At 32.5% G+C, this 57,671-nt stretch carries 46 protein-coding genes and 2 pseudogenes (1 of these 48 running past the window's edge); 46 read left to right on the top strand and 2 right to left on the bottom strand.

Features of this window, described 5'->3' with window-relative positions; all coding sequences use genetic code 11:
* Nucleotides 1–289: 289 nt before the first annotated feature.
* The 16 genes from QA584_RS26520 to QA584_RS26445 all read left to right on the top strand — a co-directional run bounded on the left by QA584_RS26520 (nt 290) and on the right by QA584_RS26445 (nt 26,015).
* Complete coding sequence (locus QA584_RS26520) at nt 290–532, top strand: acyl carrier protein (protein ID WP_278272106.1); 243 nt, start codon at nt 290–292, stop codon at nt 530–532.
* A gap of 266 nt (nt 533–798) precedes the next feature.
* Nucleotides 799–1,053, top strand: coding sequence for an acyl carrier protein (locus tag QA584_RS26515; RefSeq protein ID WP_278272105.1), 255 nt, complete (start codon nt 799–801; stop codon nt 1,051–1,053).
* A gap of 23 nt (nt 1,054–1,076) precedes the next feature.
* Nucleotides 1,077–2,414 (top strand): radical SAM/SPASM domain-containing protein, encoded by a 1,338-nt coding sequence (locus QA584_RS26510; protein WP_278272104.1) that lies wholly within the window; start codon nt 1,077–1,079, stop codon nt 2,412–2,414.
* Between the two features lie 16 nt (nt 2,415–2,430).
* A complete protein-coding gene (locus tag QA584_RS26505) occupies nt 2,431–3,228 on the top strand; it encodes a hypothetical protein (protein ID WP_278272103.1) in 798 nt (265 codons plus the stop codon).
* An 11-nt stretch (nt 3,229–3,239) separates the two neighbouring features.
* Complete coding sequence (locus QA584_RS26500; protein ID WP_278272102.1) at nt 3,240–4,337, top strand: hypothetical protein; 1,098 nt, start codon at nt 3,240–3,242, stop codon at nt 4,335–4,337.
* Between the two features lie 5 nt (nt 4,338–4,342).
* Nucleotides 4,343–6,163: an ATP-binding cassette domain-containing protein gene (locus tag QA584_RS26495; protein WP_278272101.1), complete on the top strand. Its 1,821-nt coding sequence runs from the start codon at nt 4,343–4,345 to the stop codon at nt 6,161–6,163.
* The gene (locus tag QA584_RS26490; RefSeq protein WP_278272100.1) at nt 6,138–7,925 is read left to right on the top strand and encodes an ABC transporter ATP-binding protein; all 1,788 of its coding nucleotides are present in this window, start codon (nt 6,138–6,140) and stop codon (nt 7,923–7,925) included. The genes QA584_RS26495 and QA584_RS26490 overlap by 26 nt, the downstream gene beginning before the upstream one ends.
* A 51-nt stretch (nt 7,926–7,976) precedes the next feature.
* Nucleotides 7,977–9,590 carry a B12-binding domain-containing radical SAM protein gene (locus QA584_RS26485; protein WP_278272099.1) on the top strand — a complete coding sequence of 538 codons (1,614 nt, stop codon included), beginning with the start codon at nt 7,977–7,979 and terminating at the stop codon, nt 9,588–9,590.
* A 58-nt stretch (nt 9,591–9,648) separates the two neighbouring features.
* Nucleotides 9,649–10,533 carry an ACP S-malonyltransferase gene (locus QA584_RS26480; protein ID WP_278272098.1) on the top strand — a complete coding sequence of 295 codons (885 nt, stop codon included), beginning with the start codon at nt 9,649–9,651 and terminating at the stop codon, nt 10,531–10,533.
* 16 nt (nt 10,534–10,549) lie between these two features.
* The gene (locus QA584_RS26475; RefSeq protein ID WP_278272097.1) at nt 10,550–12,544 is read left to right on the top strand and encodes an aminotransferase class III-fold pyridoxal phosphate-dependent enzyme; all 1,995 of its coding nucleotides are present in this window, start codon (nt 10,550–10,552) and stop codon (nt 12,542–12,544) included.
* Nucleotides 12,545–12,560: 16 nt separating this feature from the next.
* Nucleotides 12,561–13,589, top strand: a complete 1,029-nt coding sequence (locus QA584_RS26470; RefSeq protein ID WP_278272096.1) for a hypothetical protein — start codon at nt 12,561–12,563, stop codon at nt 13,587–13,589.
* 40 nt (nt 13,590–13,629) lie between these two features.
* Nucleotides 13,630–19,299, top strand: coding sequence for a beta-ketoacyl synthase N-terminal-like domain-containing protein (locus QA584_RS26465; RefSeq protein ID WP_278272095.1), 5,670 nt, complete (start codon nt 13,630–13,632; stop codon nt 19,297–19,299).
* A 36-nt stretch (nt 19,300–19,335) separates the two neighbouring features.
* Entirely contained in the window at nt 19,336–22,764 is a 3,429-nt protein-coding gene (locus QA584_RS26460) for an amino acid adenylation domain-containing protein (RefSeq protein WP_278272094.1), read from the top strand.
* Nucleotides 22,761–23,387: a DUF1062 domain-containing protein gene (locus QA584_RS26455; RefSeq protein WP_278272093.1), complete on the top strand. Its 627-nt coding sequence runs from the start codon at nt 22,761–22,763 to the stop codon at nt 23,385–23,387. Before QA584_RS26460 ends, QA584_RS26455 begins: the two co-directional genes overlap by 4 nt.
* A gap of 727 nt (nt 23,388–24,114) precedes the next feature.
* On the top strand, nt 24,115–25,182 hold the full coding sequence (locus tag QA584_RS26450) for a hypothetical protein (RefSeq protein WP_278272092.1): 1,068 nt from the start codon (nt 24,115–24,117) through the stop codon (nt 25,180–25,182).
* 131 nt (nt 25,183–25,313) lie between these two features.
* Nucleotides 25,314–26,015 (top strand): 4'-phosphopantetheinyl transferase family protein, encoded by a 702-nt coding sequence (locus QA584_RS26445; RefSeq protein WP_278272091.1) that lies wholly within the window; start codon nt 25,314–25,316, stop codon nt 26,013–26,015.
* Between the two features lie 489 nt (nt 26,016–26,504).
* Here QA584_RS26445 and QA584_RS28785 read toward each other — a convergent pair whose 3' ends face one another.
* Nucleotides 26,505–26,657, bottom strand: coding sequence for a hypothetical protein (locus QA584_RS28785; protein WP_278275240.1), 153 nt, complete (start codon nt 26,655–26,657; stop codon nt 26,505–26,507).
* A gap of 228 nt (nt 26,658–26,885) precedes the next feature.
* A pseudogene (locus QA584_RS28925) lies at nt 26,886–27,167 on the bottom strand (transposase domain-containing protein); the annotation flags it as partial.
* 23 nt (nt 27,168–27,190) lie between these two features.
* On the opposite strand from QA584_RS28925, the pseudogene QA584_RS26430 reads away from it, so the two are divergent.
* From QA584_RS26430 to QA584_RS26290, 30 genes and pseudogenes are all read left to right on the top strand, one after another.
* Nucleotides 27,191–27,445: pseudogene (locus QA584_RS26430) on the top strand (transposase domain-containing protein); the annotation flags it as partial.
* Between the two features lie 222 nt (nt 27,446–27,667).
* On the top strand, nt 27,668–30,571 hold the full coding sequence (locus QA584_RS26425; RefSeq protein ID WP_278272090.1) for a DEAD/DEAH box helicase: 2,904 nt from the start codon (nt 27,668–27,670) through the stop codon (nt 30,569–30,571).
* A 149-nt stretch (nt 30,572–30,720) separates the two neighbouring features.
* Nucleotides 30,721–31,677 (top strand): DUF2971 domain-containing protein, encoded by a 957-nt coding sequence (locus QA584_RS26420; protein WP_278272089.1) that lies wholly within the window; start codon nt 30,721–30,723, stop codon nt 31,675–31,677.
* Nucleotides 31,678–32,123: 446 nt separating this feature from the next.
* Nucleotides 32,124–32,432, top strand: coding sequence for a hypothetical protein (locus tag QA584_RS26415; RefSeq protein ID WP_278272088.1), 309 nt, complete (start codon nt 32,124–32,126; stop codon nt 32,430–32,432).
* A gap of 104 nt (nt 32,433–32,536) precedes the next feature.
* The gene (locus QA584_RS26410; RefSeq protein ID WP_278272087.1) at nt 32,537–33,115 is read left to right on the top strand and encodes a hypothetical protein; all 579 of its coding nucleotides are present in this window, start codon (nt 32,537–32,539) and stop codon (nt 33,113–33,115) included.
* Between the two features lie 21 nt (nt 33,116–33,136).
* Nucleotides 33,137–33,310, top strand: coding sequence for a hypothetical protein (locus QA584_RS26405; protein ID WP_278272086.1), 174 nt, complete (start codon nt 33,137–33,139; stop codon nt 33,308–33,310).
* A gap of 393 nt (nt 33,311–33,703) precedes the next feature.
* On the top strand, nt 33,704–34,165 hold the full coding sequence (locus QA584_RS26400; protein WP_278272085.1) for a hypothetical protein: 462 nt from the start codon (nt 33,704–33,706) through the stop codon (nt 34,163–34,165).
* Between the two features lie 36 nt (nt 34,166–34,201).
* A complete protein-coding gene (locus QA584_RS26395; RefSeq protein WP_278272084.1) occupies nt 34,202–34,357 on the top strand; it encodes a hypothetical protein in 156 nt (51 codons plus the stop codon).
* Between the two features lie 68 nt (nt 34,358–34,425).
* Nucleotides 34,426–34,854: a hypothetical protein gene (locus QA584_RS26390; RefSeq protein WP_278272083.1), complete on the top strand. Its 429-nt coding sequence runs from the start codon at nt 34,426–34,428 to the stop codon at nt 34,852–34,854.
* A 52-nt stretch (nt 34,855–34,906) separates the two neighbouring features.
* The gene (locus tag QA584_RS26385; protein ID WP_278272082.1) at nt 34,907–35,410 is read left to right on the top strand and encodes a hypothetical protein; all 504 of its coding nucleotides are present in this window, start codon (nt 34,907–34,909) and stop codon (nt 35,408–35,410) included.
* Nucleotides 35,411–35,479: 69 nt separating this feature from the next.
* The gene (locus QA584_RS26380; protein ID WP_278272081.1) at nt 35,480–35,800 is read left to right on the top strand and encodes a hypothetical protein; all 321 of its coding nucleotides are present in this window, start codon (nt 35,480–35,482) and stop codon (nt 35,798–35,800) included.
* A 78-nt stretch (nt 35,801–35,878) separates the two neighbouring features.
* On the top strand, nt 35,879–35,980 hold the full coding sequence (locus QA584_RS28920; RefSeq protein ID WP_442870366.1) for a DUF4279 domain-containing protein: 102 nt from the start codon (nt 35,879–35,881) through the stop codon (nt 35,978–35,980).
* Between the two features lie 174 nt (nt 35,981–36,154).
* A complete protein-coding gene (locus tag QA584_RS26375; RefSeq protein WP_278272080.1) occupies nt 36,155–37,411 on the top strand; it encodes an AAA family ATPase in 1,257 nt (418 codons plus the stop codon).
* A 2-nt stretch (nt 37,412–37,413) separates the two neighbouring features.
* Complete coding sequence (locus QA584_RS26370; protein WP_278272079.1) at nt 37,414–38,058, top strand: RloB family protein; 645 nt, start codon at nt 37,414–37,416, stop codon at nt 38,056–38,058.
* A gap of 3 nt (nt 38,059–38,061) precedes the next feature.
* A complete protein-coding gene (locus tag QA584_RS26365; protein ID WP_278272078.1) occupies nt 38,062–38,238 on the top strand; it encodes a hypothetical protein in 177 nt (58 codons plus the stop codon).
* A gap of 344 nt (nt 38,239–38,582) precedes the next feature.
* Nucleotides 38,583–38,774, top strand: a complete 192-nt coding sequence (locus QA584_RS26360) for a hypothetical protein (RefSeq protein WP_278272077.1) — start codon at nt 38,583–38,585, stop codon at nt 38,772–38,774.
* 120 nt (nt 38,775–38,894) lie between these two features.
* Entirely contained in the window at nt 38,895–41,468 is a 2,574-nt protein-coding gene (locus tag QA584_RS26355) for a glycosyl hydrolase (protein ID WP_278272076.1), read from the top strand.
* Between the two features lie 326 nt (nt 41,469–41,794).
* Complete coding sequence (locus QA584_RS26350; protein WP_278272075.1) at nt 41,795–41,983, top strand: hypothetical protein; 189 nt, start codon at nt 41,795–41,797, stop codon at nt 41,981–41,983.
* The gene (locus QA584_RS26345; RefSeq protein WP_278272074.1) at nt 41,967–42,215 is read left to right on the top strand and encodes a hypothetical protein; all 249 of its coding nucleotides are present in this window, start codon (nt 41,967–41,969) and stop codon (nt 42,213–42,215) included. The genes QA584_RS26350 and QA584_RS26345 overlap by 17 nt, the downstream gene beginning before the upstream one ends.
* Nucleotides 42,202–42,366, top strand: coding sequence for a hypothetical protein (locus tag QA584_RS26340; protein ID WP_278272073.1), 165 nt, complete (start codon nt 42,202–42,204; stop codon nt 42,364–42,366). The genes QA584_RS26345 and QA584_RS26340 overlap by 14 nt, the downstream gene beginning before the upstream one ends.
* A 275-nt stretch (nt 42,367–42,641) precedes the next feature.
* Complete coding sequence (locus QA584_RS26335; protein ID WP_278272072.1) at nt 42,642–44,180, top strand: ABC transporter ATP-binding protein; 1,539 nt, start codon at nt 42,642–42,644, stop codon at nt 44,178–44,180.
* Between the two features lie 66 nt (nt 44,181–44,246).
* The gene (locus tag QA584_RS26330; protein ID WP_278272070.1) at nt 44,247–45,896 is read left to right on the top strand and encodes an ATP-binding cassette domain-containing protein; all 1,650 of its coding nucleotides are present in this window, start codon (nt 44,247–44,249) and stop codon (nt 45,894–45,896) included.
* A gap of 51 nt (nt 45,897–45,947) precedes the next feature.
* A complete protein-coding gene (locus QA584_RS26325) occupies nt 45,948–46,691 on the top strand; it encodes an SDR family NAD(P)-dependent oxidoreductase (protein ID WP_278272069.1) in 744 nt (247 codons plus the stop codon).
* Between the two features lie 191 nt (nt 46,692–46,882).
* Entirely contained in the window at nt 46,883–47,545 is a 663-nt protein-coding gene (locus QA584_RS26320; protein ID WP_278272068.1) for a DNA alkylation repair protein, read from the top strand.
* A 331-nt stretch (nt 47,546–47,876) separates the two neighbouring features.
* On the top strand, nt 47,877–48,518 hold the full coding sequence (locus QA584_RS26315) for a DUF4304 domain-containing protein (RefSeq protein ID WP_278272067.1): 642 nt from the start codon (nt 47,877–47,879) through the stop codon (nt 48,516–48,518).
* Nucleotides 48,519–48,590: 72 nt separating this feature from the next.
* Nucleotides 48,591–48,764, top strand: a complete 174-nt coding sequence (locus QA584_RS26310; protein ID WP_278272066.1) for a hypothetical protein — start codon at nt 48,591–48,593, stop codon at nt 48,762–48,764.
* A gap of 41 nt (nt 48,765–48,805) precedes the next feature.
* Entirely contained in the window at nt 48,806–49,633 is an 828-nt protein-coding gene (locus QA584_RS26305) for a MerR family transcriptional regulator (protein ID WP_278272065.1), read from the top strand.
* Nucleotides 49,634–49,944: 311 nt separating this feature from the next.
* Nucleotides 49,945–53,379, top strand: a complete 3,435-nt coding sequence (locus tag QA584_RS26300) for a TrmO family methyltransferase domain-containing protein (RefSeq protein ID WP_278272064.1) — start codon at nt 49,945–49,947, stop codon at nt 53,377–53,379.
* Nucleotides 53,380–53,625: 246 nt separating this feature from the next.
* Complete coding sequence (locus QA584_RS26295) at nt 53,626–57,234, top strand: carbohydrate binding domain-containing protein (protein WP_278272063.1); 3,609 nt, start codon at nt 53,626–53,628, stop codon at nt 57,232–57,234.
* Between the two features lie 375 nt (nt 57,235–57,609).
* Nucleotides 57,610–57,671 carry the 5' portion of a GH36-type glycosyl hydrolase domain-containing protein gene (locus tag QA584_RS26290; RefSeq protein WP_278272062.1) on the top strand. 2,353 nt of this gene lie beyond the right edge of the window, so the window shows 62 of its 2,415 coding nt (coding positions 1–62); its start codon is at nt 57,610–57,612; its stop codon lies off the right edge, out of view.

Raw genomic sequence — 57,671 nt, 5'->3', positions numbered from 1 at the left:
TCGAAATGTCTTAGAAGATGCAACTATCATAATTGTGAATGGAATCTATTGCTGGAAATATTAGAAAGGAGATGATATGATGGGTTATTTTCAGTACAAAATATATAATTATGTTCTCATCATTCAATAGCAGATCCACCATGTAGTCAGAATTCCAGACTAAAAAAGCTATGTATGGCTAATAGAACTCTATTTTTTACAAGAAATTTTATACTATAGATATTATTATAAAATAAAGAACAATATTAACCTGAATTTTTTGAGTTAATATATGGAAAGTGGATGGCAAATGAAATCAATAAAAGAAAGAGTAGTAAAAGTTTTATTAAACAATAAGGTGAGTGATAAAGTATTAGAATCAGATATATCCTTCACTGATTTAGGAATTAATTCTTTAGCATTCATTAAGATCTTAATTGATTTGGAATTAGAATTTGATTGTGAATTCCAAGAAGAAGATTTGTTATATGAAAGTTATGTAGGGTTAGAATCTTTGTGCCAAAGAGTTGATACAATCTTAGAGAATAAATGATAAGATATTTGGAATTGCATGAGTTTTGAAGTTGTTGATGTGTACATTATATGGGAGTGTTTGAGTAAAATTAAATAATTGATTTTTATAAGGGAATCTTAGAAAAATAATTGCTTAGATAATTAGTATTTCAGCAAGGTTAATAAAATAAGGAATAATTATTTACGCATTCTTCAAATTATAGCTTCGAATAAAATGAAAATCAACATGAAATCACTTAATTGTAAAATAATAAAATTGTTACAAGAAAGGTAAAGGTTGAAAAAATGAATGATAAATTATTAGAGATTTTAGATGGAACAATAGGAAAACAATTAACTGTTAATATTGCAAAAATTGGAGAAAAAGATAATTTATTTGATTATGGACTTGATTCAATTGGGTTTATAAATGTTGTGATTGAATTAGAAAAACAGTATGATATTTTTATTGACGAAGACGATTTAGATTTAGATACATTTAATAATATTGAGCATATTCGTAAATATGTACAGCAAAAAGTGGATGAAAAAGAGTTATGATCAATTAGGCATGGGAGATATAAATGAAATATTCTAAATATAATATATTAACAAATTATAAGGATTATTATGTTATACATAATTTGGTTAGTGAGCAAGGAATTTTAATTCAAAAAGAACAAAATGATAAGTTTCAAAAATTAGTTGAAAAATCAGAACCAGATATGAATGAAGAAAATGTGATAAACATCTTGATAGGAAAAGGAATTATAATAGAAGATGATATTGATGAAATGAAAGTTGTTCAAAAAATGAAGCGGAATGATATCGAACAGAAAAAACATAGATTATCAATTACAATCATACCTACCTACCAATGTAATTTTAAATGTATTTATTGTTGGGAAAATACAAAAGATACGATTGACAACATGACGGAGCAAACGCAAAATAAATTATTAAAGTTTATTGAGAAAAAATTACCAGAATCAAACGCAGTTGATATTGACTGGTTTGGTGGAGAGCCATTAATTGCATTGAATGTGGTGAAATCGCTTATAATTGAAATTGATAAACTTTGTAACCAATATAAGGTGCCATATACTTGTTCTATGACAACAAATGGATATTGTTTAACCCAAGATGTTGCGGAATTCTTAATTAATTATCATACACACTTTTTTCAAATAACATTAGATGGACCTGCGCAATTACATAATTCGAATAGACCATTAAAATCAGGGAAAGAAACATTCGATAAAATACTTACCAACTTAAAAAGTATTCGAGATAATATAAAAACAAAGTTTATAAAGGTACTGATTCGTTTAAACGTTACAGAAGAAACTGTACAGTATGCAGATGAATTTATTGAGTTTGTATATAGTGAGTTTGGAAGCGATCCAAGATTTAGAATGTACATACAAGCCGTTGAACGACATAATGACATAAAATTAACTGAAATGAATGGAAAATATTTATCTTTACATAATGTGACAGAAAAAATGTATGATAAGTGTATCGAACTTGGTATGAGAACAACTGGTTTAAAAATGTTAAAGCCAGGGGATTTTATGTGCAAAACATTATTTGAAAATTCATTTTTTATATCATCAGATGGAGCAGTTTACAAATGTGATATGGATATGAGAAAAGAACATATTAGCCACTTTGGAGAGTTTAAAGAGGATGGTAATATGGTTATAGATCCAAATGCAAAAGATTTTTGGATGAATGAAGTCAAGGAATCCGATTATTGTAAAAATTGTATTGTTTATCCTCTATGCTATGGCTTACGATGTCCATATTATAATATACTAAATTTTAAGCAAGTATGTGAGCAGTATAATGATTATTCACTTGTTCGAAACGCGGTGAAGTCATATGCTCAAGAAGGCAGATATCAATTATTGGAAATATAAATATAGGAGATTCGAAATGGAAAAGGATATATTTTATAGAGAGGGTTATGCTTGCTATAATGAAGAAGCATATGAACTCTTTCATAATTTTGATAAAAAGTTTTTATCATTTATAGATAAATATGATTATGAACACATAGGGATTCCAGCATTAATTGATGAAGATGTATTGAGAAAGTGCGGTTATTTCGAATCATTCCCAGGACAAGTTAGTATGGTTGGGAAGATACAAAAAGAAAATATTGATGAAACGGCAAATGGACATATTCCAACAGGTAGTCAAATGGGTTTTGCTGGTAAGTACCTAACCCCTTCTGCGTGCCTACATATTTATCCTATGCTAGAGGAAAAGATCATATCAAAAAAAGTCATAACTACGTTAGCAAGAGTATATCGATTTGAAGAACAAGGATTTGAAGAATTGACTAGGATGTGGGATTTCACAGTTCGTGAAATTGTTTTTGTAGGAAATAAGGATTTTGTCCATAATTCATTAGAGGATTTAAAAGAAAAGGCTTTAAATTTTGCAAAAGAAATATGCCCTAAAGCGAATTTAGAAAAGGCTCAGGATCCATTTTACGATAATGCTAGAAATAGGGTAAAGATAAGAATACAGAATAAAAATGATTCAAAGATGGAATTGAGAGTTCCAATTGGTGACAAAGAAGTCTCATTAGGGTCTTTTAATTACCATAACCAACATTTTAGTAAACCATTTCATTTTGATAATGATGGAACTATTGTAAGTGGATGTGTTGGATTTGGAATTGATCGTTGGGTTGCAGTAGCAATGCATCAAATGTATAAATTCTAATAGGTATAAATATGAGTGAATTTATTGTTGATATAAAAAAGATAGATCAAAACGTAAACTTGATAAAAGATAGATTAGCTATAGATAAATTTTACTATTCTTTAAAAGCTAATTCAAGTCTATTTGTTCTTGAAGAATTGCAGAAAATCGGGTGTTTTTTTGAAATAGCAAGTATTAATGAATATAATAAGGTAATTGAGATTGGTACAAAATCAAAAGATATTATTTGTGGTATTCCTGTAAAACCAATAGAACTGTTAAAAAAAATTGGGAATGAAGAATTAGAGTATTTTGTTTTTGATGATATTTGTGAGTATGATAAATTAGTTAGATATGCAAACAGAAACAAAAAGGTGATGAGAATATATGTTAGTGATATAGATCATGAATCTGCACCTTGGGGAATAAAAAGTGAAGATTTCGAAGCAATAATAGCAAAAAATAATGAATTTATACAGTCTGTAAGTGGGTTAACATTCCATATAGCTAGAAATTATCAAGTTCAAAAAATAGGCAGAGTATTTGACAGAATAGAAAAATTTCTGAAATATTTTGGTGATAGAAAATTAATTGTGAATTTAGGAGGTGGATTTCGTGGAGAACTACCACCTCATTTGGCGTTAAAATATGATTTAAATCAATATTATGAATGTGTAAATGAAAGGATATTGAAAGTCAGAGATAAGTTCAGTGTGGACTTTTTTTGTGAACCAGGGCGTGGGATTGTTCAATCAGCATGTCATATTATTACAGATATTGAACTCGTAACTGAAAAAGAAGGAAAGGCAGTTGTATTTATAAATTTGAATATTGGTATTCCAGTTGGTTCTCATCCTTATAAAATTACAATCATGTATGATGGAGAAGAAGAGGAAATCTATAATATTGAGCGTCATATGAGTAGGGAGTATTGTGAAAATATTATACAAACTACTTTTGTTGATACGATTTGTGAATATGAAAGTTTTTTTACTCTTCCATTGGAAAAAAAATTGTACATCGGAGATAGAATAAAAATGTATGGAATGGGCGCATATACAACAGTTCGTTCAAGTGTATTCCATATGCGGGATTTATTGAGAGTAAAATCAGAGAATAAGGATGGATAGAAAATATGCATAAAAAAAGGTACACTGTATTTGATTGTATTTTTATTCCTTTTATGAGTTCAAAAAAATGTGCTTTTGTACTCATTGCTATAGCAGTTATAGGAGGATTAATACCATCTATACAGACACTGGTAGTTGCAAGGTTTATCGACACTGCAATTAGAATAAATGAAGGTGCAGAAGGATCAATTAATATTTTTGGCTGGATTCTAGCGATTATTGGCTGTATTTTTATTACATGGATGTCTGATAATGTTAAGCAGCTCTATGGAAATCGGTTAGAAATAGATTTGCGTAATACATTTAGGGTTATGCTTACAGATAAAAGATCTAAGATAAAATATCAGTTTGTGGAAGATCCAAAAACTTGGGATCTAGTGAGTAGAGTAACTGAGAAACCAGAATTACGTCTAAAAAATGCATTTATACAGTTCTTTGATTTTATTGGTCTGATTATCGAGATAGTTGGCTTAATACTTATTTTTATTACACAATCTTGGACTACAGCAATAATTATAGTTACAATAGGAATACCCATCTTTATAACAGCATTTAAAAGTGGAAAAATGAACTATGATGTAAAACTTGAGACACAAAAATATCATAGAAAACATGAATATTTGGCTGAGCTATTAACAAGTAGAGATGCTGCTCAAGAAAGAAGCATTTTTGGATACAGTTCCAAAATAGGACAACAATGGTATGAGTGGTATGAAAAGGCTAGAAAAGTAGAGATAATTGTTAAATTTAAATGGTTTGTCAGAATGAAATCAACTGGAGTTATTGCAAGTATTATATGCATTATTACAACTCTAATCCTAATTCCTCAATTGGTAGATCAAAAAATTAAAATAGGTATTTTTATTGCATTAATTAATGCAACATATTCATTAGTGAATAATATGACATGGAATTTCACAAGTTATGTTGAGTCAATTGCTAATAATAGTATATATATGAAGGAACTTACAAATTTAATGGATTTGGAGGAGTTTGACAGCAAAAAAGAAAATATACAAAAAGGCCAGTCAATTAAAGAATTATTAAGTATTGAATTTCTTCATGTAAAATTTAAATATCCAGGTACAGAGAACTACATATTAAAAGATTTTTCTTATCGATTTGAAAGAGATAAAAAGTATGCTCTTATAGGTGTAAATGGAGCTGGAAAAACAACTTTACTTAAATTATTAATAGGATTATATGATGAATATGAAGGTAAGATTTTGATAAATGGAATGGATATTAAAGACATTAGTTTTGAAGATAAAATAGATTACATGTCAGTTGTTTATCAAGATTTTGCTAAATATAATATTACATTAAAAGATAATGTTGTTATTGGAAGAATAAAGGATCAAAATAAAGAAAATATCGATTCAGTAATAAATAAACTAATGGAAAGAGTAGGACTTCGTGAAAAAGTAAATTCTTTAGAAAACGGTATATATACAAAGCTTGGTAAGTTTCAAGAGAATGGTCAGGATTTATCAGGAGGTGAGTGGCAAAAACTTGCACTTGCAAGAGCTTTAGTAGGTAAGGCTGAGTTGTTTATTTTAGATGAGCCAACATCAGCAATGGATCCTGTAGCAGAAAGTGCTTTTTATGGAGAATTTTTTAAAATTTGTGATAAAAAGATGGTTATATTGATTAGTCATCGATTAGGTGCTGCGGTATTAGTAGATCATATTCTAGTATTAAATAATGGCAGTCTTGCTGAATATGGCACACACAAGGAATTGATGAAAAGTGGAAAAATATATGCTCAAATGTATGAAAGTCAAAGAGGATGGTATAGTGATGAAGAAAACGAAGGTAACTATTAGAAGAATGCTAAAATTTGAATTGAGGTTATGTTTTTTAAACTGCCCCTTTTTAATGACTGCAGAAATATTAGCATCTATTATTCATGGTTTTTCGTTTGTTTTAGTTACTATCATGACTCAAAAGTTTTTTGATAAGGCATCTACGGCTATTGGTCATCATGAAAATATTGAACAAGTAATTATAGGGGCAATTATATTAGGGGTTACTGTTATTGGAAACCATATCATAAATGGAGGCGAAAACTATCTATGGGAAGTAAATTATAAGAAGATATGTGGCTTTTCTTATCGTAAACTATATCAAAATGTAGCGACTGTTCCAGCAGAAGAATTTGAAAACACAAAATTTCTTGACAATCTTCAAAAGGCAATTAGTGGGGCGGAACATTTTACACAACCCTTATTTGCGGTTATAGCTTTATCAACATTTTACTTAGCTTACTTTTTAGGAATGAGCTGGTATATTTTTAAGATAAACCCTATTCTGTCAATAGCAATTATATTAGTTTTCGTACCAAGTTTTATTGGACAGTTCTTTAAAATTTATTTGTATGCTAAGTTAGCAGATGATAGTGCTTCTCATGAGAGAAAAGTAGGTTATTACGAAAATTGTATTTGTGGAAAAGAATTTTTAAAAGAAACACGAACACTAGGAGCACTTCCTTTTTTTCAAAAGTTGTATAAGGAAGAATTAGAACTATTAGCTAATAAAAGATGGAAAACCAATAAAAAAGCAGCTTTAATAGGTGCAGTTGTAAAGAGCATTACATTGCTTGGATATATGGGGATACTCATACTGTTTGTATTTGAATTGCTACATGGGAAAATAACAGTAGGTGTTTTCTCTGCATTGTATATTTCTATAGAAAAATTATTTAGTATGATGGATGAAGTTATTGAAACAATTGGAGAGTGTACCGAAAATATTGGATTAATGCGGAATTACATTCAGCTACTTGATTATATTGAAGAAAAGAGAAAAATTGAGAAGAAGGCAGAATCTATCCTAATAAACGAAGGGATAGATCTAAGCAATGTATCCTACAGATATATTGATGCAGAAAATAAAGCATTAAGTAATATTAACCTTCATATAACGGCAGGTGAAACTGTTGCTATTATTGGAGAAAATGGTTCTGGAAAAACAACTTTAGCGAAAGTGATAACCGGTTTGCTTAATCCTTCATCCGGAAATATTTTGTATAGTGGAAAGAATATTTCTGAATACGATAATCGTTCCATCTATAGTAATATCTCTATAGTAAGTCAATATTTTCAACGATATAAGATGACTTTACGAAATAATATTACAATTAGTAGCAATAAAGATGATGATGCGAGTGAGATTAAAGATTTCTTAGAACATGTTGGTGTTGATGTAAATTCAGAAAAGTTTACAGAAGGTTTAGATACAACTTTATCAAGGGAATTTGATGGAATAGATTTATCAGGTGGACAATGGCAGAGAATTTCCATTGCAAGAGGACTGTATAGAGATCACGATTTACTAGTTTTAGATGAACCAACTGCAGCCATAGATCCAATTGAAGAATCTAATTTATTTGAACTTTTTGCTGAACTGTTAAAAGAAAAAACATCGATTATTGTCACACATAGATTAGGTTGCGTGAAATTAGCTGATCGTATTGTTGTAATGGATGGCGGAAAAATTATCGAAGAAGGAAAACACGATGAACTTATAATAAAAAAAGGTAAATACTATGAAATGTATAATGCACAAGCAAAATGGTATGTTTGGTAGATAAAGTTAACTATGATATCATTATAAATTGAATTAAAGGAGAATTAAATTATGATGTGCAATATAGTAAAAACAAATAGGAGGGAAACAATTAAAGATCTGGATAAAATACCTTTTTTGGATCGAAGCTTAATTGATTATGACTATTATTTCAAATTTCGAAATCATACAATGTTTTACAACACAATTCCTTTATTTACAACAAGAGGATGTCCATATCATTGTGCATATTGTCATAGTATATGGCCACAGCAACATGTATATAGAACAGCAGAAAATATTTTAGAAGAAGTAAAATTATATTATGACATGGGGATTAAGCGCTTTGCCTTTTTAGATGATATCTTTAATTTAAATAGAAAAAATAGTGAAAAATTTTATGAAACTATTATCAAAGAGAATATAAATATTCAAATTATGTTCCAAAATGGTGTAAGAGGCGATATCCTAGATAAGGATTATATTGATTTAATGGTACAAGCTGGAACATCATACATTCCAATGGCATTGGAAACAGCATCTCCTAGACTACAAAAAATGATTAATAAGAATTTAAACATTGATAAATTGCATGAAAATCTTTCTTATTTATGCGAAAAATATCCAGAAGTTATCTCATCATTATATTTTATGGTTGGTTTTCCTACAGAAACGGAAGAAGAAGCAATATCTACTATTGAATTTGTAGAAAGCATTAAATGGCTACATACTCCTGAATATTTTAATTTGATAATATATCAAGGAACAGAGATGGAGAAAATTGCAATTCGAAATGGAATTAGTCCAGAAGTCATTTTAAAAAGTATGAGTAATTCCACTTTAGATGAAGAACCTTTAACATTTCCATTTAGGAATAAGGATTTTGCTAAAAGTTTGCGAAGAAGATTTTATAAACATTATTGGATGAATAAGGATAGAATTGAAAAAGTTATTCATGGTGAAATGAAACAAATGACTGAAAAAGAAATGGTCTTAATGTATAATGACTGGTTTGGTATTAATGCAACTAAGTTTAATGAAATTTTAGATTATTTTTCTATTCCAAAAGATAATTTTATAAATAAAACTTTTAAGAGTGAAGCTGAAATTGAAGTAAATGATTTTCAGTTGAAAATTGAAAATTATTTTAATAAGCATAAAGTATATTTTACAAATGGATTAAAAATATTATTAATTGATGTTACATTATCTTTTCATCAGGTAGAGCAGGAAAAAAACAGATATATTATTCCACCGATGGGTATTCTTTTCATTGCAACTTATCTGAAAGATAAGTTGAAAAATCAAGTACATATAAAGATTGCAAAAGAAAATGTAGATTATTGTAATATGGAAGAATTGAAAGATATTGTAAAAAAATATGGACCTGATGTAATTGGATTAAGTACAGTTACAATGTTTAAGAAGAATATGCATGCTGCTGCTGCATGTATTAAAGAAAATTTTGATATTCCTGTTATCGTTGGTGGCGCTCATTCTGGTTCATATTTAGAAATTTTACAGGATAAAAATGTAGATATAGTTTCTATTGGGGAGGGAGAAGTGACATGGCTGGAACTTGTTAATGCATTTATAAAGAATAATAATAAGTTACCTGATATTGAAACTTTAAAAACGATAGATGGAATAGCTTTTCGAGATGGTGAAGTAATGGAGGGTAAGTAATAAGAAAATGAGTAGGTGTGTATTTGTTTTTCCTGGTCAAGGAGCTCAGTATACTGGAATGGGAATAGAATTATTTAGTAGGTACTATGAAGTTGAACAGATATATCAATTTGAAGACGAGATATTAGGCAAAAAAATCTCGGAAATTTGCTTTAGAGGAAGTCAACAGGATTTGATGCAAACTTATAACACACAACCAGCAATATTTACAACGTCAGTAGCGATACACCGGATTTTAAAGAAGTATAATATCTATCCTGACTGTGTAGCAGGGTATTCATTAGGTGAATATACGGCATTATATGCAGCTGGTGTAATTGATTTTGTATCAGGATCATTTTTAGTAAATCAAAGGGCAGTTGCTATGGAGCGAGCCTCAAAAACAGAAGATTTAGGGATGGGAGTTATAACCGGAAACGATATTGATGAAGTGGTTAAGTTATGTAATGAAACTGAAGGCGTCTATATTTCGAATTACAACTCAGATACACAGATAAGTATTTCGGGGAAAAGGAGCGAAATAAGAAGGGTTTTTAATATAATTGAGAATTATGGTACTTTTAAAACAGCAGAGATTGCAGTCAATGGAGCTTTTCATTCTCCATTTATGCAAGATGCAATGGTTGAATTTGAAGAAAGTTTAAAGAAAGTAAAATTTGATATTCCACAATGTCCAATTGTTTTAAACAATACAGGAGAGGTGTGGAATAAAAAGGATGATCTTAAAGCACTTATGATGAGGCAAATGATAGAACCTGTTAGGTGGAGTAAATCGGTTAAAACCATGTTGGATTTAGGAATGGATACGTTTATTGAGATAGGGCCAGGAAGAGTGTTATCTAGATTTATTAAGGATATATCTTCTTCTAAAAAGGGTATTCGAATTGTTAATATCGAAGATATGCAGTCTTTAGAAAATGCTATTGAGATACTCAATAGTTAATGGTGGAGGAGAATAATTGGATAGTGCAATATTTAAGAGATTAAAAAAGTATTTATCAGAATTTATTGGAATAAACGAAGAAAAAATTAAAGCAGATACTAGTATATTTGATTTGGGTATTGATTCGGTTCTGATGGTCGCTTTTGTTGATAAATTGAACGAACATTTTAATGTTTCATTAAAGTTAACTGATCTTGCATTTACATATAATAGTATTGAATCCTTATGTTCTTACATTCAGGAATATAGGGATGCAAGTCTCATAACAAGCACAACTTTAGAGGCCTGTGCCATAAATAATACAGAGCCAGAAGTTGTTTTAGAATACAAAGAAAAAGTAGCAGATTCAAAGGAAACGTTCGTCAGCAAAGATGATTATTGCAGTTCAAATATAATTGATGTTATTAATAAGCAAAATAAAATTATGCAAGAAATGTTTGCAAAACAAATTGATCTATTAGGCGGAATAAATGTTAATAATAAATTAACATCAGATGATAACAGACAAACCCCAAATACAGCAAAAACAGAGAAGAAAGTATTGAAAATGAAATCGGAAATGAAGATTACAAACAGCTATGAGGGGAATGCAATACAAATTGATTCACTAACATTGGAGCAAAAGCAGTTCGTAGACGATTTAATTAATAGATTGAGTACGAAGACATCAACTTCAAAAGATATAGCACAGCAATATAGAGGCTGTCTAGCTGACTTAGATGAGATTGCAGGGTTTAAAATGTTACTAAAGGAACTTCATTATCAGATTACGATTGATCATGGTAAAGGAGCTTACCTATATGACTTAAATGGTAATAAGTTTATTGATATTGCAATGGGTTATGGGACACTAATTTTAGGTCATTCACCTAATTTTGTCTTAGATGCTATAAAAGCTGAAGTAGATTATGGAATGCAACTTGGGGCTAGACAAAGACATGTAGGTGAAATTGCAGAACTAATTTGCCTATTAACAGGTTTTGATCGAGTAACATTTACTGTAACAGGTACAGAGGCAGTTATGACTGCAATGAAAATAGCAAGAGCATATACGGGAAAAAATAAAATTGCAATTTTTACAAATGCATATCATGGACACAATGATGCAACTTTAGTTTCAAAATTTAGAATTGAAGATGTGAATTCTCCGATAGCACCGGGTATTGATTTGAATGCTTCAAATGAAATTCTGATTTTTAAATATAATGATATGGAAGATATAAAAAGAATGTTAAAACAGGAAGGAATTGCTGCAGTTTTAGTTGAACCAGTTCAAAGTAGATTCCCAGAATGCCATCCAATAGAGTTTTTACATGAATTAAGGAGAGTGACGGAAGAAAATCAGATTTTGTTAATTTTTGATGAAATTATTACTGGTTTTAGGTGCAATGTTGGTGGGGCAAAAGCATTATTTAATATAGAACCGGATATTGCGACCTATGGAAAGGCAATTGCGAACGGAATGCCAGTTGGAGTAGTTGCTGGAAAGGAAAAAGTCATGAATGTAGTAGATGGAGGGCCGTGGAGATTTGGAGATAAATCCTACCCGGTTATAGAAAGAACATTCTTTGCAGGAACATTCTTTAAACATCCATTTTCGATGGCAGCAATTTATGAAATTTTGAAATATTACAAGGAACATGGACAAGAAATGATTGAATCTAATAATCAAAAGACAGATTATTTAAGGGATAAATTAAATGATATTTTTGAACTTAATAATGTACCAATCCGAGTAGGTAATTTCTCGTCCCTATTTACGTTCAAAACAACTTCAAAAAATAGTTTAGTCATGGATATTTTCTATTACACATTACTAGATGAGAATGTATATACATGGGAAGGGAGAACCTGTTTTATTTCCAGTGCCCATACATATGATGATATTGATGAAATTATAAATGCAGTTAGGAGGACAGTCGAAAGAATGATTTCAGGTGGCTTTTATGAGAAGAATGAAAAGCAGCTCATATTTCGAGAAGGTGTTCCTGATGAAACATATTATGAGTAAATAGAAGAGGATGCATATGTTTGATATAAATGATTTGAAAATTGAGGGGTTTTCTCCAAATTGCCTAATGGGAGCAACATGTGCAATAGCGAAGTATAAATATGATGTAGATAATGTAAATAAACTGTTTTTCCATCACTCTTATATTTATCAAAAAGGAGCTGAAGTATTGTACTTGCCTCAAATAGGTGGGCTTAATGTTTGGTTCTCAAGAGAAGTGCCAATTTCAAAGGAAGAATTCTGTAAACGTTTTTATAATTATTATGGAATTACACATTATACTGCAGACTATTATGATTTTTTTAAATTAACCAATGATTTAACTCAGCTAAACATGCAACATGAGCCTGTCATAGTAGAAATTGATTTTTATTATATGAGAAATCATGATTACTACAAAAAACTGCATGAGCAGCATGTAATGATTGTTTATGAAGTAGATTGGGAGAGAAAATGTTTTCAAGTATCAGATGCAATCTTAGGTTTTTCTAGTATTTATTTCGATGAATTCAAAGAATATTTTGATGATGTAGTTTTAAATAGGAATCGCCCAATACATATTTTATCAATTAAAAAAGATAAATTGGAAGAAAAAGTGAATATACAAAATTTCATAGAAGATATAAATAGAAGCTTATATAATTTAAAAGATCAGGATAAATTTGGCCTTACTTGCTTAAACGTATTTATAGAAGATCTTGTAAATGTAATAAATATTGAAAAAGAAGCAGAAGCACTTATAATTCCAGGCTCTTGGGCATTTATGTGTGACTCAATGAATTGCATGAAATTTATAGAGGAGTTTGAAAAAGATTATCCTGAATATAAGCTGCATGTTCTTAACGAAATTAGAAAAGATTTTACACAGTTATATAGAATGTGGTTTTCTTTTTCAATGGGAATAAAGGAAATAAAGATTAATCATAAGGGATTCGAAAATAATTTAAAAAAAATTTGTGAAATAGAAAAGCCACTTATCACTAAACTTGAACGGTTAAGTTATGAGTTGGAATTACTTAGTTTCTATAGGGAAAGTGAGGTCTAATAAGAAATTGAAAAATGGAAGGGAAATAGCAGTAATAGGTATGGATGTAAGAATTCCCGGAAGTAATTCTATTGATGAATTTTGGAATAATCTTTTGGAAGGTAAGGAAGGGATTCATGATTTATCTGATATGGAACTATTATCTGCTGGGGTTGACCATAATCTGCTTAATGATGAAAATTATGTAAAAAGAAGTTCCGAGTGTGATGATTATAATTGTTTTGATGCAGCATTTTTTGGATATTCGGAAAAAGAGGCTAATATTATTGATCCTCAACAGAGGTTATTTCTTGAAAGCTGCTGGAGAGCACTTGAAAATGCAGGATATATCCCAAATAAAATGAAAGGAAGAACAGGTGTCTTTGGAAGTGCAGGATTTAACAAATATTTACTAAATGCTGTACAAGATATACCAGAACTTCTAGAAGATGAAAATTATTATTCAACATTTATAGGAAATGAAAAGGATTATATATCATCAAGAGTTTCTTATAAACTTGGCTTAATTGGACCCAGTGTAACAGTACAAACAGCTTGTTCATCTTCTTTAGTTGGTATCCACCTAGCATGCCAGTCATTACTATTATATGAATCAGATTGTTGTATTGCTGGAGGTGCTAATGTGGGAGGCCCCCTTAAAGTAGGTTATAAATACCAGGATGGTTTTATACGTTCTATTGATGGTAAATGCCGCTCATTTGATTGTGAGAGTAGCGGAACTATATTTGGAAGTGGTGTTGGAACTGTAGTTTTAAAGAGATTAGATGATGCGATTCTAGATAATGATAGAATATATGCCGTAATTAGAGCTACTTCTGTAAATAATGATGGTAGTCGTAAGATAGGGTTTACAGCACCTAGTAGAGAAGGACAGCAGGATGTAATGACAGAAGCCATGGGATTAGAAGAAATCGAATCAGAGACAATTGCATACGTGGAAGCTCATGGTACAGGAACAACTTTAGGTGATCCAATTGAGTTGAGTAGTATAATGAATGCAATTGGATTAACGAATTCAGAAGATAATGAAAAATACCCATGTGCCATTGGATCAGTAAAATCAAATATTGGGCATTTAGATGTAGCCGCTGGTGTTATTGGTTTTATTAAAGCGTGTTTGTGTGTATATCAGAAAACAATTGTTCCAACCGTACATTTTAAGAAACTTAACAATAAAGTATCATTTGAAAATACTAGATTTTATATTGCAGACAAAGTAGAAAAGATTATAAGAGAGTTTCCAATTAGAGCTATGGTTAATTCTCTGGGAATTGGTGGAACAAATGTATGTGCCTTTTTGGAAGAATACGATGATGGGCAGGATGTAATATGTAAAGAGCATCAGGCATATATTATCAAGGTTTCTGCAAAGTCACAATATTCACTTAATCATATGTATAAGGATATCTTGAGTCATTTGCCAAAAGAAAATATAGGACGTTATTGTTATACATTAAATACTAAAAGAGATGATTATGAGTTCCGTAAAATTTTGATATTAGAGCGTAATAGCAATGGTATATTTGAACTTGTAAATACAAACGAACAACTATATGTCCCCCAAAATATGGCTTATCAAAATTATTGGCAGTCTCTATATTGTGAATTATTACCTTTTAAGACTGCTTTAGATTTTTGTACAGATAGATTGGGAAAATTAGAGAATTTACATGAAAACAGGCAGCAACTTGTGATTGACATTGCTTGGAAAATAGCAATTGAGAGCCTGTTAGTGGATCGTAGAGATACCACTTGTCAGAGTGCAAAATTTGAAAAAATGACAGATGATGATGATATAGAGAGTTTGTGGGATAAATTAGAGGAACATTTTTGGATAAAACGTAATTACACACAATATTCGGTCATTCAATTTTTAAGGGAAGTAGGGGAATTGTGGGAAAGTGGATTGGAGTTAGATTGGTCGAAGATGTATGAGGAATCAGAAAAGCATACAGTTTCAGCACCAACTTACTATTTTGAAAAGAAAAAGCACTGGTATACAAATCTTATTGCAAATTCATTATACACTTGGAATGAGCAATTAAATTCTATATCTGATAGTCTGCTAAAATCAGATAATCATGGTAATAATGATATTCTGATAATTGGAAAAGAAAAACAAGTAGAACACATAAAAAAGTTATTGGAAAAAGGGTGTGTACCTTATCACAGTATAGAGTGTTTATTAGATAGTTATGATAATCAGAATATTCAGGAGTTATTTACACAAAGATATGTAGATAGAGACATTCATATTATCTTGACAAATGGCCTTGAAACCTGTGAAAATGCAGAAAGTTATTTTTATTCCATTTTGTCAGATTGTATTAATATTAGAAAATCATATCAACACAATATACATATAACTCTATTAGAAGGTCTATTTAATGGAACACAAAACATAATTGCAGCTGGATTAGTTTATGGGCTGGTTACTTCATTACCGATGGAAATGAAAAAAATTGAATTGAAGCAAATTATGTTTTGCGAAGAAGCAGATTTACTTAATGTTGAGAAATGGATAAAAGTATTATTTGATATTAATTCATATAGAAGACTATTGGTACAAAAAGGTGATATATTTGTAACTCATTATATACAAAGTAATCAGGAAAAAAAGAAAATAAGTTTATGCGATGGTGGGAACTATGTTATTACAGGGGGGACAGGAAATGTAGGCTTGCTATTTGCAGAAGAAATATATAAACGTGTCACGGCAAATATTTATTTAATCAGTACAACTTATTCCGAAGAAAAATTAGAAGAACAACAAGATGAAAAAGCAACAATTATTTATCAACGAATTAAGAGAATTAAAGAAAAATCTATATCTGTTCATGTCCTTTCTTATGATTTAAGTGATGAAAATGAATTATATAAACTAGAACAATATTTTATTGAGAAGGAAATTAAAATCGATGGAATAATTCATGCTGCTGGAAAAGTTGGAAAAGCTAGAAACTATGCAAAAAATATAGAACTTGAAACAATAAAAGAATATACATCGGTCAAATTGAAAGTAGCTGAGAAAATATTAGAATTAAATCAAAAATTTGCATTTTCATTTTGTATTTTTATTTCTTCTACGGTTTCTGTGTTAGGGGGACTTGGAGATTCAATATATTCAGGGTGTAATGCTGCACTCAATTATCTACTTCAATACAGGGAAAGTACAAAAAATAATATAGTAGCTGTAGCTTTTGATTATTTACCAAGGGTGTTTAAAGATGAGTATTTTGACGCAGATGAATCTAAATATCGCGGTTTATATGCAAATACATTAACTGTAGATGAATTTTCAAGTATATTTGATCAGATTATTAATTCTGATTCAAAACTCTTAATAATCAGTAAAAGTGATATTAATCAACGTATTAGGACATTCCAGTCTCACTCAGAAATACGGAAAACTAATAATTCGGAAATTAAATGGACAAGGGAAGCAATAAAAAGAGAAGTTGAAACAATTTGGTCAGAGACTTTAGGTGTATTTTGTAATGAAGAAATCAACTTTTTTGATGCAGGTGGAGACTCCTTATTAGCAGTCAGCTTAATAAGTCGTCTTAATAAAGCTTTTGATAATAATTTTACAATTAAGTATGTTTTTAAGTACTCTACTATTGCTCTAATGGTAGATAATATCGAAGAAAAAATATTACAGATAGATGTAAAAAAGAAAAAAAGAATAGCAATGGATTCAAAACAAGAAGGAATTGCTGTAATTGGCATGGCTGGTTTATTCCCTAGAGCAGACAGTATTGATGAATTGTGGGATTTAATTATGAAAAAAGAATGTGCTATTAGTCAATTCGATTCTACACATTCACAATATTATAAATACGTACAGGAGAAAAACGGTCTCAAGGAAATAAAAGTGCGAGGTATAATTAACAATGTAGACAGATTTGATTATGAATTCTTTCATATATCAAAATATGAAGCAGAGCGCATGGATCCACAACAAAGGAAATTTATGGAGGTGGCTTGGACTGCTTTAGAGGATGCAGGTTGCGTAAATGATGTTGATGATGTGAAAATAGGAGTGTTCGCCAGCCAGGGAGTAAGTACATACTACATTAATAACTTGTTAGATAAAGATTGCGCGAAAAATGATTATACATATTCGATACTCATGAATAACAGTCCAGATGCATTAGCGACTAGGGTGTCTTATGTGCTTAATTTAACAGGTGTAAGCAGGACGGTTCAATCATTTTGTTCTAGTTCCTTAAATGCACTGGATGATGCCATTTTATCATTAAAAAGTGGGGGTTGTGATGTATGTTTGGTTGGTGGTGTAAATATTGAAGTACCGCAAGAAAAAGGATATGTCTACACGGAAGGGTCTATCTTTTCTGCGACCGGTAAGATATATCCTTTTGATGAGAGGGCAGATGGTACAATTTTTAGCAATGGGGTTGGTGCAGTTGTAATTGCTTCAAGTGAATGGGCGAAAAATAGAGGCTGTCATATATATGCTAATGTAATAGCTTCAAATTGCAATAATGATGGCAGACAAAAGGTAAGTTATTTAAGTACAAGTGTAAAAGGACAAGTGGATTGTATAAGTGGTGCATATGAAAAAGGTTGTATAGACCCTGAAAGGGTTGTTTATGTTGAAACACATGGAACTGCTACTAAAATTGGTGATCCAATAGAAATACTTTCTTTAACAGAAGCATTTGAAAAATATACAGATAAAAAGCAGTTTTGTGCTGTTGGTTCTATAAAAGGAAATTTAGGACATTTGGATCGAGCCTCCGGTATTACCAGTTTTATAAAAGGTTGTTTAATAGCAGAAAAGCGCTGTATTCCACCGCAGGCAATGTATGAGTCGGTCAATGCTAACATTAATTTTGAAGAAACTCCGTTCTATATTAATAAAGAACCTATTATGCTAAAGGAAGAGAAAGATATGGTAATCGGAGTTACTTCCTTAGGAGTTGGTGGAGCTAATATACATGTAATTTTGGAAAATAATAAAATTGAATATAACCATGACAACAACATCAATGGAGCAGGGTATATTTTGAATTTTTCTGCAAAGAACCAGAACTCGCTGTTGGCTATTCTTGAAAGTTTTCTAGTTTTTATTCAAGATAGGGAATGTAAAGTAAGTGATATAGAAAGTACACTAATGTTTTTTCGAAAAGAATTTCCAGTAAGAAAGTCTTTTTGCATACAAACCAAAGAAGATTTAGAGAAAGAGATTAAAAATTATTTGCAAAGCACTATAGAAAAAGAGAAGAATGATAAAATTAATACGATTCTTTGGGATAGCCGAATGAGGAATCAAAGTGTCAATGACTGTGTGAATAAGATGAAATACGTATGTAATCAATTTCAGGATGTCTACGATAAGGTGATAGGAGAGGAAAATTTAGACGAAGTAAGTATCTACCTAACAAGACATTATATTAGAGAATGCATTAAAGCGATTGTAGATGAACCTGTCATTATATTGTTTGAAGACCCTTCTGTTGTTTCAATTGACAAAAGGACAGTAATACTTTCAACAGTAGAATTAATGAGAGAAGGGAAAGGAATGAACACAAATATAGAGTGTGATCAATTCATAAATCAATTACTATCTGTATTATGGGAAAGTGGAATTAAGATTAATTGGAATCTATATAAAGAACTTTCTGAGAAAAGAAATATTCACCTTCCAGGGTATGTGTTTCAGAAAAGTATTTGTTGGCTTGAGTAAGAATTTTAGGCTTTGGTTGTTGCACAGGGGGAAAAAATGGATAATATGAAAAGTTTTAGTTGTTTTATTATTGGAGATGGATTATTAGCTATCGCTTGTAGTGAATATTTATTACGGCAAGGGCATGAAATTTTGGGTATTGTGACTTCTTGTCAAGATATTATAGATTGGTGTAAGGCGAATAACATAGCTCATATTAAAGAAGAACATATGAAGAAACTGAAAAAAAATAAATTTGATTATTTATTCAGTATAGTATATTTAAAAGTTCTACCAAAAGAAATTATTTGCTTACCAAATAAAATGGCGATTAATTATCATGATGCAATTTTACCCCAATACGCAGGAATTAATGCAACTTCTTGGGCAATTATTCAGGGAGAAAAAAAACATGGAATCACATGGCACGTTATGGAGGAAAAGGCAGATACGGGTGATATCTTAATCCAGAGAGAAACAGAGATTGCAAATAATGAAACCTCACTTTCTCTAAATATGAAATGTTTTCAATTAGGTTTGCAAGGATTTAAAGAGTTAGTAGAAAAACTAACAAATGGACAGATATCACCTACATCACAAGCCTTATCCCAAAGAACTTATTTTAAAAAGAAGAAAAAACCAGACGGTGGAGGCATTATTGATTTTAGTAAATCTTTAAAATTGATACGGAATTATATTCTGGGTTTACAATTTGGTAAATATGATAATACACTTGCAACCCCCAAAATCATGATACGAGGAAATGTATTTGCTATATCTGACTTTGAAATAAAAGAGGGAGAAGTCAAGTTTGAAAACGGTGAAGGAGAAATAAAGAAAGGTGTATTATCTGTTCAAGCAAAAGATGGAATCATACAATTTAACAAACTTACTGATTTATATGGCAGGTATGTTTCAATCGATGATTTAGAGGAGCAATATGGCTCACTAATTCAACTTTCGTTAACAAAAGAAAAAAAAGAACAGTTAACAATGGAATTAAAGATAATTTCAATGTATGAGGAATATTGGGTGAAAAAGATGGAGTGTATCTTTGAACATTACTATAACATAGCATCTAATATTAAAGAAGAAATCAAGGAAGAACCAATACCATACGAGTTGCAAAGGGTGAGTTTCTTCGAAAAAATCATGCTTATTCTGCAAGATGCTGTTTATAAAGAGTTAGGAATATCTTATTTTGTATTAGGTTTTGTACCTAAAAGAGATAATTCTGTACTAAAAGAGTGTCAGTTATGTCAAGATTATGTTCCTTTCGAACTTAAATATGGTAAGAATGACACGTTAGATGAAAGAATTAATCAGATTCGGGAAGAACGCAAAAATATTGAAGAAAAGGTTTCATTTGCGAAAGATATTTTCATTCGTTATGTAAGATTGTATGGTATGCAATTTATACCTTCTGTTATTATAAGCCATTCAGAAGATACCAGAAACGATGAACAAGCTGCATTAGTAATAAAATTCAACGAGGAAAACAAGGCGTGTGAATTTATATATAATCAAAATAAAGATCAAAGTGGTAAGGTTAACGATATTTTGATAAGGTTGGAAGAACTATCAGAGTACTACCTTTCTTATAAAATTAATGTAAGAAAAAATGAAAAGAATAAATTCCAATCAATATATGAATTATTTATGATACAGGTAGAAAAATCAAGGGATGATAACGTGGCAGTCATCTATAAAAATGAGCAGATAACCTATAAGAAGTTAAGTAAACAAATTGATATTTTGTCAGCAGTTTTGCATAAAAATGGGGTACAGAAAGGTACAAATATCGGGGTACTTTTAAGACGCTCATCGAAATTGGTCATATCCTTTTTAGCAATAATGAAGCTGGGTGGAGTGTACATTCCGATGGACCCTATTTATCCTAAAGAAAGGCTGGAATTTATGGCAGAAGATGCTGAGATAGAGTATCTACTCTGTGAACAAATTGAAACTACATCTGCTATAAATGGTAATTTTAAAGTAATTTCTATTGATAATATCGAAGAGAAAGAGGAATATGAACAGGAATATAATACCGAAATTATTCCTCGAGATCCTGTATATATCATCTATACGTCGGGTTCGACTGGAAATCCCAAAGGTGTGGTGGTAAATCATGGTGGATTGTCAAATTGTTTATTATCTATGGAGAAGGTACCTGGTTTTTCTCCAAAAGACAAATTGTTGGCTTTAACAACAGTCTGTTTTGACATCTCCGGTTTAGAATTGTATCTGCCATTAATATGTGGTGGTACAACAGAAATCTTACAAGACAACATAGCAATTGATGGAAGGTTGTTGAAAGAAAAGATGGAAAGCTCGAAGGCGACTGTTATACAGGCAACGCCAAGTACTTGGAATATGGTTTTAATGGCTGGCTGGAATTCTAAGTTGAATATTAAAATTTTCTGTGGTGGAGAAAAGCTTTCAAATAATCTTTCAAGAAAATTACTAGGACTTTGTGATGAATTGTGGAACATGTATGGTCCAACAGAGACAACGATATGGTCGATGGTAAAACGTATTGTAGATTCTGATAATGTTAGCATTGGAAATGCTATTGATAATACACAATTGTACATATTAAATAATGAATTTAAACCAACTAATGAAAATGCTGGAGAATTATATATTGGTGGTCTGGGTGTTGCAAACGGATATTACAATAAGGAAAATATCACAAAGGAGAAATTTGTCATAAATCCTTTTCAAACCACTGAGCAGATCTATAGAACGGGTGATCTTGTACAAACATCATCCAATGGTGATGTGTATTATTTGGGACGAGTGGATAACCAAATCAAATATCATGGTTATCGAATTGAGTTAGAAGAGATTGAACATATTATGCTAGAAAAAATGAAAATTGAAAAGGTGGTAGTAGTAATTAGAACGGATGAAAAGAAAGAAGATTATCTGTGTGCTTTTATCAAAGATAGTAATAACAGACTAAAAAACTTAAACTTTCAAAAGTTGAGTGAATTTCTACCGCAATATATGATACCGACTCAAATATATCTAGTAAATGATTTTCCGCTGACAGAAAATAATAAAATCAATCGCAGATTCTTACAGTTAAAAGCAATAGATGAAATTTTAAATAAGTTTGGAGCTGCTAATCATATTGCTATTTCAGAACAGTCTGTTAATCATCATGTTGGACTAAATTATGTAGGAACAGAGTTAATTATTAAAAATATTTGGGAACACGTATTAAATACTAAGGTACTTTCAAAAGATACACCATTTTTCGAAGCAGGAGGTAATTCATTATTGTTAAATCATTTACGAAATGAATTAGAAACTGCATTCTCAAAAGAAATTGATATTGTGGATTTACTATCTTGCAATACAATTTCTAAAATGTATAATCTGATTGAACCAGAAGAAAATGAAGTCGACAAAGAAAAAAAAGATGATTTAAATATAGCGATGAAGAGAAAAATGTTTTTAGAGAGGGCAAGAAGATGAGTAAAATTAAAGAAATAATATGGATGGTTAAGCCAAAGACCACATTTAATTATATTAGTAAGTGCTCAAAATGTAACAGAAAGATGGATTTTTACAATAGCAAGAAATTTAGGATCAATGCCAATCAGAAGCTTGTTGATGTATGGTTAATCTACCGATGTACTGAATGCGATACTACTTGGAATATACCTATTTATGACCGTGTTTCACCTAAAAAAATAAATCCAGAAATATATAAACGTTTATTAGCAAACGATGAAGAGTTAGCTTGGGAGTATTCATTTAATAAAGATGTTATTAGAAATAATTCTATACAGGTAAATTATGAAAATATAGAGTTTGATTTAGTAGGAGAGCATCTTACTGAAGAAGACATTATAAATAATGAATATGACATGATTAACATATACATAAAATCTCAATATTTATTTGATATTAAAGTATTAAATGTATTGAAAGTGGGATGTGATTTTATATCCCGGAGCATGCTATCAAGGTTAATAGAAAACGGTATTGTTAGTGGAATAACATTGAAAGAAAAAATAAAAGACAATCAATGTATTACGGTAGTTTGTAATAAATACAGAAACTTAAAACTTAAGGAAAAAGAAAATTTAGTATAAGTTATAGGAGATATACAATTCTAGAACTCGCTAATAGAAGTCATAGGTAAAAGCGTTGCAGAAAACTTGGTTTCGGCAAAGTATTATCGATTTTGCTGTAGATGAGAAATCAACTGCGATTCTGCTTAACTATCTGCCACTTGTTAGTGGATAAATTGTCAAGGCCTTGCCATTAATGAATAATTTGTTCAATAACAAGAAGTATAAATAAGAAATTAAATTTCTTAAAGCTGCGTTTCCAAAATCTGAACAGATATAGTCACTTTCAAAATATTCAACTATTGATTGTTTAGACGGGTATCATCCTCGTCAGAATAAGATTTTGAAATAGTACCCAATTGGAGGTCCATAATTAGTGAGTTTAACTGCATCTGCTTTGTAAGTTTTTATCTTTCAGATAGACGTTGTATGTCTAGAAGGAAAAAAACAGATTTATTGTGGGATACATAATTTAGGAAAATATTTTTTTCATAATGTAATTACAATGGATGGGGTATAATTGCGCAATCATATTAAAGAAGGTCATATGACAAGGAAAGAAGTGGAAGAACGAGTAAAATAATGCGCCACTAGTAAATAAATACAGGCGATTAGCGAGTTAGTGTAAAGAAAATTAAGTCTAGGATATATCTGTAAAGGGTCCGGAGAATGTATGCTTCAAGAAGATACTTATTTAAATAAAATTAAAAGAGTAGAGTCATTCTTTGAAAGAAAGGAGACCTAAATTATGAAAGATTTACTTAATATAGATATGTATAAGAATGGTTATAGCAAGGAAATGTTTGATTGTATTGATATACCATTAGCAGCAGCAGCAGGTTATTATAACTATGATTATTACTTTTATTATGGTATGTTAACTGCTGTAGAAAGAAACTGGGGGAGTTCTTATTTACTTGATTTTGATACAATTGATAATGTTATTAATACAAGAAACGATAATGTTTTAAAGGTAATAGGACTACAAATGATTACTCACTTAATTGACAAAAAAGAAGATGTATTAGATCGGCTTAAAGAATCCCTGCAAAGAAAAGTGCCTATATTACTATATGTTCAACATTGTTCCCTATTTTATAACCTTTACTATAAGGATGGAACAGGTGAAAATCTTCATCTACTAATAATTGACGGATATGATCCGGATAAAAATATTTTTCGAGTTCGTGATAATGCATTTTTAAGAGGTGTTGAAATTTTAGATAAAGATAGTGATATTATGTTTCCTATTCAATTAACGGAAAATATGATTATGGATATATGGAATTATAATACAGAGAATACAGTAAAAGATTATATGTCTCAGTATTTGAATCGCTTTTTTACATTAGAATCAGTAGCATCTTCTTGCAATTTAACATTTCAAGATATATTAAAGAATATTATAGAGCAAATTACTGAAAAGAAGAGTAACTTATTATGTTTTGTGGATGATGGGTACAAAATTCTTAATGATGTTATGAAGGATCCAGAATATTATATACTTCTTTTAATAGGTAATATGAAAGGAATGTTTAGAGCATTAGATTATTTCTTAGAACATAGTAACTGTTCTAAATTTAAAGGAGCAGAATATGAAGATTTAAAGAAAGTTTATTTCAAATGTCGAGAGAAACACTTTTTAGCAATGTATAAATACTTCTTTATTAATCGTCGTTTAAAAGATGATTATATGAAAAAGTTTGTTATGGAAGAAAAAGAAAATGATCAGATGTTATTAGCATTTCTTAATAAAATATATGAGGAGGGTAGTATTGATAAAATGGAAGGGTATGAAGCAAAGGAACTTCGATGACAAGCCTATTAATTAAGGATATGAACACAATTATAACTAATCCAGGGACCTGGAATTTATGAAAGCAAAAAAGAAGGGGAATAGATAGAACAGGACAAAACCTTAATACCTTTCTTGGAGATTAGGTAGCTATGATTTACCAATATGCGATTAATACAAACGGAATATTAAGCATGAAAGAGGTTAGTGAACTCTTATATATAATTTCAGATGAGAGAAGGAAAAAAATAGATAGATTATGTTTTATGAAAGATAAAGTACATAGCCTGTTTGCTGAGGTTATCTTAAGATATGCATTATGGGAACGGTATAGTATATATGGTCCATATATAGAGTTTGAACAATCAGAATATGGAAAGCCTAGTTTAACTAATTATAAGGATATACATTTCAACTTAGCTCATTCAGGAAGCTGGGTATTATGTGGAATTGGTGATATATCGCTTGGAATAGATGTTGAGCAAATAAATGAGATGAAGTTTTCAATAGCTGATAGGATTTATACAAAAGAAGAAAACTATTTTATACTTAAGCAATCTCTGGAAAATAGGAAAAAGGCATTTTACAAGATATGGACATTGAAAGAGAGTTATGTGAAAAATATTGGTAAGGGGCTAAGTATTCCATTTGATTCCTTTTCATTCCAGTTTTATGATAATAAAATCCAGTTTTATCTGCAGGGGGAAAAAAATAATAATTTATTATTCAAAACAGGTCAATTAGATGATCAACATCTTACAGCATTATGTGTTGACTCAAAGTGTGATAATTTGGCACTAAAAAAAGTTAAAATTCTTACAGTGAAAGAACTAATGAAATGGAGAAATAGTTAAATTGCATGCTAACTCCATTTCATTCCAAAGATTCAATGTAGATATGATTATTACAAAAGGATGCGGTATTGTACAAGACCTGATGGAAGTTGTATGCAGTATTTTAGTTAAACAAAAATCTAGAAAATGTTTATGAATATGAAGATATTAGTATTTTTTACGTAAGCGACTAATTTTAGGGTGGCTTCCATCCACTAACATATATCTTTATAATTATTAGCAGGAAATGCAAGCGTTTCACTCCATTACTTTGCGAGAATGCGATCATTTCACTCTATTTTGGAGGCTAACAATTATGAGATCAAAAAGGGTTACTGCGGATGAGCAATTCAGACTCATTATGGAGTGTCGCAAAAGCAATGCCGTCAAGTTAAGGAAGATATCGAAAAATTTTTATTATAATATTTGAAAAAAACTTGACAAATTAGTGTAAGTGCTTCAAAAGATGACGTCTAGTATTACGCCCTGAATGGTGGTAAGCTAATGATATCATTTTTTGAGGCACTTTTTATGTTTATGATTAAGCCTGCATTCTTCTGGTAGTTCAGTTGACCAAGGCAGGTACCACTCCAAAATTTCTGGATGGTTATTGAAATCTCTATTTGGCATCTCGCTCAGAAGATATTTTATATACTCATACACATCAAGTCCATTTGCCCTCGCAGATTCCACCAAGGTATAGAGGACTGCGTTAGCAGTTGCTCCTTTTGGAGTATCTGCAAAAAGCCAGGTACGTCTTCCTGTGGCAAATGGCCTGATATTGGCTTCACAGAGTTATCTTCATATGAGAATAACTCAGTTTATACACAGGTAAGTGCTTCAAAAGATGACGTCTAGTATTACGCCCTGAATGGTGGTAAGCTAATGATATCATTTTTTGAGGCACTTTTTATGTTTATGATTAAGCCTGCATTCTTCTGGTAGTTCAGTTGACCAAGGCAGGTACCACTCCAAAATTTCTGGATGGTTATTGAAATCTCTATTTGGCATCTCGCTCAGAAGATATTTTATATACTCATACACATCAAGTCCATTTGCCCTCGCAGATTCCACCAAGGTATAGAGGACTGCGTTAGCAGTTGCTCCTTTTGGAGTATCTGCAAAAAGCCAGGCACGTCTTCCTGTGGCAAATGGCCTGATATTGGCTTCACTGAGTTATTCTCATATGAAGATAACTCTGTGAAAATGCCATCCGTCCTTTTACAGTCGGACGTAAGAACTGGCTGTTTTCAGATACCCCAAAAGGAGCTACTGCATCAGCGGCTGTATATAGTATCATTGAGACAGCGAAAGCAAATGGTCTTAATGTATATACCTATCTTGAATATCTGCTTTTGTACATGCCGGACATGGATTGGCGTAATTATCCGGAGGAACTGGACTTATTGATGCCGTGGTCAAAAAATGTAAAAGCAGTATGTGGCAAGTAACTTATGGATCGGTATTATAACCGGTCCTTTAATTTTATACAAGGCACTTTATTATTGAGCGCTTACACTACAAAACTAAATAAAATATAGAAGTCTATTTAGATTTTTTCCACCGAATCATTTTATACTAAAAATACACTTTCTCATCATAGAACTAAGTAAATATATGGCGGCATATGAGAATATATGGTATAATATGTTGAACGCTTTTGGTTAAAACATATGGGAAAGGTTAGGATTATGAGTGAGTATTTTATTAAACAATATAAGAACCTAAAATATCATAAAGAATTAGAAACTAAACCAGGCTTACGAAACGCACAAATAGGAGCTATTCATGCAATTGCATCTTATTTTACACTTATGAAAAATAAAACTGCAATAATTGTAATGCCTACTGGTTCTGGCAAAACTGCTGTTCTCATGATGGCCCCATATGTTTTGGAGAGTTCTAAAGTACTTATAGTCACACCGAGTGTAATGGTAAGAGGCCAAATTGCTGAGGATTTTCAAAATCTTAATACTTTATGTAGATCAACAGTTTTCGATGAAAATGTAAAAAAACCAAAGGTTTATGAATTAATTCATAATTATAGCAAAGATTATTATCAAACAATAATTGATTCAGATGTAATAATAGCAACACCACAGGGGGCACTAACTGTTTCAGAAGATGAAGAGACCCGTAGACTATTCGATTTAGTCTTAATAGATGAAGCTCACCATGTACCTGCAAAGACTTGGGAACAAATACTTATAAATATTAACTTTGCAAAACAAGTGTTATTTACAGCGACACCCTTTAGACTGGATAAAAAAGAAATTAAAGGAGAGATGATATATACATATCCATTATCAATGGCATATAGTGATGGTATTTTTGGGGAGATTGAATATGTACCAATTGATGAGTCATCCAATAAAGATTATTTAATTGCAAAGAAAACGGAAGAGGTTATCCTAACTGATAAAGAATTAGGTTATGATCATTATTTAATGGTAAGGACAAATACAAAAGAGAAGGCAAAAGAACTTGAAACACTTTATTTGCAAGAAACGAATTTAAAATTAAAGCGTATCGATAGTTCGATGACAAACAATGTAATAAAAAAATGCATAAGAGAATTGAAGGAGAAACAGTTAGACGGAATTATTTGTGTGGATATGTTAGGAGAAGGATTTGATTTTCCTAATTTGAAAATTGCGGCTATTCATGCTCCGCATAAATCTTTAGCCAGTACCTTGCAATTTATCGGTAGATTTGCAAGAACGAACGGAGAAAACATCGGCACAGCAAAATTTATTGCAATGAATGATAACGAATTAATTCTAGAAAATAAGGCACTATATAAAAGTGATGCTATTTGGCAAGACATCATTATAGATCTTAGTGAAGGAAAAACTAAAGCCGAAGAAAGTATAAAAGCCTATTATGGGAAGTTCAGGAGAATCACTGGGAGTATTGTAGGCGAAGATGAAATATCATTACATAGTATAAGACCGAACTGTCATGCTAAGATATATAAGGTAACGGACTTTAACATAAATGCTCATTTCCCAGATATGTGCAATGTTGAGGATAGAATCTTTATTAATGAAGAGGATAATACTGTTATTGGAATAGGAAAAGAGATACAGCAACCATTATGGATGACATCTGAGAATATATTTGATATTAATAACTTTTTATACATCATTCATTATCAGAAAGAGTTAAATCTTGTATACATATATTCACAAATTAAAACGGAAATAGTTTATAATAATATAGTTAAGTCATTTTGTAAATCTGCAGAGAAAATACCAAAATATAAAATGAATCGTGTACTTGGCGAATTAAAGGAATTTGAGATATTTAATTCGGGAATGCAGAATAGATTTATTGAATCAGGAGAATCATATCGGATTTCAGCAGGATCTTATGTTAGCGGATCTATTGATCCTGTTACAGGAAAACTGTATTCTGCAGGCCATGTCTTTTGTAAAGCCCAGGACAATGATAATGTGATTACTATAGGTTATAGTAGCGGAGCAAAGATGTGGAGTAGTACTTACTTTACAGTACCGGAATATATTAAGTGGTGTGATTTTAATGGTAAAAAAATCGAGAACTCTGAAATAAAAGTAAAAACTTATACAAATTATGATTATCTACCTATACCAAAGCAATTATCAGAGTATCCTAAGAATATTTTTGTATGTGATTACTCTCCTAAAACATATAGCTTTCCACCCCTAATACATAATAGTGAAGACAGAACCTTAAAAGATATTCTTGTAGATATAGTACCAACAATTAAAGAAATAAAAAAAGATAGAATATCCATTGAGTTTATCTATGGTAATAAGATAGAAATGATAACTTGTGACACTGGTGGAATATACCTATCTACCGAGCCGGAAATAGAAGTAGTGATAGGTAGAGAAAAGATATATTTATTTGATTATTTAAATGAGTGTCCATTAATTTTTAAGACAACTGATGATACAACGATACAGGATATCGAATACTGTGAAGGAAATCCTGACGCTATCGTATATAGTTCGGATAATATAATAGGAATTGACTGGGACCAATATGGTACTGATAGAAGAATTGAGATAAACGATCCTAAATATAATCCGTCTGGAATATCAATTCAAACAACACTAGAACAAATTTTACATGACGATAAAGATATTAAATTCTTGATTTATGATCATTCTTCAAGTGAGATGGCTGATTTTATAACTATAAAAGAAGAAGAATATGTATTTCAAGTAACATTATATCACGTAAAGAAAATGACAGCTCAAAATTATAATAGTAGTGTTGATGACATATATGAAGTTGCAGGTCAAGCTGTAAAATCAACAATCTGGTTAAAAACTAAGCCGGGATTTATAAGTAAAGTTGCAGAAAGAAGAAGATCAGGTCATTGTATATTTCAGACTGGAACATTTGATGAATTTAAAATGGTCTTAAAGCAAAATAAACAACTAAGGGGGAAAATCGTTATAGTTCAACCTTCCATTAGTAAAAGTGAAAGTATGCCTGGAAAAATTCAAGAAATATTAGCTGCAGCTAATTACTATATTAATAATTCCGGAAAAGTTAAAGCACTTGAAATATGGGGTAGTATATAATTCATTTTAGATATTATAGTAAGATCCCATTTCACACTTTATCAATTTTAGGAATAAATATATATTGCCATTTTTGTATTAAGAGATAAACATATATAGGGGCACCTTGCCCTTACTTATACATCTGAAGATTTATGGAGGAAATACATATGGATAACGATAAGTCATTTGAGGAGCATTTAGAAAGGTTAGATGATTCAGAAAAAATATATCATTACACAAGTGCGAACGCTTTAAAAAACATTATTATTGATAATGAGTTATGGGTTACTCATGGCAATTTTTTAAATGATTATTCAGAGGTAACTTATATATATAAAATTATACTTAAAGTATGCCAAGATATAATGAAGAACAATAATGATGCTATGAAGTTATATAAAATGATAATGAAGAAACATAAAGAAGACCATGATTGGTTTTCACAATTATTTATACTATCATTCTCTACAAACAGTGACTCCCTCACATTATGGTCTGAATTTTCGAATTTTTATGGTTATAATTTAGAATTCAATATAGGAGATATTAGAAGTAAATTAGATTTGGAAATTATAAAGTACGAGTGTTTTATTGTAGACGGAAAGGTTATATATGATGAAAAAAGACAAATAGAAATTTTAAAAAATGACTTCAATTTAAACTGGGATGCTCTGGTGAACGAAAACAACGGACTACCGACAATTAATAATATGTTTAGAATAAAGTGTAAAGAATACGAAGAAGCAATTGACAATTTTGTAATGTATATCGCTACTGAATTACTGCTATATGCCCCATACTTCAAATCGGAAAAATTCAAAGAAGAACAGGAATACAGATTTTGTTTTTATTATGATGAGAAAGATAAAAGCAAATATAAAACTAAAAGAGAAAGACATCCTGCTTATTCAGACAATATTGAATTCAGAGAAAGAAGCGGCAGTATCATACCTTATATTAAAGTGAATTTAAAACATGACGGTATCAATATACCAATTAACAGGATCATGATAGGAGCTAAAAATAATACCGATACTTCTCTTACAGGCACTGAGTTTTTCTTAATGAAAAATGGTTATGAAAATACAGTTGTAGTCAGATCCGAGATAACATTAAGATACTAAATAGGAAATGTAATATCATATATAATTTACTGTTAAAAACTTAAAAGCTGTTAAAAAGTCATTTCTTATTTCAAGTAAGAAAAACCAATCATTCTCTTATAATTAGATATAATTTCTGCATAAGGTTTTAACATCGTCCCTAAAATAATTAATCCGTTTTCTTCGCGTATTGTGTTGAATGATATTAATCCCAATCAAGATGTCTTTATATAAACTGCTTTAATAGAAATTACCCTCTATATGAACATATTCATGTAGAAGTAGTTATTACAATATTTATTGTAATAAATGTTAGATAAAATTTTGATAAGGAGAGAAATACAGGCTAAAATATTTCATTATTTATTGTAATGTATTACATTATTTATTGAACGCCAACATGAATATGTAAAAATTGATGAAGAATAAAGTTGGTACATGAATAAAATAGTACGTAAGTAAAAAAGATGGTACATGAACTGAGCATAATATTCCAACGACAATGGGAGAAGCCCTGTGTAATAGAGGTGATTTTCTCTAAGCTAATACAAATGAACTTATCGCCAAGTGATGAACAATATGATGGTATAATATATGGAGCAAGTATTTTTGTAAATGAAGAATGTATTATTTGGGTGGATGATGATTTAAAAGTCGAAAATATATCCAATACTTTAAAACAGGATGACTATACATGGATAAAAGCAAAAGAAATGAAGTGGAGAATTGCCGATGAATACATTGGTGATGAAGAAGTTTATATTAGCAGGCAATGATATTTTATAGCGTTATATTTGATTTTGTTACATACTATTGTATAGAAATAGAAGAATGGACTGGTTTCTCATTTAGAGAGTTTTAATCTCAAGAGGATGATGAAGTGAATAAATACGAAAAATTAATTAATGATTTAAAACTGAAGCATATAAAATTTGATAAAGGTCTAACTTGCGAAGAAATATTAAAGATTGAAAAAACTTATGACATCTATTTTCCTAAGTCGTTACAAGATATGTATCAAATATCGTTGCCTGTTTCAAAGTCATTTTATAATTGGAGAGATTTTAGTGAACAGAATATTAAAAATATACAGAAGAGCTTAAATTGGCCGCTAGAAGGTGTTCTTTTTGATATAGAAGAAAATGTTTTTTGGGATAGTAGTTGGGGTGAAAAACCTACTGAAATATCTGAAGCAAAACAAAAATGCATAAATGAAATGCAAAAAGTCCCTAAGCTGATTCCGATATATGGACATAGATATATTCCTACAGTAAAGGGAGTCGATAATCCACCTATTTTTTCAGTATATCAGACGGATGTCATATACTATGGAATTGATTTAGAAAACTATTTTCGGATTGAATTTAATTTTTTGAGGTGGGATGTTATAAACGAAGCAATAGATAAAGATGAAATTGCATTAATACCTTTTTGGAGTCAATTTTGTTATTATAATTAGCAATCGAAACGAGGTTCATATATGAAAAGTGAATTTCCTTATGAAGAATATAAAGATACGAAAATATGGAATGTAATAGAATTTGCAGGGAGTAATTTAGTGGATAATTCTGGTTTAGAGGAAAAAACGGATAGAAGGTATATTGTGGTATATTTGTGTAAAGCATTGGATGAATCAGGAATAAATATGAAGTAAGCTATTAAGTAACTATAATATAGTGTTTAAACGGAGATTTAGCAAATAACTTCTTATTTGAAATTCTATTTGCTGTGGGGGAATGATATGATAGATAATTTGGATGTTGATATTGATGAAAAGTTATGGTTTTTTTAAAAAGATGAGGATTGCTCGGGGAAACATTTTATCTTAGGGAATCCACATACATTTTATGGAAGAATTATGGTTTTCAGTCCTCAGAAAAAGGAAATATGGATACTGGCATAAAGGACAAAGGCATTGCAATAAATGTGGAAAGAAATTATATATTATCGGCCCCATTCAGAATGTGATGAATATAAAAAGTAAATTCTGTTATCTGTTTTTATACGATTGCAAGAAAATAAACAATATTGTTGCCTGGAGGGCATAATGTTATTAAAAGATTTTAAAAAGAAAGTTGAAGTTCTCCCTTTAGATGAAGCTAACATCTTGAGAGAATTGTATATCGATAATTTTATTGATAAAACTAAGGAAGGCTATAAAAATAATATATCTGTAAGAAAATTGTTTCCTGATGGATATTGTTATACAGGATACTTATGGGACTATCTTAAGAAATATCAAAGAATTACTTTTCAATCATTGATAAATGAACTCTCAAATAAGAAATCAGTATTAGTTTTGTGGGATATCCATTCAAGCAATAGAATTATTACAAATGATTATTGGAAATTTGGTAAAGACAGCGTTGTGAGAATAGATACGAAATATTTAATTGAAGGTATAGATTATTTTCCTGAAGATATTTATATTTTTGATGATGATTTTTTATGGACATACATAATTACGCATGAAGATGACGGTAAACGTAGAATTTGCTTAAAAGTATAACAGCTTGTATAGTAAATTTGAATCGGAGGACGATTTATGGACAAAATAAAGTGGGATACGAATATGTTTAATGTTGTTAAGAAATTTATGGATGAGCTTAATCCTATGGGTTTATTACCACATGCCCCAGAGCATGAGTATGATATTGAATTCAAAAAGATTGCAAGTCAAATTATCAAAACAGTACTATAAACGAGATAGCTGAGATGATATCAATATGTTTCTGAAGAATTAAGCTTTTCAATAAGGAGTATGATAAAATGCTAATAGAAGTTCAAGCAGATATATTTGATAAATTCCATGATGGGAGTTTTACAAAGTTTTTAAGATGCAATGAAGATGTTGATTTTATAATAGATATTCAGTATTTGGCCGAGACAGTAAATTCAAAATTTACTTCATTTAGTGGAAAGCTTAAAAACTGTTCAAAACTTGAATTTATTGTATGGGGAAAAGAATTTGAGGCTATTGATGATTTAAAAACATTAGGGACATTGGATTTAGAGATAATATCTGCAAAAGTAATTGATAACAAAATAGCTATCGAATGCAATACATATGATGGTAATTGTGGAGGGGATTTAATTCTGATAGCTGATGATATAATGATATTTGATGAAAGTGGAAATGAGATTATTTATGATGAGCTAAATAATATAAGTCGTCGCTATTGGAATGGTCTTCATTAAGATTTATTATTAACGAATTTTGGGATTGTTAGATAAGGAAGGTAGTCATTCTATGATTTGTAATAGGAAAATGCAAGAGCTGTTAAAACAAACAAACCAAAATGACATACCAATAGCAAAGACCTTGTCTATATGGGTAAAGAAAAACGATATAGGAGAGACATTTTGGGGTGTGGGAAATTTCTGTGGATGTGTCGGAAGAAAACCAACATCTATCCATGGTAAAAAACTAACTGACTTAGAGTGGGATGGTAATGAAATCAATATCAATAGGTGGGATGCTGATAAAAGCAATATAAAAACACCGTGTATACTAATAGATGTTGTGAGTGATGCTTTTTCGATAGTTATGGAGTTGAAATCTCATTTAGAGAATGAATATGCTGATACGTGTTTTGATATTGTATTATCTGTATCCGAAGGAGTTGCAGATGTTTCACCATCTGCAACAATTAGATTTTATGCTGTTAGAGATTCATACAGCTATATTTATCCAGATGCTAATAATCTTGAAGAATTCAATCAGCCCATATTAATTGAGCTGGTTAATTATTAAATTTATTTAATTCATAAAATAAATTATCTTATCAATCTATCTGCATAGTAGATTTAATTGGAGGATTTTATGGTAAACGATAAATATAATGTTTGGATAGAAGCAGAGGAGTGGGCAGTTGGCGAGTGGGATATTCATAATGGTAATACAGATGTTATAGTTGAATTTGATAATGAAAAAAGATGGGTAGCATCTTTCTTTACCTACAACAATATTAGTAAAATTGTAGAAAAGAACAAAAGCACAGGTGAATGTTTAAATGGAAAATACTTTTGGTCATCAGATATGATACTTGTAGATGAAGTTAGTAGACAAAGAATACAGGAAGTTATACAGTTTTTAATTAATGAGGGTGAATTTGAGCGTATTTTTAAAATAATCAATGATTAATAAACGTTCCTCAATATTTACAAATAAGTCATTAATGTTAGAAATTATGAGGTGATTTGAAAGAAGGAAAAAACTGATATTACAAAAGCACTTGGTATACAACCTTTTCGTTATTGGAAAAAGGGGGATAAAAGAAAGAATGGAACACAATATCAGTTTTCTTCAAGTTGGAGGCAATGAAGCAGCAGGTGACATTAATACAAAAATGAATAATGATTAGATTAAGGCGGTACGAGAGTGTACCGCCTTTTAAAATTTAAAATACATTTAAATGAGATATAATCACATTTGAATGTTGATTTTATTTGAAAAGTGGGTATAATAGAATATAGAATAGAAGGTGAGGTAGATACCATGTTAATACAGTTCAATTTTAAAAATTATAAATCCTTCAGAGACGAAGCTACATTAGACCTATCAGCAGCTAAAATGACTGAATTTTCAGATCGTGTTGTTTGCATTGGCAGTGAGAAAATTCTTCCGGTTTCAGCAATTTATGGAGCAAATGCCAGTGGTAAGTCAAATGTCTACAACGCATTTGAATACATGACGGAATATGTGGTGGAATCATTTAAGTACGGAGACGAAGAAGAAAAATTTACAGAATATAGACCGACTCCATTTTTGTTTGACAGCAAATCAGAAAATGCAGAATCTAGTTTTGAAGTTTATTTTACAACCCCTGGTGATAAAGCGGAAAAAACATATAACTATGGATTCTGCGTTGGTAAAGTGGGAATTACAGAAGAATGGCTAAATGTAAAAGCAAAAACAGCAAGAAAATATAGTCCTGTATTTTATCGTTCAGAGGATACTTTAGATCTGACAGGTATTCCAAAGAATAGCAGAGAGAATATTGAAGTTGCTTTAGAAAAGCAGGTTCTGATTGTATCCTTGGGTGCAAAACTAAAGATTGCAAAATGTAAATCAATCCGTGATTGGTTCTTCACAAATCAATTTGCAGATTTTGGAGATATGATTACTAATTTCTTCATGTCAAGGAGATTGCCAAAAGAGTTCGTAGAAGATAAAAACGTGCAAAAGAAAGTAGTTGAATATTTTGCATCTTTTGATGAAAACATTAAAGACTTCCGTGTTGAAAAGATACCAGCGGAGGGAGACTCAAAAGAAGATATTTATAAAATTAATGCGATTCATAAAAAGATCGACTCGGATGAAATGGCAGAGATTCCATTGGCTATGGAATCCGCAGGAACTTTAAAAATGTTTGCTTTATATCCAGAGCTACAAGAAGTAATCAACAAAGGAAGCGTGTTCTTTATTGATGAATTAAATGCACGATTACACCCGCTACTGGTAAGAAACTTTATTCTTACATTTCTAAATCCACAGATAAATGTAAATCATGCACAGTTGGTATTCACAACGCATGATACCTGGCAGCTATCGAATCAATTGCTTAGACGGGATGAAATTTGGTTTACTGAAAAAAGTCATCAAGGAATATCGACCTTATATTCACTAGCGGATTTTGTGGATGAAGATGGAACTAGAATCAGGAAGGATGAGAGCTACGAAAAGAATTATTTGATTGGTAAGTATGGCGCAATTCCAACCTTAAAGAGCATTGACATTTTTAAGGAGGGTTAAGAGTGGCAAGAAACGAAAGAACAGGTAATAGAAAAACAAGGGAACAACGCAAAAAGGTCAGAATACCTGAATTGGGTTATTATTTAATTGTTACCGATACAGAGGCTACAGAACGATGTTATTTCAATGGATTACGAGATGATTTGCCAGAAGATATTCAAGGTAAATTAGTCATAAGTGTAATTGAAACTAAAACCCGTGAAATGATAGATAAATGCATGGAATTAACAGCATATGAAGCACAGTATCGCATGCCTTGGATTGTGTTTGATAGAGATCAAGTGAAAGATTTCGATGCAATTATCCGAGAAGCAAAAGAAAAAGGAATCGGAGTAGGCTGGTCGAATCCATGTTTTGAAATTTGGTTGTACGCCTACTTTGGTTCCATGCCTGCATTGCGTGAATCATGGACGTGTTGTTCTGAATTCGGGAAAGTGTATGAAAATAGGACAGGACAAAAGTATTCCAAAGCGGACAACGACATGTACAGTAGAATTAGCAGGAATGGTGATGAAGACAAAGCCATCATAATTGCACAGCAGAAACTGGCGCAGTGTATAAGAGATGGAAAAGTAAAACCATCGGAGATGTGGCCGTGTACAACGGTGCATGAGCTGGTGGGGGAGATACAGCGGAAGGTAAAATAACATATGGCAAAAAAACAGATGGCATATTATAAGACAGTAACTGGTTATAAACCTGTGCATATATATCAAGCAATAAAAATGAAAAATTCATTGATAAAAAACAGAGACGAGAATTTAGAATTTTATGATACACCTAATGACACGGTTGCTGAGAGAATAAATAATGAAATCGTACAATAGATAGTGAAATGGAATAATACAACGTATCTTTTTCCTCTTATTTTTCTTACCTTTAGTGTAAGTGAAAATGAGGGGATTTTTTATTGCATAGGAGCGTTTCCAGCAAAGCTGGACCATACCAGTCGGTGCAAGTCCGACTACGGTAATCGCCAGTGAACCGTATAGTCAAACTCGGTGCGTTGCAGTAATGTAGGGTGCTAAGCGAGAGGGTAAGGTAACTTCAATAGAAGTGCTAACAATCATGCAGACCGTAACATAAAGTGAATTCTGCCGTATCGTAAAATAAACTGCTCTGAAAAGAGGAGAGTTGAGGAAGTCGAGCCTTGTCCTATTAGGCGAAGACCATGGAAGATGAGAAGATGCTGGAAGCGCCATTGATAATTCTTCGGTATATGGGAAGCGGTATGTATGAAAGGTGTGGTTCGGGACTGGGGAGACCCTACCTACCACCATGTGGTAAAGAAGATGCGTATAAGCAGAGCGAAATCGTATTCTTGGAGGAGGGAGTCTACGAGGAGATTATTTATGGAGAATAATGAGCTTGACCTAATTTACATATAATGGAAAATATGCTATATTTATTGTACCAGGGGTTACTATATACCTGTAATAAAACTTTGATAAATCAAAGTTTATACAAAGAAAGGGGTATAAGAATGAAGGGATTATTAAAAAAGACAAGTATTATTCTACTCGCATTTTTACTGTTAATTAATTTAACGACAGCTCCAGTTTATGCAGATACAGCTCTTTTCGTTATTGAAAGCGAAAATGTGGAACTATCTTCCGAACTTCAGGTAACAACTCAGATTTACGGAGAAGAAAAACCCGGATACTCAGGAGAGGGATTTGTCTGGATGCAGAATTCCGGCACATTAACTTTTAAAGTAAATGTACCGGAAACAGGAATGTATACCATATCAACCCGGTATATGCAGGAATTGAGTACGGAGGGCAGGCTTCAATATCTGGCGGTTAATGGAATTAATAAGGGTTCCTATATGCTCCCCTACACTACAGTGTGGTCAGATTATGACTTTGGCATTTTTAAATTAACCAAAGGCAGTAACACAATACAGATCAAAGCAGGCTGGGGATTTGCTTATTTTGATACTTTTACTGTAGATTATGCTGACCTGGACAATCTGGATGTAGAGCCTGTTCTTTCTGATAGTCAGGCAACACCGGAAACACAGATTCTTATGAATTATTTAACGGAGGTTTACGGAAATAATATAATCTCTGGACAGCAGGAAATTTATGGTAACGGAAATAACGGAGATATGGAATTGGAGTTTGATTGGATTCACGATTTAACAGGAAAGTACCCAGCAATCAGAGGCTTCGATTTTATGAACTACAATCCGTTATATGGTTGGGAAGACGGGACAACAGCCCGTATTATAGACTGGGTTAATAACAGAGGTGGTATTGCTGCGGCATGTTGGCATATTACCGTACCTAAAGATTTCACATCTTATAAGCCTGGTGAAGCAGTAGACTGGACAAAAACCACCTATAAGCCCAGTGAAACAAATTTTAACACGGCTAATGCTGTTATTCCCGGTACAAAAGAATATCAATATGTGATGATGGCAATTGATGATTTGGCACAACAGCTGCTTCTATTGCAGGATAACAACATACCGGTTATTTTTAGACCTTATCATGAAGCGGAAGGAAACGGCGGTGAAAATGGAGAAGGTGCGTGGTTCTGGTGGGCTTCGTCAGGAGCGGGAGTTTATAAACAGTTATGGGAATTGCTGTATACAGAGCTTACTCAAACTTATGGAATACACAATTTGATTTGGACTTATAACAGCTATGTTTACAACACATCCGCTGCCTGGTTTCCTGGTGGACAGATGGTGGATATTGTAGGGTATGATAAGTACAATACTATTTACAACCGCTATGATGGATTATCAGGCGTACCAAATGAAGATGCTATTTCCTCGATCTTCTATCAGCTGGTTGATTTAACGAACGGTGAGAAAATGGTTGCAATGACGGAGAATGATACCATACCAAATGTTAAAAATCTTACAGAAGAAAAGGCCGGCTGGCTTTATTTTTGCCCATGGTATGGCGAGTATCTCATGAGTTCTGCCTATAATTATCCTGAAACGCTGATTGAGCTTTACCAAAGTGATTATGTAATTACATTGGATGAACTGCCGGATTTAAAGAATCATGAGGATACGCCAAATGCATCCATTACACCTACGAGTGCTGAATTTGATAAATATGTGTCTAGTCAAAATGATATTGCAATTTTAATTAATTCTAACGGCAATACATTAAATTCACTAAAAACAGGTGGAGCCACATTAAATTTAAATACGGATTATACGCTAGATGGAAATAAGCTTCTCCTAAAGCGGGAGTTCCTATCCCAGTTGTCAGTAGGGGAACATCAAATCATCTTTGACTTTGATAAAGGAAAAGATCCTGTTTTAGAAATCACGGTTTTAGATTCAACACCAAGTTCTGTAATCGCTCCTTTAACTGCAACTTTTGATAAAGCGGAAGATAAACAGAAGGATATTACTGTTTCAGTCACCTTTAACGGATATCAGCTTGTAAATATTAAAAACAATGACGATACACTGGTATTAGACAGTGATTATACGGTATCGGATCATACTATTGTCCTGCTAAAATCCTATCTTTCCACGCTGCCCCTAGGGGATAATAAGATAACGTTTCATTTCAATGGAGGAAATAATCCGATATTAACTTTGAAGGTGGTTGATACGGCTAATCCCGTAGTAACCGGAGACTTAGCGGTGCAAGCCTATAACGGGAATACGAGTGCCTTGACCAACGGAATCTCTCCCCGATTCAAAATAATTAACACAGGTGATTCAGTCATTAAACTTAGTGATATAGTACTACGGTATTATTATACAATTAACGGTGAAAAAGCACAGAATTTTTGGTGTGACTGGGCAAGTATAGGAAGTGCGAACGTAAAGGGTGAATTTGTTAAGCTTGCTAGTGGGGTTACAGGGGCGGATTATTATCTGGAAATAACTTTTACAGCATCGGCTGGAACACTTAAGCCGGGAGAAAGCGCAGAAATTCAAGGGAGGTTATCAAAATCAGATTGGTCAGATTACAACCAAGTTGATGACTACTCGTTTAATGCATCAAGTAATCAATACGTAAATACGGATAAGGTAACAGGATATATTAATAACAATCTTGTTTGGGGAATTGAGCCATAATTCGTAAAAGAAAATAAGCATTATAAGATGGTTCTTGAATACGCTTAAGCTATTACTTCCATTCTGCCAGATAGCTTGGCTGTTAGTTAATGCTGAAATTCATAAAATGCAAACCTAACAATAATTAACCCGATGAAAAAGTAAATAAAATCAAGAGGCGAAGTCTTTCGGTCAACTTATGACGGATAGGCATCGCTTCTTTTTTATTTAGGCTTTTCAAAATGAAATGAGGGGTCCATTAAAGAACCTGTTTTATAAGTTTAAGTATATCGAACTGCATAGCGAGCCTTGTCTGGAATGGCAGGCAAAAGCGATTAAGGCTGTATTTGGCGATCAAATTATGCTGTGTGTATAATTCAAATGAAATTAACTTTATTGCCGCCAGCCGTGAGTGCGGACACCTTCATATACTAGAGGACAATGTATTTGTGGAATTGATTCCTTCAATACAGCAGGGTATCCAATCAAAAAAAGTTGTAGTAACCGGGCTCAATTATTTTGATACACCGTTATGAAATCGGAGATTTAGCCCATACCCATATTGGGGATACCGCATCCTTGGCGCTTATGTTAGAAAAAGGGAAAATTTTTTATCAAAATTATGCAAAACATGTTGTAGATAACGCAAAAGCTTTGGCAGGAACAATGATAGAAAATGGGTTAACAGTATATTTTCAATCCTCACATCAGGTATGGATTGATTGCGGAAATATAAACATTACGGAAGCAATCAATGAATGTTTTTAAGAGCAGAAAATTAAATTTATATGATAAAAGTATATTAAAAGATTTAATAGACAAGCAGAATGAAGATAAAGAAATAAGCATGTACAACTTATATAATCTGCTGGAACGATGCTTCGGAGCTAAAAAATCCCTGATAAAAAGTACACCTTGACAAAAATTTGATTATAATGGAAAATAATAGTAAATATATACAATAAACTATTATTATGTATCTAGAGGGATAAAATAAGTGAGAAAAAAGAGGGATAATAAAAAGATAGGTAAAGCATTTAAATGCTGGAAGAATATAACGGCAGAATAAAAAAGTTTACAAAAATATCAATATTATACCAATTTTTCTGCAGTATAGAATATCTTTTTTTTTCTGTTGTTTATTTAAGATTTTTATTGTATTGTATTGACCACAATGTCAGGTATGAAATAATATTGTTGAGCTTTTTGGGAATCGCTTTATTAATTGGAGTAATCCGGTTTTACAGTGGCTGGTACGAACTCCTTAGCAGACCGGTGGAGTGTAGTAAGATAGAACGAAATTTCAGTAAATTAATTTTTGAAAAGATAAATTCTATGGATTTGAAACAAATGGAAAATCCAAAGCATTATGAAGAGTATCAAAAAGTAATGAATACGGCGCAGAGTAAGATTATTAATTTTCTGGACAATTTATCCGGCTTGTTTGGAAAGTTACTTATGTGCTTACTGGTTATTTCCGTATTATGGACCATTGATAAACCTGGTTTGCTTATACTGGTTTTACCTGTTAGTACAACTTGGTTTATTGGAAAAAAGTATAATAAGGAAAAGTATGACGCAGACATGGAAAAGCTCCAGGGTACCATTCGGAAAGAATATGTAAAAAGATGTTTTTATAGTAAAAAATATAGTTATGAAATTAGAATGACTGGAATAAGTAATGCGTTAAGGAAGCTGTATGATGAAGGAATTACAATTATAAATAATGTTAACATTAAAAGTGGAAAAAAGCGTGTGAAACTCTCTTCCTTGTTTGAATTATGTAAAAATAGAATTCCTTTTAGTTTAATCTTAGCATATGGTGTATACAAAGTTATGATTACAAAGACTATGGGGGTATCGGATATATCAGTCTTATTAATAGGTCTCGTTAATTTAAGTGATAAAATTTCCGAACTTGCAAATTCTTATGTTACTTTAGATGAGAGTAAACGGTACATTTATGATATTGATTTATACCTGAAGAAATATAGCAATGAAAAGGAGGAATTTGGTGAGCAGGTAATTAATGATTTTAAGAATACCATAGAATTTAATAATGTGCAATTTAGTTATGGAAAAGAGAATCAATTCCAATTTAAGGATTTAAACCTGATAATACATAAGGGAGAAAAAATTGCAATTGTCGGTCAGAATGGAGCAGGCAAGACAACCTTGGCCAGCTTATTACTTCAATTATACCGACCTGACAGTGGCAAAATACTTATTGATAATAATGATATAAGTTTATATAACATAGAAGAATACCGGAAGTTATTTACAGTAGTAGAACAGAATTCAAAGTTGTTTGCTATGTCAATTGCTGAAAATATTATTTGCAGGAGTACGAATCAGAAGTACGACACCGAAGTCAAAAAGAGTCTGGAATTTTCAGGATTATTAACAAAGATAGAAAAATATAAAAATGGGATAAATAGTATTTTAACAAAAGAATTTTCCGAGGAAGGTGTAAATTTTTCAAAAGGAGAGCTGCAAAAAATTTCAATTGCAAGAGCGTATGCAAAAAAAGCATCAATTGCCATCTTTGATGAACCTACTTCGGCATTGGATCCCTTAAGTGAAGAGGATATGTTAAATAAGCTGCTTGAATTAAGCAGTGATATGACAACTATATTTATTATGCACCGGATGTCATTTGCTAAAAAAGTTGATCGGATTTTGTTACTGGAAGATGGAAAAATAGTTGAGCAAGGAAACCATGAGGAATTATGAAGCTGAATAAGAAATATGCAGAGATGTTTCGTTTACAAGCATCCAGCTATGCAATGGAGGCGTAAGATGACAAAGAAAAGTATTTTAGAAAATAATTTTTTTGTATTAAGATTTTACTATAAACATGCCCCCGTCTATTCTTTCCTTACAATGTTTAATACTATTTTACAACGGGTAAGTTTTGTACTTCTTTTACAGTATTCCCTTATGTTTGTTATTGATAATATTGAAAAAGGAAAACAATTTAAAAATGTTATAGCAATCATTACCGGTGTTTTTCTGTTTTCAGTTATAGTAACCTTTATTGATCGATTTTTGGTAGATTATTATATGCCAAAAACAACAGAAAAATTAAACAGTATTATGCAAAGTAATTTATTTACCGTATCTAAACATCAAAATGCCGAAAATTATGATAATGCCGAATTTTATTCAAAATACCATGATGCTATGATAAACAGTGAACAAAAGTTATCGGAATGTTTTAATAATATGGTTGATATAATGGCTAATATTGTTAGTGTAGCGTTGTTAGGTGCATTATTTGTAAAGTTATCCACTCCTGGATTGGTAATTATTTTAATTACTTATATTTTATCCTTAATCAATAACATAAAAAATGGGAAATTTACCTATAGCGTTGATATAAAAAAAAGGAGGTTTGAAAGAGAAAATCAGTATATTAATAAAATATTCTATCTGCCGGAATATCTACTGGAATTCGTTTTAGGAAATTTAATTTATAATGGAATATTACTATTCCAGGTAATTAGTTTAAAAACTTTGACAATTGGTGGATTTTCTGCGTTATATTTTGCATCAAGTTCTATTAGCAGTAATATAAGCGGCCTTCAGAGTTCAATAATGAAATTCAGTAAGTTAGCAAATTACATTGATGATATCAGAAAATTTTTAAATACCAGGGAGGAATGGCAAGAAGGTGTATTATTTGATAGTGGCACGAAAGATAATTTTGATATAAAAGATGTAAGTTATAAATACTATAATAACACTGAACCTGCGCTTAAAAATATAAGTATGAACATTCCCTATGGCAATAAAATTGCAATAGTCGGAACAAATGGTGCAGGCAAGACCACATTTGTGAAATTACTGTTACGGCTTTATAAATTACAAAGCGGACAAATTAAACTAGGTCAGCAGCCAATCGAGACAATTGATTTGGAAAGTTACAGAAAAGTTTTCGGAACTGTTTTACAGGAATTTAATATTTATGCATTGCCGTTAATTGAAAATGTAATTATGGACCAAGCTGTAGACCATAGTCTGCAGGATAAAGTGCGTGCCACACTGGAGAATACAGGATTTTTCTTAAATGACAATTTTACGGATGATTTAAATATAAGGCTGACAAATGAATTTGATATTAACGATAAAAGTCTGTCGGGGGGGCAGCAGCAAAAAGTGGCTATATCGCGAGTGCTGTATGAAGAAAAGAATTATATTATTTTGGATGAGCCATCCAGTGCTTTAGATCCGCTGGCTGAATACAATTTTAATAAAACAGTATCAAACTATTCAGAACAAAAAACAGTAATTATGATTTCTCATCGTTTATCAACTACAAAAAATGCGGATATAATCTATGTTTTTGATAATGGAAGTGTTGTAGAGGTGGGACAGCATGACGAATTAATGCGATTAGGTGGTTTATATAAGAAAATGTTTATTGCCCAAGCAGAAAAATATGTATAAATATTATGTTCCATAGCATGAATACTGATTAAAGTGCGAAGGAGGATATAAATGGAGGTATCACTTAAAGACAAGGTAATTAAAGTTACCGGATCTACTAAGGGAATTGGAAAAGCTTTAGCTGAGTCTTTTATGGAAAATGGTGCCATAGTGGTTGTTAATTATCATAAGGATGACAGACAAGCGGAAACAATGTGTCAAAGTAAGCCAATGGCCCTAAGTAACGCAATTATTATTAAAGCTGATGTTAGCAAGGAAAAAGAAGTGATAAGATTATGTAATGCTGCAAAAGAAAAATTCGGAAAGATTGATGTACTAATAAATAATGTGGGTATATGCAGAGATAGCGACATTATAAATATGAGTACTTCTCAATGGAATGATGTATTAACAGTTAACCTAACCAGTGCCTTTATCTGTACAAAGTATGTAGCAAATGAAATGATTACCCAGAAATATGGAAAAATTATAAATGTAGCTTCCCTGAAAGGAATTATCGGCTGTGAAAAACAAATTAATTATTCGGCATCAAAGGCAGGTATGATAGGATTTACGAAATCTCTAGCAAAAGAACTGGGAAAATACAACATATCGGTAAATGCTATTTGCCCAGGGTATATTGAAACTGATCTGAACCGGAATATTACTGAAAAGAAATTCGATGCAAAAAGAAGGAGTACACTGGAGTATAAATATGCTTTAAATGATCTGGTTGCTTTTACAACAGTATTATGTTCTGATGAAATAAACGGAGTTAGCGGACAAGTATTTAATATTGATTCCAGAATTATGTAAAAGATAGAACATCGATGCTGTCAATTACTATTGAAGATAATTATATGTGTATATATAACTCCTTTCAAAATAGTGGGAGATTTTTCATAATTCTAATTATTCTATCAATCAGTGAGGAGTTATATTGTTTTGTTTTGGACCAGATAATAGCCAGTATTATCTATTAACTATTATATGAGGGGGTAACAAGAATGAATAATATAGTAAATATAGTGAAAAAGGAATTATATGAAATGTCCGCAGAGCCAGTATTAAAAACAAATACAATACGAAAAATTTCCGCCAAAATATACCATTCATTTGATGATAAGGAGATTAATACAATTTTTAATCTTTGTGAGCAGTTGCTAGAATGTCATAACTGGGAATTAGGTGTTATAGCTTATGATTGGGCATTTAGAGTCAGAAAACAGTATACTCAAAAGAACTTTCTTACTTTTGAATCGTGGTTATTAAAATACGTAAGTGGGTGGGGGGATTGCGATGATTTTTGCACACATGCATTTGCTGAATTGCTTATACAATATCCAGAATTGTATGAAAGAGCTTTTATATGGACAAGTAATAAGGAATTTTGGGTAAGAAGAGCCTCCGCAGTTATTTTAATTCCCGCAATCTCGCAAGGTAACTATGTTAGTTTCGATCCCTTAAAAATAGCGGATGCTTTAATGAAAGATGAGCATGATTTGGTTAAAAAAGGATTTGGTTGGATGCTAAAAATATACTCAATAAAAGAAAAACAAATAGTTTATGATTACTTATTAAAGAATAAGGAAATTATGCCCAGAACCGCTTTTAGATATGCCTTAGAAAAAATGGATAAAGTAGACAGAGAAATTTTAATGGATAAGTAGTGATATGGAATTATCTAGATGGTATAATATTTGATATATGGGACTGGCACACCATAAGTTGTGGTATTAGAAAATAGGATCAGATAGGAGAGTTCAATGTATGCAAATAATTTACCGGAATGTACCTGTAAAAAAATAAAATGTGTACATCACGGAAATTGCAAGGATTGTATAGAATATCATAAAAACAATAAATATCATGCACTGCCTTACTGCAAGAGAAAAGAAAATAAACAGGCTGATAAGACCAATAGAAAATCTAAATGAATTTATTAATACATAATTCTGTATTATTTGTTACGAATGCGTAAAATAGAGGAAGGGTTTATAGATGGGTACTAATGAGGATATATACAAGAATGATTTAAACATATTGAGAGAACAATCTAAGGACTTAAGACTGGAATATTATTTTAAAGCAGTGGTTAAACCTGATGGTCCAGGTTCGGAGGAATTACGTGAAATACTTGATATAACCGAAGAAGATGGGTGTGAATATCAGGCCAGGAAAGAAAAAGAAGTCAGTATGAAGCCGGTAAAAAAACGTGATCTTGTAGTTCGTGAAGTAGTAAAGCCACTGTTAAAGTCCGCGGGCTTTAAAAACAGGCGTCAAGACTGGTTTAAGGAACTGGAGGATTCCTGGATGCTGATTCATATGCAGAATTCCCAGTGGAACAGTAGTTTAACGGGTGCTTGTTTTGGTTTCTATATAAGTGTTACAAAAAAATCTGATATTAGAACAGAAATTACAGAGCAATGGATTTATAATCAGGGGAAAGATTTAAGCCAGTTTGATTTTCTGCCTTATGGGGGTATGCTGTCACACAATTGCAGCGGGAATATGTATAAGATTGACGGATATCGCAATTATTTGCCCACGGATGAACCAATTGAGAATATATTGACTCAGATTAGACAGGATTTTAAAGAGTATGTGGTTCCCGCACTGCTGGATGTACATAATATCGAATAATGGAAACTGCTGTACCAGACGAAAAAGAAACGTTATGAGCAGAAGGAAAATAACATTCTGAATTTTTTTAAAATGGCAATTATGATGCAATCCGTAGCCGAATGGTCCCATTGGCAGGAGGAATGCGGTTTGACTCAGGAGGATATACTTGTCCATTTAGACTGGGTTGATCGTATGGAACAGTATTCCGCATATCCAGATGGTGATATGAGGTCGAAGATAGTCCGCTATTTTACCTCTAAGTAGCATAGACGTTTACAGGACAATATTTTATAAGGAAGAATGAAATGTTTAAAATCGGGGAATTTTCTAAAATTACACAGATATCCGTAAGAATGCTGCGGTACTATGATGAACAGAAATTACTGGAACCATGCATGATTGACAATCTAAATGGGTACAGGTTATATTCTGCGAAACAGATTGATCAGTTGAATCGAATTGTATTATTAAGAGATATGGGCTTTGGTGTAAAAGATATAAAAGCATTGTTAGAGACATGGAATTCAGAAAATATAAAAATTACACTTATGGAGCAAATGAAAAAGACAGAAGAAAATATTCAATCAGAGAAAAGGAAATTAAAGCAAATACAGGGACTGCTATCTGATCTTGATAATCAGGAAAGGGAACTAACGATTGAGATTATCAGGAAAGCCTTACCAATGCAGCATGTCATGTCAATAAGAAGAATAGTTCCGGATTACTATTACGAGTCAATATTATGGAAGGAATTTGGAGAGGTTCTTAATAATGTCAGGAATATAGATAAACTACAGAGTTTTTCAATCTACCATGATCTTGATTATAGGGAAAAGGATGTGGATATTGAACTATGTGTGGTAGCAGAGGAGTTGAATATACCTGTGAAAAATAAGGAGGTTATTTATCGGCAGGTTGAGAAAGTAGATATGGCAGCTTGTTTTATGATTTATGGACCATATGATAATATTAGCCGTGCCTATAAAGAATTCGCATACTGGCTGGAACGGCATAATGAATATCAAATGCACGGAGAAAATAGACAAGTATGTCATATTTCATGGTGTCATACAAAAAATCCGGAGGAATACATAACAGAATTACAAATACCATTGATATATACTTCAAGCTAAAGGGCAGAGATGCTCTTTTTTTTACTCTTTTTTGCTCTTTTTTGCTCTTTTTTTGCTCTTTTTTTTCTTGACCCTCACACGGTGTGATGGTTTATAGTAGTGGCAGAATAAATTTTTTTCCTTTATTGTTTAAGAGACCGCAGAAGCGGAAACATAACATAACGGGAAGCTGAAAAAAATATAAGAATAGAAAGGATGCCACGCTAAGATTGTTTCAAAGGTTGAAAGATTACTTTCAACGGGAAAGCTTGTTTCACATTTTATTCTGTGGCAGTATCGCAAGTTACCTGCGATATGCATTGGGTGTAAATATGTATAAAATAAAACCGATTGGGAAAGTAAAGTTTTCCAATGAAAAAACCATCCTATATGTTAATCAAAAATTTCAAAAAGCATTGAAACACGTAGATAAATTTAGCCATATTCATATCTTTTTTATAGCTGGTAATACTGAAAAAAGTAAAATGAATAAAGTTATCCTTAAAATCAAAGAAATTGATTTAAAAAAAGGATGTATTGTATCATCTACAATATTTGATACATATGAGGAAGCTGAATTGGTTGATATTAAGCCGTATTTTCCGAGTGAGGATACGGTAAAACCCACAGTATATTTATCAAAAAAATCAGAAAATTATATAGAAGTTGAAAAGAAGGAAGATTCATTAATTTATGAAGTCAATACCATTGGTGAAATCCGAAATGTAAATGGAGATAATTACATTCAGTTAACTAATATGATAAGTATTGCTGGAAGGTATATTACCGTTTTCTGGTGGTTTCATAAGTTTGATACGGATCGGTATAGGGGTATCACAGAGTGCAACCCGCCTTATGAGGATGCGCCGAGAAGTGGAATTTTTGCTACACGGTCACCCGTCAGACCCAATCCTATCGCAATGACGGTTGCCCGCATTATTAATATTGATATTGAGAGAAAAAGAATATATATAAATGGTATAGAGAGTTTTGACAAGACGCCATGTCTTGGAATAAGTGAATATGACTCCCGAGAGCATTGTGTCCTAGATGCCAGAATTCCGGCATGGCTTAAGCACTGGCCAAAATCCTTTGATGAAGCAATTCCCAATATAGATACCAACGAAATAAAGTTAATAGACAGCAAATTAATTAATTATTTATCTGATCGTAATACCCGCCAGAGAACGAAACAAAAAAGTAAGACCGAACAAAAAACAGTAGCTCCTAAGCAGAGAGAAATCATAGTATATGGAGCAAGAGAAAATAATTTAAAGGGTATTCATGTTCGTATACCCTATGGGAAAATAACAGCAGTCGTGGGGGTTAGCGGAAGTGGGAAATCAAGTCTTGTAAATAATACAATTTATGCGGAGTGTAGAAGGAGGATGGAATATTTAAGTCATAGCAATAGTATTCTTCCGACCCCAAAGGTGGATGAAATGACTGGTTGTATTCCTGCGGTAGTAATTAACCAGAATGCAATACAAGGAAATTCGTTTTCAACGGTCGGAACTTACACAGATGCATATGATTATTTAAGAAATATTTATGCCAGTGTATCGGTGCGTCATTGTCCAACTTGTGGAAATGAAATCATTCCTCTATCCAGAGAGAAGATTCTGACCGTTTTAAGAAGCAATGAGAAGGTTAAAATATTTAATCGTTCCAAGGAATTAATTGTTGGAGAATCTTTAGAAAAGAAGGTTGAGATTGCTTTAGAAGATGGGGAAGGAGCATTTTATGCAGAACTAGATAAAAAAGAAAGACTGCTGTTTCAAACAAAGCAAAAATGTTATCACTGTGATAAACTGCTGTTTCAAATGACACCAGCTACTTTTAGTTACATGGATTCAGATAGCAGGTGTCCGGTTTGTAATGGAACAGGAAAAACCGTCATAGTTGATGAAAATAAGGTGATAGATCACCCGGAATTATCTCTTTTAGATGGTGCTTCCTCCTTTTATGGGAAATTAAGAGCTTTTAAAGAAAATCCAAATGCCAATTGGATGAAGGGTCAGGTATTTGGTCTTGCTGCTGCGAGAAATGTAGATTTAGAAAAGGCGTGGTGTGAGCTGCCGAAAGCATATAAAGAGGCATTGCTGTATGGCACGAAACAGGAGGTAACCTATCACTATCATAATATTAAAAATGGAAGAAAAGGCGAAATAAAGCGTCAGGTAGAAGGAATAATCCCAATGATAGAACGAAGCTATGAAGAGAATTCAACCTCCAGCGGTATCAATAAATATATGACAAAAACTATCTGCAATACCTGCAAGGGAGAGCGATTAGGCATGGAAGGAAGAATAGCAACCCTTCATCAAATCAGATATCCCCAAGCTGCCAAAATGACATTTTATGAAATAAAAGAATTTTGTGAGTCTTTAATAGAAGAATTAAGTGATAACGAGTATGAAAAGATAGAATTTGCTGTCAGTTTATTGATTGAAATTTCTAAGGCTGCGATACAACTGGGAATCGGATATTTACAGTTAAGCCAGGAAACGAGTACCTTATCAGGCGGAGAAGGGCAACGGCTGAAATTGCTTGGAGCTTTTAAAAATCATATCTCAGGCATTTTATATATTTTTGATGAACCCTCAAAAGGTTTACATCCAACTGATTATGCAAAAATAATAAATTTAATTCAAGGGCTTGTAAAGGAAGGAAATACAATTATTATGGTAGAGCATAATGAAGATATGATTCGGATTGCAGATAATATTATTGAAATTGGACCCCTGGCAGGCGAAAGGGGGGGCAGGCTGGTTGGGGAAGGAACTCTTTTAGCTATGCTTACTCACAAGAGTACACAAATTAGTAAGTACATGAATAACGAAGGAATCCTCAAAAAAGTTTCTAAAAAGAATACACTCCCTTTAAACCAAGAGTTCGTTCATATGAAAAAGCTGACCTATAATAATTTGAAAAATATAAGTATACAATTCCCGAAAAAGGCACTTACCTGTATATGCGGAGTAAGTGGAAGTGGTAAATCCTCTTTAATGAAGGGAGAGATTTACAGCCGTGCACAAGGAAGCAGGGAATTTACCGGGGCTGTTCTGGTAGATCAATTGCCAATAGGAAAGACAACAAAATCTATTGTTGCTACTTATATTGGTTTTATGGATTTTATTCGTGGTGAATATGCAGCAACTACGTTATCCCTTCAGAATGGGTGGGATGATAAATATTTCAGCTTTAATAGCCCGTACGGACAATGCGATACCTGTATGGGGGAAGGAAAAATCAAGGTAAAATATACAGAAGGAACCTTGGTACAATGCCCGGATTGTAAGGGGAAAAGGTATAAAAAGAATATTCTTTCCATTTTGTACAGAGGTAAACGAATTGATGAAATTCTTGATATGTCTGTGGAGGAAGCAATTCAATTCTTCGGTGAATCCGGAAAAGCAGTTCAGGTTTTAAAATCGTTGCAGAAAGTTGGACTTGGATATTTAAAACTCGGTCAGGGAACATCTACACTTTCAGGTGGAGAAGCTGCACGGTTAAAGCTAGCAAAAGAGCTGAATACAAAAAGAAATGGCAATATTCTATATCTGTTAGATGAACCAACCACTGGATTACATTTTTCTGATATTGAGAATTTACTGAAATTATTAGAAGAGTTGATTTCTAACGGAAATACAGTCATTTCCATTGAACATAATAAGCAGTTCGTAAATAATTGTGACTGGATAATTGAACTTGGACCAGGAGCTGGAAATGATGGTGGGTATGTGATTAGTCAAGGAGCTGTATGAATAGCCCGGAGATTCTATTAATAAGCAGGTATACCAAAGAATACCAGAGAGAATACCAGAGAAACACCAGAGAGAATATCAGAGTGAATACCAGAGAGAATAGTGAGGTGATGTAAGTTCTGAATCATAATCCATAATTATTATGATGGACATTATTATAATATTTATAACATGATTATTGTATTTTATAGTCGGTTGTTTTGGTATTATTTTACATACCAAAAAAGGAGAATGGAGAAGAAACTTATGGGTAGTTGTAAACAGCATTTTAAGAGATGGATTGCTCTGCTGATGGCGGTTATTGTGTTTGTATCTATGATAGGATTACAGGTGATACAAGTATCGGCAGCAGCAAAGGTAAAAGGGGTTACAATAAGCAAGACTTCCTGCACACTAATCAAAGGAAAGACGGTTACTTTGAAGGCAAAGAAGAATAACACCAAATACAAGGGGGAGCTTGTATGGTCCAGCAGTAATAAGAAGGTTGCTGCCGTAACCTCTAAGGGTGTGGTAAAAGGAATGAAAAACGGAACCGCAATCATTACCGTAACCATTAAGGGAACGAAAATGAAGGCTGCCTGCAAGGTAACAGTAAAAACACCGGCAGCAAAATTAACCCTTAACCAGACCAGTGCAACGTTAAAGGTTGGAGAGACAATAACAATAAAGGGAACCGTATCGCCTAAGACGGCTAGTTATCAAACCCTCTTGTTTAGCAGTTCGGATGAGAACATTGCGAAGGTTTCTTCCAAGGGAGTAATTCAGGGTATAAAGGCTGGTACGGCGACAATTACCGTTAAGCTTAAGAACACAAAATTAATAGCGGTCTGCCAAGTGACAGTGGTGGAACCGCCAAAAAGCAACGAGGCAGTGGTGAACCCGCCGGATGTTGTAACGAATCCCCACCCAGTGGTAGTAAACCCCAGTGAAATTAAATTAAACAAGTCAGAAATCACAATGAATGAAGCAGATACTGCAACACTTATTGCAACGGTATTGCCGGTAAATGCGACAAACAAAACAGTCATTTTTACAAGTTCTAATAATGAGGTGGCAACGGTGAGTGCAGGGGGAGTTGTAACCGGAGTAAAAGAAGGTACTGCAACCATTACTGCAACGGTGCAAGGCACAGCTTTAAATGCTGCTTGCAATGTAACAATAAAAAAGGTAAAATTATCCTATGATGGATATCAATTAAAATGGTCGGATGATTTTGATGGAACCGCATTAAACAGAGCGGATTGGAATGTTGAAACCCACGCACCAGGCTGGGTAAATAGTGAGTTACAGGAATATGCAGACTCCGATGAGAATATATCTGTAAAAGATGGTAAATTGGTAATTAAGCCAATCAAAACAAATGAGGGCGGAGTAGTTTCTTATACATCAGGAAGAATAAATACGCAGAATAAGCATAATTTTACCTATGGTTTGTTTGAGGTAAGAGCCAAAGTTCCTGCCGGGCAGGGATTTCTGCCGGCTTTCTGGATGATGGCAGCAGATGAGAATCTCTATGGTCAGTGGCCAAGATGCGGTGAGCTTGATATTATGGAGATTATGGGACAACAGACGGATAAGCTTTACGGAACCCTTCATTATGGTAATCCCCATAATGAAAGTCAAGGAACTTATATGCTTACAGGAGATAATTTTGCAGATAATTATCACACCTTCTCCTGCGAGTGGGAACCCGGCAAAATCAGATGGTATCTTGACGGCATCCTGTACCACGAAGAAAGTGACTGGTATTCTGCTACGGTGGGACAAGGAACCTTAACCTATCCGGCGCCTTTTGACCAGCCCTTCTATATGATTTTAAATCTTGCTGTAGGCGGAAGCTGGGTAGGCAATCCGGATGCTTCCACAGATTTTAGTAATGCAGCGTATACGATAGATTATGTAAAAGCATATCAAAAGGACAGTTACAATGAAGATGTAACAAAACCAGTTAAGGAAGTTGTGTTAAGAGACCCGGATGTGAACGGAAACTATGTCAATAATGGGGATTTTTCAATACCAGAAGCTTTAAATGATAAGCTTAACTGGGAATGGTTAACTGCCTTAGGGGGAGAAGCAGCAGCGTCCATTGCAGGTAATGAAATAAAAATTACAACCACCAAGGAAGGCACAGCGGATTACAGTGTCCAGTTGGTACAAGCGGGCATTCCACTTGAAAAGGGAGCAACTTACGCCGTCAGCTTTGATGCGAGAGCCTCCCAGGCAAGAAGTTTAAAAACCGCAGTAAAGGCACCAGACCGCGGCTATGCAGAGTATATGAACTCGAAAACGGTTGGCTTAACTACAGAAAACCAATCTTATACCTATGAGTTTAAGATGGAAGGTGATTCAGATGCCAATGGCCGGTTAGAGTTTAACATGGGAGCTAGCGGCTCATCAGCAGATATTTATATCAGCAAGGTGTCAATTAAGAAGACGAAGGCACCAGACCCCAATGAAAAAGAAGTGAAAACCATTTTAGCAGACGGCAATTATATTTATAATGGAGGGTTTCAGGAAGGGGAGAAACGACTTGGTTATTGGGAGATTACCAATCCTTCGAATGCTTTGGTTTCAGTAACCAATGAGAATAACGACCGCAGATTAAAGGTAGTGGTTTTAAACGATGGAGCAAAACCGGAGGATGTTTTAGTCGCTCAATCCGAGCTTGCAATTACAGGCGGTAAAGATTATGCTTTAAGCTTTGATGCGCAGGCAGACGCTCCAAGGGATATAAAAATTGTAGTTGCTGGAGAAGAATACCTCGCTAGTCTCACAACGGATAATAAGTCCTATGAATTTAAAATCATGTTACCGGCAGTCTTGACAAATAAAAACATAGCTTTCTACCTGGGAGAAAAGGGTACCACTTATCTTGATAATGTAAGACTGGTAGAAGACGCAATGATTAAAAATGGCTCCTTTAACGCAGGCTTTGCAGGCTATGAATGGTTTGTAGATGCTTCTGCGGAGGCAGCCAGTGTGGTGGATAGTATTACAGAAGATAATGCTGCGGATATTACCATTAAAAATACCGGCAATGAAGATTGGAAAATCCAGTTAAAGCAGAATAATGTTCCCCTGGAAAAAGGACAATGGTATAAATTAACCTTTAAAGCAAAATCTGATTTAGGAAGAAAAATCCGAGTTATTATGCAGGGTCTGGAAGATAAAGGCTGGGCGGTTTATTCCGGTGAGAATATCGTAACACTTACCAGCAACTATCAGACCTTTGAAAAAGAATTCGTAATGACAGCAGATACAGATCCCCAGGCATTTTTATGCTTTGCCCTTGGAGCAGTTGGCGGTGAAGTGATTACAACCCAGCATAGGGTATGCATTGATGATATCAGCCTGGTAAAGGTGGACGCACCTGAAACCCCGGAAATTGGGGCTGGTGAAAATATGTTAAAAAATGCAGATTTTGCAACCGGCGACCTGACAAACTGGATTGAAACCATTGCAACTTGGATACCGGCAGCGGCTGTACATACAGTATCCGGCAGTGCCATTACCTATCATATTACCAATCCTGGAACTGCGGACTGGCATATACAATTAAAGCAAAGCGGTATCCCCCTGGAAGATGGGCAAACCTACAAAGTAACCTTTGACGTAATGTCTACGGAAGCAAGAGTGATTAAATCCGGAGTTATGAGTACATCCTACGCTTTTTACGGCGGCAGTGATATTACTCTGGAAGGGAATGTCACAAAGAGTGTATCCTATGAATTTACCATGAATAAGGAGGATCCGGCGGCAGATTTCTATATTTCAATGGGAAAGATAGAGGGTGTAGAGACACCGGCATCTGCGATTACCTTATCAAAGCTATCCCTAGTTAAGGTCAGCAAGTAATCCGTAGTAAAAGTAATCTATAGTAAAAGTAATCTGTAGTAAAAGTAACCTGTAGTAAAAGTAATCTGTAGTGAAAGTAATCTGTAGTAAAAGTAAATTTAGTAAAAAGATAGTAGTCAGGTATTTTATCTGATTACTATCTTTTCATGCAATAGACATACGAGGAAAATGCATTCTATTACACAAAAACGCTCCGCTTTTGGAAGTGTACCTTGTGGAGAGGAAGTTATTGCAGCCAGGTCTGCTCAGGTGTGAAAGGGTCAGTAAACGGACGCTTTGTTTTAAAAACTGGAAAAGGGGATATATGAGACTATTGTAAAAACTAAGTTTTAAACAGTAGTATTCATAATAATAAATTATAAAAGGAGAAAAGGCATGCAATATGGTTATTTTGACAATGAAAAAAGAGAGTATGTAATAACGAAACCGGATACCCC

It is taken from the genome of Anaerocolumna sp. AGMB13025 (genome assembly GCF_029689925.1).
Taxonomy (GTDB): Bacteria; Bacillota; Clostridia; order Lachnospirales; family Lachnospiraceae; genus Anaerocolumna.
This window is presented reverse-complemented; position numbering and strand designations above follow the sequence as displayed.

What these genes read in the sequence shown, in the direction of transcription:
- QA584_RS26520 (WP_278272106.1), top strand. Translation starts at nt 290, where the DNA reads ATGAAATCAATAAAAGAAAGAGTAGTAAAAGTTTTATTAAACAATAAG.
- QA584_RS26515 (WP_278272105.1), top strand. Translation starts at nt 799, where the DNA reads ATGAATGATAAATTATTAGAGATTTTAGATGGAACAATAGGAAAACAA.
- QA584_RS26510 (WP_278272104.1), top strand. Translation starts at nt 1,077, where the DNA reads ATGAAATATTCTAAATATAATATATTAACAAATTATAAGGATTATTAT.
- QA584_RS26505 (WP_278272103.1), top strand. Translation starts at nt 2,431, where the DNA reads ATGGAAAAGGATATATTTTATAGAGAGGGTTATGCTTGCTATAATGAA.
- QA584_RS26500 (WP_278272102.1), top strand. Translation starts at nt 3,240, where the DNA reads ATGAGTGAATTTATTGTTGATATAAAAAAGATAGATCAAAACGTAAAC.
- QA584_RS26495 (WP_278272101.1), top strand. Translation starts at nt 4,343, where the DNA reads ATGCATAAAAAAAGGTACACTGTATTTGATTGTATTTTTATTCCTTTT.
- QA584_RS26490 (WP_278272100.1), top strand. Translation starts at nt 6,138, where the DNA reads ATGAAGAAAACGAAGGTAACTATTAGAAGAATGCTAAAATTTGAATTG.
- QA584_RS26485 (WP_278272099.1), top strand. Translation starts at nt 7,977, where the DNA reads ATGATGTGCAATATAGTAAAAACAAATAGGAGGGAAACAATTAAAGAT.
- QA584_RS26480 (WP_278272098.1), top strand. Translation starts at nt 9,649, where the DNA reads ATGGGAATAGAATTATTTAGTAGGTACTATGAAGTTGAACAGATATAT.
- QA584_RS26470 (WP_278272096.1), top strand. Translation starts at nt 12,561, where the DNA reads ATGTTTGATATAAATGATTTGAAAATTGAGGGGTTTTCTCCAAATTGC.
- QA584_RS26465 (WP_278272095.1), top strand. Translation starts at nt 13,630, where the DNA reads ATGGATGTAAGAATTCCCGGAAGTAATTCTATTGATGAATTTTGGAAT.
- QA584_RS26460 (WP_278272094.1), top strand. Translation starts at nt 19,336, where the DNA reads ATGGATAATATGAAAAGTTTTAGTTGTTTTATTATTGGAGATGGATTA.
- QA584_RS26455 (WP_278272093.1), top strand. Translation starts at nt 22,761, where the DNA reads ATGAGTAAAATTAAAGAAATAATATGGATGGTTAAGCCAAAGACCACA.
- QA584_RS26450 (WP_278272092.1), top strand. Translation starts at nt 24,115, where the DNA reads ATGAAAGATTTACTTAATATAGATATGTATAAGAATGGTTATAGCAAG.
- QA584_RS26445 (WP_278272091.1), top strand. Translation starts at nt 25,314, where the DNA reads ATGATTTACCAATATGCGATTAATACAAACGGAATATTAAGCATGAAA.
- QA584_RS26425 (WP_278272090.1), top strand. Translation starts at nt 27,668, where the DNA reads ATGGGAAAGGTTAGGATTATGAGTGAGTATTTTATTAAACAATATAAG.
- QA584_RS26420 (WP_278272089.1), top strand. Translation starts at nt 30,721, where the DNA reads ATGGATAACGATAAGTCATTTGAGGAGCATTTAGAAAGGTTAGATGAT.
- QA584_RS26415 (WP_278272088.1), top strand. Translation starts at nt 32,124, where the DNA reads ATGGTACATGAACTGAGCATAATATTCCAACGACAATGGGAGAAGCCC.
- QA584_RS26405 (WP_278272086.1), top strand. Translation starts at nt 33,137, where the DNA reads ATGAAAAGTGAATTTCCTTATGAAGAATATAAAGATACGAAAATATGG.
- QA584_RS26400 (WP_278272085.1), top strand. Translation starts at nt 33,704, where the DNA reads ATGTTATTAAAAGATTTTAAAAAGAAAGTTGAAGTTCTCCCTTTAGAT.
- QA584_RS26395 (WP_278272084.1), top strand. Translation starts at nt 34,202, where the DNA reads ATGGACAAAATAAAGTGGGATACGAATATGTTTAATGTTGTTAAGAAA.
- QA584_RS26390 (WP_278272083.1), top strand. Translation starts at nt 34,426, where the DNA reads ATGCTAATAGAAGTTCAAGCAGATATATTTGATAAATTCCATGATGGG.
- QA584_RS26385 (WP_278272082.1), top strand. Translation starts at nt 34,907, where the DNA reads ATGATTTGTAATAGGAAAATGCAAGAGCTGTTAAAACAAACAAACCAA.
- QA584_RS26380 (WP_278272081.1), top strand. Translation starts at nt 35,480, where the DNA reads ATGGTAAACGATAAATATAATGTTTGGATAGAAGCAGAGGAGTGGGCA.
- QA584_RS26375 (WP_278272080.1), top strand. Translation starts at nt 36,155, where the DNA reads ATGTTAATACAGTTCAATTTTAAAAATTATAAATCCTTCAGAGACGAA.
- QA584_RS26365 (WP_278272078.1), top strand. Translation starts at nt 38,062, where the DNA reads ATGGCAAAAAAACAGATGGCATATTATAAGACAGTAACTGGTTATAAA.
- QA584_RS26360 (WP_278272077.1), top strand. Translation starts at nt 38,583, where the DNA reads ATGGAAGATGAGAAGATGCTGGAAGCGCCATTGATAATTCTTCGGTAT.
- QA584_RS26355 (WP_278272076.1), top strand. Translation starts at nt 38,895, where the DNA reads ATGAAGGGATTATTAAAAAAGACAAGTATTATTCTACTCGCATTTTTA.
- QA584_RS26340 (WP_278272073.1), top strand. Translation starts at nt 42,202, where the DNA reads ATGAATGTTTTTAAGAGCAGAAAATTAAATTTATATGATAAAAGTATA.
- QA584_RS26330 (WP_278272070.1), top strand. Translation starts at nt 44,247, where the DNA reads ATGACAAAGAAAAGTATTTTAGAAAATAATTTTTTTGTATTAAGATTT.
- QA584_RS26325 (WP_278272069.1), top strand. Translation starts at nt 45,948, where the DNA reads ATGGAGGTATCACTTAAAGACAAGGTAATTAAAGTTACCGGATCTACT.
- QA584_RS26320 (WP_278272068.1), top strand. Translation starts at nt 46,883, where the DNA reads ATGAATAATATAGTAAATATAGTGAAAAAGGAATTATATGAAATGTCC.
- QA584_RS26315 (WP_278272067.1), top strand. Translation starts at nt 47,877, where the DNA reads ATGGGTACTAATGAGGATATATACAAGAATGATTTAAACATATTGAGA.
- QA584_RS26310 (WP_278272066.1), top strand. Translation starts at nt 48,591, where the DNA reads ATGGCAATTATGATGCAATCCGTAGCCGAATGGTCCCATTGGCAGGAG.
- QA584_RS26305 (WP_278272065.1), top strand. Translation starts at nt 48,806, where the DNA reads ATGTTTAAAATCGGGGAATTTTCTAAAATTACACAGATATCCGTAAGA.
- QA584_RS26300 (WP_278272064.1), top strand. Translation starts at nt 49,945, where the DNA reads ATGTATAAAATAAAACCGATTGGGAAAGTAAAGTTTTCCAATGAAAAA.
- QA584_RS26295 (WP_278272063.1), top strand. Translation starts at nt 53,626, where the DNA reads ATGGGTAGTTGTAAACAGCATTTTAAGAGATGGATTGCTCTGCTGATG.